48 protein-coding genes, 1 pseudogene and 1 riboswitch (2 of these 50 cut by a window edge) are annotated in these 57671 nt (G+C 46.5%); of the genes and pseudogenes, 10 read left to right on the top strand and 39 right to left on the bottom strand.

Features of this window, described 5'->3' with window-relative positions; genetic code table 11:
* From ACUTVW_RS22495 to ACUTVW_RS22475, 5 genes are all read right to left on the bottom strand, one after another.
* Positions 1-2514: the 5' portion of a response regulator gene (locus tag ACUTVW_RS22495; RefSeq protein ID WP_445647804.1), read on the bottom strand. 1212 nt of this gene lie to the left of the window's left edge; the window shows 2514 of its 3726 coding nt (coding positions 1-2514); it begins with the start codon at positions 2512-2514; the stop codon falls past the left edge of the window.
* Positions 2511-3680 carry a PP2C family protein-serine/threonine phosphatase gene (locus tag ACUTVW_RS22490; RefSeq protein ID WP_445647803.1) on the bottom strand — a complete coding sequence of 390 codons (1170 nt, stop codon included), beginning with the start codon at positions 3678-3680 and terminating at the stop codon, positions 2511-2513. Before ACUTVW_RS22490 ends, ACUTVW_RS22495 begins: the two co-directional genes overlap by 4 nt.
* A 363-nt stretch (positions 3681-4043) precedes the next feature.
* On the bottom strand, positions 4044-4388 hold the full coding sequence (locus ACUTVW_RS22485) for a general stress protein (protein WP_445647802.1): 345 nt from the start codon (positions 4386-4388) through the stop codon (positions 4044-4046).
* Positions 4389-4483: 95 nt separating this feature from the next.
* Positions 4484-5020, bottom strand: a complete 537-nt coding sequence (locus tag ACUTVW_RS22480; RefSeq protein WP_445647801.1) for a hypothetical protein — start codon at positions 5018-5020, stop codon at positions 4484-4486.
* 75 nt (positions 5021-5095) lie between these two features.
* Positions 5096-5605, bottom strand: a complete 510-nt coding sequence (locus ACUTVW_RS22475) for a DUF948 domain-containing protein (RefSeq protein WP_445647800.1) — start codon at positions 5603-5605, stop codon at positions 5096-5098.
* A 221-nt stretch (positions 5606-5826) separates the two neighbouring features.
* Here ACUTVW_RS22475 and ACUTVW_RS22470 point away from each other — a divergent pair, with 221 nt between their 5' ends.
* Both ACUTVW_RS22470 and ACUTVW_RS22465 read left to right on the top strand, forming a co-directional pair.
* Positions 5827-5991 carry a DUF1328 domain-containing protein gene (locus tag ACUTVW_RS22470; RefSeq protein WP_090924476.1) on the top strand — a complete coding sequence of 55 codons (165 nt, stop codon included), beginning with the start codon at positions 5827-5829 and terminating at the stop codon, positions 5989-5991.
* Positions 5992-6367: 376 nt separating this feature from the next.
* Positions 6368-6886, top strand: a complete 519-nt coding sequence (locus tag ACUTVW_RS22465; RefSeq protein WP_445647799.1) for a hypothetical protein — start codon at positions 6368-6370, stop codon at positions 6884-6886.
* A gap of 91 nt (positions 6887-6977) precedes the next feature.
* Here the strand turns inward: ACUTVW_RS22465 and ACUTVW_RS22460 are convergent, their stop codons facing one another.
* On the bottom strand, positions 6978-7874 hold the full coding sequence (locus tag ACUTVW_RS22460; protein ID WP_445647798.1) for a cation diffusion facilitator family transporter: 897 nt from the start codon (positions 7872-7874) through the stop codon (positions 6978-6980).
* 286 nt (positions 7875-8160) lie between these two features.
* Between ACUTVW_RS22460 and ACUTVW_RS22455 the strand changes: the two genes are divergently transcribed.
* A complete protein-coding gene (locus ACUTVW_RS22455) occupies positions 8161-8349 on the top strand; it encodes a hypothetical protein (RefSeq protein WP_090924473.1) in 189 nt (62 codons plus the stop codon).
* Between the two features lie 108 nt (positions 8350-8457).
* Here the strand turns inward: ACUTVW_RS22455 and ACUTVW_RS22450 are convergent, their stop codons facing one another.
* The 6 genes from ACUTVW_RS22450 to ACUTVW_RS22425 all read right to left on the bottom strand — a co-directional run bounded on the left by ACUTVW_RS22450 (position 8458) and on the right by ACUTVW_RS22425 (position 17456).
* A complete protein-coding gene (locus ACUTVW_RS22450; RefSeq protein ID WP_434749406.1) occupies positions 8458-10083 on the bottom strand; it encodes an ABC-F family ATP-binding cassette domain-containing protein in 1626 nt (541 codons plus the stop codon).
* Positions 10084-10367: 284 nt separating this feature from the next.
* Complete coding sequence (locus ACUTVW_RS22445; protein WP_445647797.1) at positions 10368-11429, bottom strand: MBL fold metallo-hydrolase; 1062 nt, start codon at positions 11427-11429, stop codon at positions 10368-10370.
* A 92-nt stretch (positions 11430-11521) separates the two neighbouring features.
* On the bottom strand, positions 11522-11794 hold the full coding sequence (cydS, locus tag ACUTVW_RS22440; RefSeq protein WP_445647796.1) for a cytochrome bd oxidase small subunit CydS: 273 nt from the start codon (positions 11792-11794) through the stop codon (positions 11522-11524).
* Positions 11795-11801: 7 nt separating this feature from the next.
* Entirely contained in the window at positions 11802-12836 is a 1035-nt protein-coding gene (locus ACUTVW_RS22435; protein WP_445647795.1) for a cytochrome d ubiquinol oxidase subunit II, read from the bottom strand.
* Complete coding sequence (locus ACUTVW_RS22430; RefSeq protein WP_445647794.1) at positions 12833-14179, bottom strand: cytochrome ubiquinol oxidase subunit I; 1347 nt, start codon at positions 14177-14179, stop codon at positions 12833-12835. Before ACUTVW_RS22430 ends, ACUTVW_RS22435 begins: the two co-directional genes overlap by 4 nt.
* 424 nt (positions 14180-14603) lie before the next feature.
* Entirely contained in the window at positions 14604-17456 is a 2853-nt protein-coding gene (locus tag ACUTVW_RS22425) for an ATP-binding protein (RefSeq protein ID WP_445647793.1), read from the bottom strand.
* Positions 17457-17793: 337 nt separating this feature from the next.
* On the opposite strand from ACUTVW_RS22425, the gene ACUTVW_RS22420 reads away from it, so the two are divergent.
* The gene (locus tag ACUTVW_RS22420; RefSeq protein ID WP_445647792.1) at positions 17794-18492 is read left to right on the top strand and encodes a response regulator transcription factor; all 699 of its coding nucleotides are present in this window, start codon (positions 17794-17796) and stop codon (positions 18490-18492) included.
* A gap of 80 nt (positions 18493-18572) precedes the next feature.
* Here ACUTVW_RS22420 and ACUTVW_RS22415 read toward each other — a convergent pair whose 3' ends face one another.
* The gene (locus ACUTVW_RS22415; RefSeq protein ID WP_445647791.1) at positions 18573-18989 is read right to left on the bottom strand and encodes a hypothetical protein; all 417 of its coding nucleotides are present in this window, start codon (positions 18987-18989) and stop codon (positions 18573-18575) included.
* 254 nt (positions 18990-19243) lie between these two features.
* Between ACUTVW_RS22415 and ACUTVW_RS22410 the strand changes: the two genes are divergently transcribed.
* Both ACUTVW_RS22410 and ACUTVW_RS22405 read left to right on the top strand, forming a co-directional pair.
* Positions 19244-20386, top strand: coding sequence for a virulence factor (locus ACUTVW_RS22410; RefSeq protein ID WP_445647790.1), 1143 nt, complete (start codon positions 19244-19246; stop codon positions 20384-20386).
* 171 nt (positions 20387-20557) lie between these two features.
* Positions 20558-20777: riboswitch (Lysine riboswitch) on the top strand.
* Positions 20778-20890: 113 nt separating this feature from the next.
* The gene (locus ACUTVW_RS22405) at positions 20891-22381 is read left to right on the top strand and encodes an amino acid permease (RefSeq protein WP_445647789.1); all 1491 of its coding nucleotides are present in this window, start codon (positions 20891-20893) and stop codon (positions 22379-22381) included.
* A gap of 150 nt (positions 22382-22531) precedes the next feature.
* Here ACUTVW_RS22405 and ACUTVW_RS22400 read toward each other — a convergent pair whose 3' ends face one another.
* The 9 genes and pseudogenes from ACUTVW_RS22400 to xylA all read right to left on the bottom strand — a co-directional run bounded on the left by ACUTVW_RS22400 (position 22532) and on the right by xylA (position 35758).
* Positions 22532-23659 (bottom strand): transglutaminase domain-containing protein, encoded by a 1128-nt coding sequence (locus ACUTVW_RS22400; protein ID WP_445647788.1) that lies wholly within the window; start codon positions 23657-23659, stop codon positions 22532-22534.
* Positions 23660-24106: 447 nt separating this feature from the next.
* The gene (locus ACUTVW_RS22395) at positions 24107-26509 is read right to left on the bottom strand and encodes a YcdB/YcdC domain-containing protein (RefSeq protein ID WP_445647787.1); all 2403 of its coding nucleotides are present in this window, start codon (positions 26507-26509) and stop codon (positions 24107-24109) included.
* Positions 26510-26701: 192 nt separating this feature from the next.
* Positions 26702-27664: an alpha/beta hydrolase gene (locus tag ACUTVW_RS22390; protein ID WP_445647786.1), complete on the bottom strand. Its 963-nt coding sequence runs from the start codon at positions 27662-27664 to the stop codon at positions 26702-26704.
* A 374-nt stretch (positions 27665-28038) separates the two neighbouring features.
* On the bottom strand, positions 28039-28677 hold the full coding sequence (locus ACUTVW_RS22385) for a bifunctional 4-hydroxy-2-oxoglutarate aldolase/2-dehydro-3-deoxy-phosphogluconate aldolase (RefSeq protein WP_445647843.1): 639 nt from the start codon (positions 28675-28677) through the stop codon (positions 28039-28041).
* Between the two features lie 892 nt (positions 28678-29569).
* Complete coding sequence (locus tag ACUTVW_RS22380) at positions 29570-30640, bottom strand: glycosyltransferase (protein ID WP_445647842.1); 1071 nt, start codon at positions 30638-30640, stop codon at positions 29570-29572.
* A 423-nt stretch (positions 30641-31063) separates the two neighbouring features.
* A pseudogene (locus ACUTVW_RS22375) lies at positions 31064-31573 on the bottom strand (hypothetical protein); the annotation flags it as partial.
* Positions 31574-31591: 18 nt separating this feature from the next.
* On the bottom strand, positions 31592-32332 hold the full coding sequence (locus ACUTVW_RS22370) for a glycosyltransferase family 2 protein (protein ID WP_445647785.1): 741 nt from the start codon (positions 32330-32332) through the stop codon (positions 31592-31594).
* Between the two features lie 228 nt (positions 32333-32560).
* Positions 32561-34054, bottom strand: coding sequence for a xylulokinase (gene xylB / locus ACUTVW_RS22365; RefSeq protein WP_445647784.1), 1494 nt, complete (start codon positions 34052-34054; stop codon positions 32561-32563).
* 387 nt (positions 34055-34441) lie between these two features.
* Positions 34442-35758, bottom strand: a complete 1317-nt coding sequence (xylA, locus tag ACUTVW_RS22360) for a xylose isomerase (protein ID WP_445647783.1) — start codon at positions 35756-35758, stop codon at positions 34442-34444.
* Positions 35759-35971: 213 nt separating this feature from the next.
* Here xylA and ACUTVW_RS22355 point away from each other — a divergent pair, with 213 nt between their 5' ends.
* Positions 35972-37135: an ROK family protein gene (locus ACUTVW_RS22355; protein WP_445647782.1), complete on the top strand. Its 1164-nt coding sequence runs from the start codon at positions 35972-35974 to the stop codon at positions 37133-37135.
* A gap of 153 nt (positions 37136-37288) precedes the next feature.
* Positions 37289-37486, top strand: coding sequence for a hypothetical protein (locus tag ACUTVW_RS22350; protein WP_111268377.1), 198 nt, complete (start codon positions 37289-37291; stop codon positions 37484-37486).
* Positions 37487-37832: 346 nt separating this feature from the next.
* Here ACUTVW_RS22350 and ACUTVW_RS22345 read toward each other — a convergent pair whose 3' ends face one another.
* Entirely contained in the window at positions 37833-38063 is a 231-nt protein-coding gene (locus ACUTVW_RS22345) for a glutaredoxin family protein (RefSeq protein ID WP_056693307.1), read from the bottom strand.
* Positions 38064-38182: 119 nt separating this feature from the next.
* Complete coding sequence (gene trxB / locus ACUTVW_RS22340) at positions 38183-39124, bottom strand: thioredoxin-disulfide reductase (RefSeq protein ID WP_434749389.1); 942 nt, start codon at positions 39122-39124, stop codon at positions 38183-38185.
* Between the two features lie 255 nt (positions 39125-39379).
* Here trxB and ACUTVW_RS22335 point away from each other — a divergent pair, with 255 nt between their 5' ends.
* Complete coding sequence (locus tag ACUTVW_RS22335; RefSeq protein WP_434749388.1) at positions 39380-40111, top strand: ZIP family metal transporter; 732 nt, start codon at positions 39380-39382, stop codon at positions 40109-40111.
* Positions 40112-40284: 173 nt separating this feature from the next.
* On the opposite strand, the gene ACUTVW_RS22330 is transcribed toward ACUTVW_RS22335, so the two are convergent.
* A complete protein-coding gene (locus ACUTVW_RS22330) occupies positions 40285-41094 on the bottom strand; it encodes an alpha/beta fold hydrolase (RefSeq protein WP_445647781.1) in 810 nt (269 codons plus the stop codon).
* Positions 41095-41262: 168 nt separating this feature from the next.
* Positions 41263-43329: a heavy metal translocating P-type ATPase gene (locus ACUTVW_RS22325; protein WP_445647780.1), complete on the bottom strand. Its 2067-nt coding sequence runs from the start codon at positions 43327-43329 to the stop codon at positions 41263-41265.
* A 38-nt stretch (positions 43330-43367) separates the two neighbouring features.
* Between ACUTVW_RS22325 and ACUTVW_RS22320 the strand changes: the two genes are divergently transcribed.
* A complete protein-coding gene (locus ACUTVW_RS22320; RefSeq protein ID WP_445647779.1) occupies positions 43368-43589 on the top strand; it encodes a hypothetical protein in 222 nt (73 codons plus the stop codon).
* Positions 43590-43874: 285 nt separating this feature from the next.
* Here the strand turns inward: ACUTVW_RS22320 and ACUTVW_RS22315 are convergent, their stop codons facing one another.
* From ACUTVW_RS22315 to ACUTVW_RS22255, 13 genes are all read right to left on the bottom strand, one after another.
* Positions 43875-45182, bottom strand: a complete 1308-nt coding sequence (locus ACUTVW_RS22315; protein ID WP_445647778.1) for a homocysteine synthase — start codon at positions 45180-45182, stop codon at positions 43875-43877.
* A 351-nt stretch (positions 45183-45533) separates the two neighbouring features.
* Complete coding sequence (locus tag ACUTVW_RS22310) at positions 45534-46379, bottom strand: sugar phosphate isomerase/epimerase family protein (RefSeq protein ID WP_445647777.1); 846 nt, start codon at positions 46377-46379, stop codon at positions 45534-45536.
* A 40-nt stretch (positions 46380-46419) separates the two neighbouring features.
* Positions 46420-47172 carry a 2-dehydro-3-deoxy-D-gluconate 5-dehydrogenase KduD gene (kduD, locus tag ACUTVW_RS22305; RefSeq protein ID WP_090924445.1) on the bottom strand — a complete coding sequence of 251 codons (753 nt, stop codon included), beginning with the start codon at positions 47170-47172 and terminating at the stop codon, positions 46420-46422.
* Between the two features lie 82 nt (positions 47173-47254).
* Entirely contained in the window at positions 47255-48013 is a 759-nt protein-coding gene (locus tag ACUTVW_RS22300; protein ID WP_445647776.1) for a DeoR/GlpR family DNA-binding transcription regulator, read from the bottom strand.
* Between the two features lie 23 nt (positions 48014-48036).
* Entirely contained in the window at positions 48037-48876 is an 840-nt protein-coding gene (kduI, locus tag ACUTVW_RS22295; RefSeq protein WP_090924443.1) for a 5-dehydro-4-deoxy-D-glucuronate isomerase, read from the bottom strand.
* Between the two features lie 119 nt (positions 48877-48995).
* Complete coding sequence (locus tag ACUTVW_RS22290; protein WP_445647775.1) at positions 48996-49418, bottom strand: hypothetical protein; 423 nt, start codon at positions 49416-49418, stop codon at positions 48996-48998.
* Between the two features lie 293 nt (positions 49419-49711).
* On the bottom strand, positions 49712-50041 hold the full coding sequence (gene cyoD / locus ACUTVW_RS22285; protein WP_441929464.1) for a cytochrome o ubiquinol oxidase subunit IV: 330 nt from the start codon (positions 50039-50041) through the stop codon (positions 49712-49714).
* Positions 50042-50662 carry a cytochrome o ubiquinol oxidase subunit III gene (gene cyoC / locus ACUTVW_RS22280; protein WP_441929463.1) on the bottom strand — a complete coding sequence of 207 codons (621 nt, stop codon included), beginning with the start codon at positions 50660-50662 and terminating at the stop codon, positions 50042-50044.
* The gene (locus ACUTVW_RS22275; RefSeq protein ID WP_445647774.1) at positions 50663-52633 is read right to left on the bottom strand and encodes a cbb3-type cytochrome c oxidase subunit I; all 1971 of its coding nucleotides are present in this window, start codon (positions 52631-52633) and stop codon (positions 50663-50665) included.
* A gap of 21 nt (positions 52634-52654) precedes the next feature.
* Positions 52655-53626, bottom strand: coding sequence for a ubiquinol oxidase subunit II (cyoA, locus tag ACUTVW_RS22270; protein ID WP_445647773.1), 972 nt, complete (start codon positions 53624-53626; stop codon positions 52655-52657).
* Between the two features lie 321 nt (positions 53627-53947).
* Entirely contained in the window at positions 53948-54211 is a 264-nt protein-coding gene (locus tag ACUTVW_RS22265) for a hypothetical protein (protein ID WP_445647772.1), read from the bottom strand.
* 330 nt (positions 54212-54541) lie between these two features.
* On the bottom strand, positions 54542-55888 hold the full coding sequence (locus ACUTVW_RS22260) for a GH1 family beta-glucosidase (RefSeq protein ID WP_445647771.1): 1347 nt from the start codon (positions 55886-55888) through the stop codon (positions 54542-54544).
* 384 nt (positions 55889-56272) lie between these two features.
* Positions 56273-57671, bottom strand: the 3' portion of a protein-coding gene (locus ACUTVW_RS22255) for an ABC transporter substrate-binding protein (RefSeq protein ID WP_445647841.1). Its footprint extends 287 nt past the window's final position; only the last 1399 of its 1686 coding nucleotides appear in the window; its start codon lies off the right edge, out of view; the stop codon is at positions 56273-56275.

The raw sequence follows: 57671 nt of genomic DNA, 5'->3' as shown, positions 1-57671 counted from the left end.
GACTTCTGAACTGCGGGCAGGGGATAGATCAACTACACGACTTCGTTCCGGCTCAGCTGCAAGAATGGATTGTTGTGATGAATGAGCAGGTTTAATATTTGGTAACCATTCTTGCTGTTGCTCTGAGGATACCGCTGCTTCTCTAGCTGCTTCTTCCTCTGCCAATTCGGCCTGTTCATGATTATCCGGCAGGAACAGCGTAAAGGTGCTTCCCTCGCCTTCCGAAGATTCCACCTGTATTGCCCCGCCAAGCAGACGTGCCAGTTCACGGCTAATCGACAAACCAAGGCCCGTACCACCGTATTTTCGACTGGTCGTGCCGTCTACCTGTTGGAAAGCTTCGAAGATCAGATCCGTCTTGTCGGACGGAATACCAATCCCGGTATCTTTGATGCTAAATCCGAGGTATTCCTGATTCGTATTCAGATATCCCGGCAGTTCCTCAGGTTTCATACGCTTTGCAATCAGACTTACCGAACCCCGATTCGTAAACTTGAACGCATTGGACAATAGATTTCGTAAAATTTGTTTCACCCGGTGACTGTCTGTGTAGATCCACTCCGGGAGGGAGCTGTCAAAATCGAAATTGAGATTCAGCTCTTTCTTGTTGGCCATCGGGCCAAAGTTCTGGGTGACAAAACTGGTCAGTTCATCCAATCGAACAGTCTCATAGTTGATATCCATCTTGCCTGCGTCCACTTTGGATAGATCCAGAATCTCATCAATCATCTTCAGCAAGTCTGCACCGGACATATAAATGGTTTGTGCATATTCCTGCTGTTTGCTGCTGAGATTGCCATCCTTGTTCTCCGACAATAACTGAGACAATATGAGCAGACTATTCAGAGGAGTTCGCAGTTCATGCGACATATTTGCCAAAAATTCAGACTTGTACTTGCTGGTCATCGACAATTGCATGGCCTGCTGTTCCAATTGCGTCTTCGTTTTCTCGATTTCATCATTTTTCTCTTCCACTTCACGGACCTGTTCTTCAAGAGCACGCGTCTTGGCGATCAGCTCCGTATTAAAATGCTCCAATTCCTCCTGCTGACGTTGCAGCAGTTCCTCCGAACGTTTAAGTGCATCCGTCTGTTCTTCCAGATTCTCATTGGTGCGACGCAGTTCTTCCTGCTGTGTCTGCAACTCCTCGGATTGCACCTGCAACTCCTCTGTGAGCGCCTGGGATTCCCGCAGTAATTCTTCCACGCGAAGACGTCGCCGAACATTGTTAAGGATGACCCCTAAGTTCATGATTAGCTGACCAAACAGCTGTTTGTGCATCTCACCAAAACCTTCGAAGGAAGCCAGTTCCACTACACCAATCAGTTCGTCCTCAAACACAACCGGATAGATCATAATTCCGGCAGCTGGTGCCGAACCCGAAGCAGAACCAATGTTTACATATTGATCAGGTGTATAATCAAGCACAATTGGATTCATATCCAGCGCCGCTTGACCAATCAAACCTTCTCCAATCCGGTATACCTCTTTGCCAAGCTCTCCATTCTCTTCAAAAGCGTACGAACCATATCGTCTCAACTCATCTGGATGTTTCTCCTCGTCGATGAGGTATACCACCCCTAGCTGAGCACCAAGTACAGGTGTGAATTCGCTAATAAACATCTGGGAGATTTGACGGATGGAGCCTATTCCCCGGAGAAGTTCAGGAACTCTCGCAATGTTAGAACTCATCCAGTTCTGATCCTGCTGTGCCTGTACGTAAGCTTTTTCGATCTCCAGCTTCTCTTCCAGATCGTTAGAGACTTCTTTGAAAACGGTGGCAATCTGGCCGATCTCATCGGTGGACTTGATTTGAATCCGGCGGATCGTTTTATATCGACCTTTACCAAAGCTCGTAATCATCATCGATACCGTATTCAGACCACGAGTAATGCTTGGAAGTACCCACAGAATAACACCAAGCGCAAGCAGTAATCCGGCGACCATAATGCTTATTGTAATCTGAACCGCTCTGGTATATGCGGCATTGGCGTCTTTGATCTCGGCATCGATCTCCTGATCCTGATAACGAGACAACGCATTCAGACTTTCCACCGCTTCCTTCTGAACGGCAAGTCCAGTAGAGTTTCGATAGTTGTTAGCATCCTCCACCCGACTCTGGGACATCAGATTAATTACTCTTGCAGCATAATTCGTATAGGCATCCCAAGCATTATTCACGCGATCTACGAGTTGATGCTCCGAGGCAGTGTCTGCCCGGTTTTTAACCTGCTCCAGATAACGGGCACCTTTCTCCTTCATTTCCTTCAGATCAGATTCTGCCGCACTGACTGAATTGTTCGGATTTAACAACAAGTTAGCCAGCACTTTGGCAATATCATTGACTTCCCCTCGTGCCGCTGAAGTAAATCGCACTTTAAGATAACGTTCCTGATACATCTGATCAATCTGTTTATTACTGCTGTTCAGCCGCTCGTAGCTCACAAAGGTGAGGGCAATCATAATGACCATCAAGGCGGTAAAACCAATCAGCAGTTTATTCCTGATTTTCATTCCGTTTCCGCCCCTTTATCTAGCGTAATCCAGACCAGACATTTATCATCGTCCCTTTCCGGATTCAATTCGTCGTCGAAGAACAATGCCTGCATCGATTCTTCATTCCACTGATGGGAGCCTTTTAATTGTTCTTTCAAAAACTCAAGCTGTTGCTCTTGATCACCGTGAACCGCTTCAAGCAAACCATCGGTATACATCGCAATATGGCCTGTGCCTTCATAATGAATGGTCTGCGGTTCAATATCCATTTTGTCGAACAACCCCACCGGGCAACATACGCTGTCAAATGAAGTTACACTGCCGTCACTACGGAAAAATAAAGCGGGTGGATGACCGGCATTCACATAATCAATCCGTTTCATCCGGGTATCTACGACGAGATAGATCGCTGTAAAGTAATACTGCACCAGCTGTTTCCCCAGATGCAGCTGGTTAAAGCGTCGATTCAGCTCTTGAATTACCTTCTCCGGGTCAACATATGTTGTTACCGTGTCCTTAAGTACGGATGCGATAAACATTGTGAACAGGGATGAAGATATACCATGTCCCATCATGTCCAGAAGTAATACACCATACCGTCCCTCTCCGAGGGGAAACCAGGAATAGAGATCACCAGCAAGCTCAAAAGATGGTTTATAGATGGCATGTACCTGAAACAACGGATCTTCAATCGCATGACTAAGCACCGCATTTTGTACCATCGCTGCCAGCTTCAACTCGTCCTGAATCCGCTGGTCACGCTCCTTGTGCCAGTCTTTCTCCTGTTTCAGACGTAATGCCAGCCGGATTCGGGCCATCAGTTCCACTTTGTTAATCGGCTTGGTTACATAATCGGAGGCCCCTGCATCCAGTGCTTCGGCCAGCTTCTTGGAATCACCGATCGCGGTCACCATAATAATCGGGATGTCTTTCAGATTTTCGAATTTCTGCACAATGCTGCATGCTTCAATTCCGTCCATTTCAGGCATCATCATATCCAGTAAAATCAGGTCAATATCCGATTGTTTCGGACGCACTTCGCTAATATCCGCACCAATCCCCAATACTTCGAACATATCCATAGCTGAGCTTGCTGTCACAATATCGCGGTAATTCTCTTTTTTTAAAATCTCTCGAATGATAATGACATTTGTCGGATTGTCGTCAACAATAAGTATTCTCATTTATATCTCCTTATCTGTGGCGTCCGGGTTTGTCGAACATTATGCATTCAACGAACAACCTTATTTATACAAATTTTGCGTTCATAGAGGCAGTAGACATAACAATTGCTAGTATAACTATAATGATAAAACCAGAAAATGACTATCAGAAAATAGCACCATCAAAGCCAATTCAACTTTGGATAATCAACGTTTTTGCAGCGACTTATTACCGAGTTATCGCCCATGCCCTGCGCATAACTTGCAAAAACATAGATAAGGAATGGGGTTTACCCCATTCCTTATCTATGTTTTTGATTAAGCGTTCCCGTTTAACCGCAGAACGTTTGCTGAACTAACGATTCTACGTTAAGGGGATGAAAATCAGTCTTTCTTTTTGGCAATAATCAGTACCTTGCCTTTGTCCAATTCACTCTCATAGAAGTCAGCCTCGGCTTCTGTAAATCCCATCGATACAATCTTGGCCCGAAGTTCGTCACCGCGTGAGCGGAACAGGTTCGCCACGGAATCGAATACTCCTTCTTCCTTAATGCCAATCTCTTTAGCATCTGCAGTATCTGCAATGCGATCTGTACGATCCTTCTCATGGGCAAGCACGAAGATATGATCAGCCAAGTATCCAGTAGTCTGCAACTCTTTCACCGCTTCTACTGCTTGAACTCCGTTTTCTACCACTTTGGCATAAGCCTGTGCGTTGGTTGAATCCATCGTTTCCACTCTCCTCTGATATAATCTTCTTTATCGAGCTCTTATAGTATATAACCATACTATTTTACGTTGAAACGAAAGCTTCATCATTCATTTCAGGTAACCGTATCGTCAAAAAAGTCAACACCTTCAATCTCACCGGAGCCTGGTTTCATATACACTTTGATTGCATACGAACCGCGAAGATATACTTCTCCATCCTCAGCAACATAATAAGGTTTGCCCAGTGCTTGATGAATGGCTTCGATTTGCATCGGAATAGACTTCCCGTTCAACTTCAGGTCATCATGTGACCCATCGACATGTACATATTGAATTATGCCTGTATCTTCACATATCCCAACATGCATATCACGGAAATGATATTCCGGGCATCCCAGATAGGGATCTTCTTTGATCTTGAATGGCTGACCCATTTTGGAAAATAACTCTTGTTTGCTGTCCTCCAGTGAAATGCCATTCAGAGTCCGAAACTGCTCGAACGTCTCGGACTGATCAGCAGCCAAACTTACCTCAGGCGTCTGCTCCTCCATTACCGTCCATTGCAAGTCGTGAGCAGCAGGTGTTGCTGCCGGTTGAACGGAAAAGGGAGAAATTACGCCAAGCATCGTCACTAGCAGTAGTTTCATCATGATTCTCACCCTTTCATCAGGTTCATCACCGCTCTGAAGGCTTCACCGTATTTCAAAAATCAGAAAGCGGTCATGTTATTTACGCATCCGTTGCCATACATTAGCTGCAAGATCAATATATTTCACCCAGTTCTTCCCGCCCTTGGCTTCATCGTGATATGTAGCTTCATAGGATTGCAGGGTACGTTCAGCGGGCGTTGCAGGTGGAGCAGCTACCTGACTGGATTCGGACGTTTTGCCTGCTGCCGCTTTGGATTGCTTCGTCTGAAAGCGAGTCATCAGTGTAGTGGACACCTGCTTGGCTGCTGCCGTTACCTCACTCAGTACTTCTCCCAGATTCTCAACCGACTCCATCACCGGGTCAATCTTCTTCATCTTGTGTTGCACGTCAGCCGTAATATCATTGGCATGTCTTACGGTCTGTTTTACTTCATAGCTGAGCTCATCAATGGTCTTCTGCACTTCCTGCAACGTCTGGGAGACATTGTCCAGTGAACCCTGAGCCGATTTTAATGTGCGAATCAAAAAGAAAACCAGTACAGCAAATGCCACTGCAATCAGGGCCACGCTTAGTTGATAGATCATAAAAGAACCTCTCTTTCCATGGTTACGTCGGTTTTGTTATTGCTATAGTTACCCGTGCCTTCCCTGGACGAAACAAAAGAGAAGTGCTCCTCTAGCGGCGTATAGAAGAAGAAAAAAACACCATGTTTCAAGTCATTTCACCTCGGTTAAGGTTAGACTACACAGGGCAGTGAGACAGCACAGTTCACGCCACAAACTTTAACACGAAAGGATGAATTATCATGCTAAAATGGTCTGTTATTTTTCTGATTATCGCACTGGTTGCCGGAATCTTCGGGTTTTTCGGGATTGTTGAAGCGGCTGCTTCGATCGCAAAAGTATTGTTCTTCATCTTTGTAGTACTCTTCGTCATCTCCCTCATTACGGGACGAAGCCGAATGCGATAAAAGCGGATCTCTGAATCTGAATCATTGCATTACAACCAAAAGCCGATGATGCCTCCGGGCACGTCGGCTTTTGTGCGCTCTAAAGACAGGTACACTTTTCTATTTTTCTATTTATGTATTACACTCCCTCCTGCTTTATTCCAATATGAACCGCCGAAGAGTCCTGGAAAAACAGGACTTTAAAGATATAGCCAGCCCGATTTCATACCACGAAAGTCTGATTTTTACAGGCTTGCTATATACCCACATATGCGCCAGTTGACTCTGGAGAAACCAAGAAAAAATTGTTATAATTTGTGATTCATAGACAAGCTTGCTTGGTTACTTTTATCACAGGACAACAAAAACTACATATCTAACCGAGGAGGAAAAACAAATGAAAAAAATCGTAAGTTTTGCCGCTGCTTTAACATTGATGGGTTCCATGGCTGCCGCTGCAGGTGCTGAGGAAGCGGTTACCGGCACGGTAACACCGACAACTTCGGGTACTGAAGCAACTTCTACGACACCAGCACCAACAACGCCGGCTGTAGAAGTGAACAAACCTGCTGTAGAGACCATTGAAGGCAAAGCAGAGACTGTAACAGGCACAACCGTTGATTCCACGGGTACTCAAGGCACTTCAACAACAACAGAGACACCGTCCACAACAGACGATAAAATGTTTGAAGAGCCAATTGTAAAACCGGGTGATGAAGTTCTGATGCCAACGATGCTGCTTAACTTGCTTGAGCGCACGTGGTTCTATGATGCACCAAACGGCAAACCGATCGGTGCGTTGAGTGCTCAAGTCGTTGATACAACGGGTGAAGTTGTTGACGGATTCGACGGCGGCGAATGGGTTCAAGTGTACACTTGGAAAGGCAAAGCTTGGATTCACGTTGCTATTCAATAATATCGTATAATCGTTTCTAACATAAGTAAAGAGGACAGTACGCAGCATTGCGTCTGTCCTCTTTTGATATTTAGTTACAGTCATCCCTGACTTAACCAAAAAAATGATGTCCGTTCTGTTGCTCAGATCGGGGCTCAACATGCACATGAACATGCATAATATTATGTGATCGTTTCAGACGTTCCTCTACCTGATCGCAGATTTCATGGCCCTGTACCAGCGTTAATGCTCCATCCACTTCAATAACTACATCAACCAGAACATGACTGCCATGTACTCGTGCCTTGACGTCCTTGATCATTTCGACACCAGGGACCCGAGCAACGGCAGATCTCAAATCCATTAATTGCTTTTGATCAAACCCGTCCGTGAGCAGATGAGTCGAATCCCGGAAAATTTCCCAAGCTGTTTTGCAGATCAACAGACCTACGAGGATGGCAGCCACTTTATCCAGCCAGGGCAGTCCGAATTGCGAACCGATGATGCCAATGGCAGCACCGATACTTACCCAGGCATCAGAACGGTTATCTTTGGCCGCTGCCAGTAAAGCTTGGCTGTTAATCTGTTTGGCCAGACGGGAATTGTAACGGTATACACCCAGCATAACGACTGCACAGATCACTGCTACGCCTGCTGCCCAGAGGTTCGGCACTCCATAATCACCCGCATACCATGAACGAACTGCTTCGACCAACACCTGAAGTCCTACAACCGCCATAATAAATGAGGCAATTAATGCTGCGATCGTCTCTGCCCGAAAATGTCCATATGCGTGATCCGAATCTGGCGGTTTTTGCGAGATACGCAGCCCCACCAATACCGCAACAGATGCCACAATATCTGTGGCATTATTGATGCCGTCTGCGACCAAGGCACTGGAAGCAAACAAATATCCGCAGAGCAGCTTAAAAGCAGACAAAACGAGGTATGCCGCAATGCTGATCCAGGCTCCTCGCTCTCCTTTACGTATTTCTTCATAAGCGTTCAACCGGAACACTCCTTTTCATATTACCAATACGGTTTTCTCATGTTACCAAATGCAGGTCGTGTGGGTCTACAGAAACAGTTTTGCCGAGCAGCACCGCTGTAGGTAAGCCGAAACAAAGTTTCCGGAAGGCAGGGCTATAGCATGCCAGAAACAAAGTTGGCTCAGGAAAAACGGGTGAAAACTGGCATTTTATCAGGTTGCCCTTGTGAGGCTATTATAAAACGTATAAAATGAGTACATCCCGTCCAATTTGGACGGCTTACTGCAAGACCGGGAGGGATATACAATGAGCGAAAATAATGAACCGAAAAAGGTCAGCCTGCAAGATGCGATCCGTCAAAAGCTGGCACAAAAGAAAGAGCAGCAAAATTCCGGTAACCAGTCCGGTGCTTACTTTGAAGGTGGCCCTAAAGCCATGAAAAGCCAGAACAACAAAAAGCCGAACAACCAGCGTCGCCGTACAGGCGGGTCTTAGGTTCGCGCCAGCATAAGAGCTGCATATCAGCATGAGCATGACAAAAAAACCGCAGGCCCTCCACTTGGAGGACTTGCGGTTTTTCGCTTGCAGTTATTTAAAGTGAATTTAAGCTTCCACCGGGTACATTTTGTTGCGCAGTTCTTTGATTTCGTCGCTTTCCAGATACTCGTCATAGCTCATTTGTCGATCGATCAGGCCTGTTGGCGTAATTTCGATAATCCGGTTTGCAATCGTCTGAATGAACTGATGGTCATGGGATGTGAACAACATCGTTCCATCAAAGTCAATCATACCATTGTTTAATGCTGTAATGGATTCGAGATCCAAGTGGTTCGTTGGCTCATCCAGAATCAGTGCATTTGCACCTGTCTGCATCATTTTCGCGAGCATACAGCGAACTTTCTCTCCCCCGGAGAGTACGCTAGCCTTCTTCTGGGACTCCTCACCAGAGAACAACATACGGCCCAGGAAGCCACGTAGATACGTTTCATCCTGATCTTTGGAATACTGACGCAGCCAATCTACGAGTGTCATATCCACACCGTCAAAAAATTGGGAGTTATCTTTCGGGAAATAAGCCTGAGTCGTCGTCACACCCCAAGTATATTCACCGCTGTCCGCTTCTGTTTCACCCATGAGAATGTCAAACAACAGTGATTTGGCATTTCCGTTCGGGCCAACAAATGCAATTTTGTCACCTTTGTTCACCACAAAGCTCACATCATTCAACATTTCCACACCATCGACAGATTTGTGAATACGATCTACCGTCAGCAATTGTTTACCTGCTTCACGCTCAGGCTTGAAGTTAATAAACGGATATTTACGGTTGGACGGACGAAGGTCATCCAATGTGATTTTGTCGAGTTGCTTCTTCCGGGAAGTCGCCTGTTTGGACTTCGAAGCGTTCGCGGAGAAACGTTGAATAAAGGCTTGCAGCTCTTTAATCTTCTCTTCTTTTTTCTTATTGGCATCCCGCTGCAGAGCAAGTGCCAATTGGCTGGACTCATACCAGAAGTCATAGTTACCTACGTACATCTGAATTTTACCGAAGTCAATATCTGCGATATGCGTACATACCTTGTTCAGGAAGTGACGGTCATGGGATACAACAATAACGGTACCTTCATAATCCATCAAGAAGTTCTCAAGCCATTGAATGGATTCGAGATCCAAGTGGTTGGTAGGCTCATCGAGCAACAGGTTGTTTGGACGGCCAAACAACGCTTGTGCCAGCAATACGCGGACTTTTTCGTTCCCGCTCAGCTCTATCATTTTTTTGTCATGCATGTCACGGTCAATGCCCAGACCGATCAGAAGTGCCGCTGCATCCGGCTCAGCATCCCAGCCGTTCTGCTCAGCGAACTCCCCTTCAAGTTCACCTGCACGCAAACCGTCTTCTTCTGTGAAGTCTGCCTTCGCATACAAAGCATCCTTCTCTTTCATGATGGAATACAGACGAGCGTGACCCATAATAACCGTTTCGAGAACCGGATACTCATCATATTCAAAGTGGTTTTGCTTCAAAACGGCCATACGTTCGCCCGGGGTGATGTGCACCTCTCCCGAGTTGGCTTCAATCTCACCGGACAAAATTTTCAAAAACGTTGATTTGCCGGCTCCGTTCGCACCGATCAGGCCGTAACAGTTGCCTGGCGTGAATTTGATATTCACATCTTCAAAAAGTGCACGTTTTCCGTAGCGGAGCGTGATACCGCTTGTACTGATCATTAAGCATACCATCCTTTATTGGTTAATCTGCATACTGCATGAATAGCAACCTGCGTAAAATCATGGATTCAATATCCGATGCCTATTCTGGCACCATATTATAACACAAAAAAGCGGCAAATTCGAAAATCAGCCGCTTTTTACGGATTAAAGTTTTGGTAAATATGCTGTTCATGCACGTATGTTTATAGATTACCATATCTGGCTGGCTTTTGTTAGCCCCATTAACATACTCTTCATGAGATTTAGTTAAGGAATGTCTATGGAATTGCGCTAATGACTACTTATTCCTCTTCAGCAGCTTCATGCCGGATGCGAAGTGTCTCGCCGTGCCCGAGCACTCGAATCCGTTCCTTGGCAATCCCCAGTCGCTCACGCTCCATCTCCAGCCGATCCAATGCTTCCTTGGGTGTATCATCCGCCAGCTTAAATGTCCCGTAATGCATAGGCACCATTAACTGTGATCCTGTTTCCACGAACCCCTGCAAAGCTTCCTCCGGCGTCACGTGCTGGGACGTCATGAACCATTCGGGGTCGTATGCCCCAATGGGCATCAGCGTTACGCCAATGTCAAAGCGTTCTCCAATCGTTTTGAACTCCTTGAAATATCCTGTATCTCCGACAAAATATAGAACAGGCGGATCGGCTGCTGCTTGTTTGTCACCACTGGTTTTGTGCGAATCCGAAGAAGATGAAACAGACCCTTTTTCCGTCTCACTCTCCGCTACCGCGGCGCTCTCTTCTGACACGGGTACAGCATGATTCGGCTCCAGCACATAACCGCCCCAATGAGACGTATTGGTATCAAATAACGTCCGGCGTGTCCAGTGCTGGGCAGGCACAAACGTAATCTTCACTCCACCGAGCACCGTATGATCCCACCATTTCATCTCCTGACAGCGATGGAATCCCTTACGGATCATTTTGCGTTTCAAGCCGTCCGGCACAATCAGCAATGTCTTCGATGTAATCAGCTTGCGCAGGGAAGCGAGATGCAGGTGATCATAGTGTGAGTGAGAGATAAGTATGACATCGAGAGGCGGAATATCTTGAATCGGAATGCCAGGGGCACCGAGCCTTCGTTGAAACCCCATTTTCTCCGCCCACACCGGATCGGTCACTATATTCAATCCATAATACTGGATGAAAAAGGTGGAGTGTCCGATCCACGTTATGGTTGTTTCTTCCCGGTTGGCATGCAAGTAATCCAGCTCAGGGTCATGCTTCGGGACTTTGTAGGAATAGTCTTTTACTTTGCGGCGGCGCTGTTCTCTCCACTGCTTGAACTCCTTCAGCGTTTTGTCTGTACTGACATTATCGATATTGTTATAACGAATTTTGGGCATGAAGGGGCCTCCTCCCTTCCTCAGTTCTTAACATCAGATTACCCGTATCGGAAGTGGACGTACCACCTGGAGTATTCACAGCGTTACCCTCATCAATCCTTTGGGTTTTTGTAAAGTGCCATATATACAAACAGAAAAACAATCGCAGCCACCATAATCAGCGGAGGAGCATACATAATCGTAAAGGTCTCAAAGAAGCTGAGCCCCGTGATGCCCGGTATGCCTTTTACCCCTTCATCCAGGAGCGGCTTCACATGCATCTCCAGATCGGCGCCGGTCGGCCAGCCAGACTTCAACAATGTAAACTGCTGTGGTAACAAGGCAGCTAGCATATACGTGATATTCGAAATGGTCGTCGCTAACATGGCGAAGTCATCCTTTCTTTTTCCCGGCATTACCGCGCACATAATTGGCATCAAACAAGAACAACTTCATAATCAGCACCAGAGACGGAATAAGCACCAGTAGCCCCAGACTGAACGCCGTAATTAGTGCAATGCCCATCGTTCGGTTCGTAAAGCTGTCATAGATGTTAATGTAAGGATACAGAATATACGGCAGATGGGAGCGACCATATCCATACCAGGCAAAGGCAAACTGCAACATGACTGCGATAAAACACCAACCCAGATGTTTCTCTTTCCACACGAGCGATACCGCAATGACAAAACAGATAAACGATGCGATGAACATCCAGGACATATCGATCATACGCTCGAAGTGAGCAGGATTTTGTTTGTTAATTTGCAGAAAAGCGAGAAAACTCGCAAAAATCGTGGGCAAGCTCCACAGCAGCGCATACTCCCGAAGGACACTAAAGGCCGGCTCGTCTCCCGCCCGCTTTGCGTAGTAGGAAAGGAACATTGCCGAGATATACAGCACGCTCACCAAAGCCAGCAATACAACAGACCACGTATAGGGATTCGTCAGAAATTCACGCCAGCGAAAAAACACCTTTTCGCCTACCTGCTCAATGATTCCACCTTCGGATATCGCCAAAATGGTGGAGAACACCGCCGGAATTAGCAAGCCCGTTGCTCCGTACAGTGCCAGATAGATTTTGCTGTTTTTGCCATGGTTTCCATAGGTGTTGTAGGCATAATACACTCCACGGATGGCCAGTAACACAATCGCAAGTGAACCCGGAACAAGCAGGGCTGTACCGTAATAAAATGCGCTGTCTGGATAGAAGCCGACTAACCCCACCACAAAGAAAATAAGAAACACATTCGTCACTTCCCACACCGGAGACAGGTAGCGCTGAATGATATTATGAATTTTGTTTTCATGTCCAGTCAATATGCTGTAAAAGCTGAAGAAACCCGCGCCGAAATCAATCGAAGCTACGATCAGATACCCGAACAGAAATGTCCACAATATCGCGATGCCCGCTATTTCAAAGTTCAATGCACGATACCTCCTTCCAGTCCAAGTGATTCAAGTTCCTTCTCCGCTTCCTTGTTCCGGAACAGCTTGCCGATGACACGGATGCATGAGAAGCACAGCACCAGATACAGCAGGATAAACAATACCAGCATCCACCCCACCGAAGTGGAGGTCGTTGCCGCTTCGGACACCTTCATATATCCGCGCAAAATCCAGGGCTGCCTGCCCACCTCGGCAAACATCCATCCAAGCTCAATAGCAATCATCGCCATTGGGCCAAGAAACACGATGCCAAGCAGCAGCCACTTCGGATAAGGTTTGCGTCCCGGCAACCAACGACGCAGCACGTAGAGCACCGGAATCAGCAGAATGACGACTCCTGTTGTGACTTTCAGGTCGAACATGTAATGGATGGACAGCGGCGGTCTAAGGTCGGCTGGGTACTCTTCCAGTCCCTTCACTTCCGTATCTGGTCGGTTGCCTGCCAAAATACTGAGTGCATACGGTATCTCAATCGCATATTTGACCTCATTGTTTTCGTCCAGAATCCCCCCATAGACAAGAGGGGCTTCCTTCATCGTTTTGAAATGCCACTCGGCGGCAGCCAGCTTCTCCGGCTGATATTTCGCCAGAAATTTACCGGACGAGTCACCAATCATGACGGTGCTGATCGCAAATACCAGCGCGGATATCGTCGTGAGCTTAAGCGCTTTTTTGTAATACACATGATCCCGTCCGCGCAGCAAGCTGAACGCCGCTATTCCCGCCAGCACACCCGCACTTAAGGTGTAGGACGAAGCTAACACATGGGATACTTTGGTTGGTGTAGCCGGGTTCAGCATGGCGGCAATCGGATCAATATCTTTCATGATGCCGTTAATCAAGGTGAACCCTTGCGGCTGGTTCATGAAAGAATTCACGGTTGTAATGAAAATCGCGGAAGCGGATGAACCTAGAGCTACTGGAATGAGCAACAACATATGCGTATACTTCTTTTTGAAACGATCCCAGGTGTAGAGATAAATTCCGAGGAAGATCGCTTCCACGAAAAAGGCAAATGTCTCCATAAAAAGAGGCAACGCAATCGCTTGACCGGCGACACGCATAAACATGGGCCACAGCAGACTCAGCTGTAACCCGATGGATGTACCTGTGACTACACCTACAGCCACGGTAATGACAAAACCTCTTGCCCACCTGCGAGCCAGTAGCGTGTAATGAATATCGTTAGTGCGTAGTCCCCGCCATTCAGCCAAAGCAATCATGAGCGGAACACCTACACCAATGGAAGCAAAGATAATATGCACAAACAGAGTCAGACCGGTTAGTATTCGGCTGAGCAGTACAGGGTCCAGAGATGACATGGGTACACTCCTCTTTCGACGTAATCGTTATCAATGGTTTGTATATTTCCTTATGGGTTATGTACGACAGTGGATCCGTTCAGCCAGAACGGGTCCTTAATAACTCATAATGCGGATGATGCTTTTGACCACGGCATACAACACGACCACAGCTGCCACCAGACAGACGATGATGAGTGTTTTTTCTTGTTTGCGAAACATATACGTGTTGCCCTCCTTTTGCACCGGATGCAAATTATGGCTCTATATACAGTGTGCAAAATTTCCTGTTTTTTTATCCCGGATGACAAAAAAACAAATAGAATGATGCAAAAAACAAATAGATCAATCAAAGAAAACAAAAAAGCTTTTACCTTTCTGCACGGTCGCGTGCCAAAAGATAAAAGCTCACCTTTCTATACTGTATTAACTTTCAGTTAGGAGACTAAAGGACAACCTCCTGTTTGGGCAACCGGACTTTGAACGTACTGCCTTTCCCCGGGGCCGACATGAAGGTCAGGCTCCCGTGATGATCCTCCACAATTTTGCGAGAGATATATAAACCGAGGCCCGTTCCACCAATTTGACGATGATCCGAATTATCTACACGATAAAACTTGTTAAACAGCAAATCCTTCTCACTCTCGGCAATGCCTATACCGTAATCGCGTACATCGATGCATAGTGCCCCTTCTTCTTCCCATAATGTTACGTCGATCCGATCTGCTCCGGGAGAATATTTCACTGCATTTCCAATCAGATTATGCAGCACTTGCACGATCCTGTTCTGGTCCGCATAAGCAAAGAGGTCACCATTGAAAGCATGCACATAGATCCGCTGAGAAGACTTCATGTTCCATTGCTCTGCCACACCCTCAACCAGCTCCACGAGTGGAACATAGATCATATGATAGGTCATACCTTCATTATCAAGACGTTGGATATCAAGCACATCATCCAGCAGGCTGCTCAAACGTTTGCCTTCAGACGAGATCGTCTCCATGAACTCTTTGCGCTGGGATGCTGGCAGGTCGTACATCAACATCAGCTCCACATATCCCATGATGGTGGCCACAGGTGTACGAAGCTCATGAGAAACAACACTGATAAGCTCATTTTTCATCCGGTTCAGTCGCTCTTCTCCGGTCAAGTCACGAAATACAAGCAGGAAACCATGATTTTTCCCCGGTACATCCATCTGTTTCATGTACAGTGAAAATACACTTTGCTCTACATTGTCAAAACAGAAATTGGTCTCGATGAAAGCTTCTTCTCCATTAATAAATGCTCTTGTCTGTTCCGTCAGATTGAAGTCGTCGGTTAACACCATCGAATCAATGGCTTGAGCCAAGTCGGTAATGGATTCTCCCAGAAAATTACCCAGCCCAAACATCTCCTCAATTCTGCGGTTCACAATGGTGATTGTACCCGAACGGTCAGACATGACAAGTCCTTCACGAACCGATTCAATGAATTGTTCACTGATATCGCGCTGTTCCTGAATCGCTGCCTTCTCTTGGAACAGTTCCAGGTTGAGGTGCTCCAATACAAGGGCATGACGAACCCGATCTTCTTCCGCCCGAGTACGTTCTGTTATATCCTTGATGAACAGATTGTACAATATCTCATTTTTCCCCAACTGAATCTCTACAATTTTGTACTCAATCGGGAATACGGAGCCGTCATTGCGAATACCTGATATTTCGTCAACCGTCGTATACCTCTTGCCATCGATATACTCATATCGCTCCAGCATCAACTTAATTTCCTGACAACTGATCCCTTGGAAAAGAGACGGTGCTTCCTTCTTCAGCACAACCTCTTTGCGGCCAAATCCAAACATTTTCTCAGCCTCAGGGTTAAATTCGATGATCACCCCATGAGAATCGACAGAGATAATGGCATCAATCGATGATTCGATAATGGCCCGTTTAATGCCTTCGCTGTTTTTAAGTTCCTTCGTGCGGGCAATGACCCTGTCCTCCAGCGTTAACTTGTCGAGTCGAATTTGTTCAAATTGTTCAAGTAACACATCCGCCATTTTGCGTAAGTTTCCAATGAGGATCTGCACCTCGGTCACATGACTGCTTGGCCACTCCATCCCTCCGTTTCGAAACAGCAGACGAGGCAGAGAACCTGTCAGCCGGGTCAAGCGCAATAAGGGACTTACTACCTTACTACTCAAAGGAGCTGCTACAATCATGGATGCCACGATAATAATAAATAAGGATTGCAACGTCGTCAGGTAAATTTTTTCAATCTGCGTGTAATACTGGAACGAATTGGTTTCAACGAAAACCTGATAAGGGGTATTTGCTGTTTCTTCAGCTTGATAGATGAAAGAAGCCTGTTTCCAATAGTCGAGAATATCACTATAATGAGGCATTTTCGAACTTAATAGAATGGGACCACTCCCCGATTTTAATACTTCAAAGCTGTTCAGATTCATTGAGTCTCCTGGCTGATACTCGGTTAGCCCAGAAACAACGACAGCATCACGCTGATCCAGCAAAATCACATTCATACTGAGCAAATGGTGATAGCGCTCCACATTTTCTGCCAGATTATCCGGTGTTACATATTGTTCGTCCAAATCCTGAACAACAGCATTCGCTGCATGTCTCATATCACGTAAAATAGATTCATTCATCTGGCTCAATTGTCTGCGGCTATCCACAGATAACAGAACAAGGGAGACAAACACAACAAAAGCAACCACATATTTAAATGCAATTCTGGTTAGGGGAATCGTTCCTGCACGTTTCGCCTGATGATCTCCCAAAGTGATCCAAAAATCTACCACAATGCCTGCGATCAGGGCGTTTACCATACTGACCACAGCAATATACATATACTCATATTTGATTTCTTCAACACTCATACCTAATATAAAGTATCCATAGCAGATCACAGGAATTAACATCACAACCCAGAATACTGCGTTCGCCTTGATTAGACTGCTGCTTTTCTTCCAGCGCAGCTGCCAGCCAAGCATCCAGATTAGCTCTATAAAGTGACCCGCAATTGCATATATGTTAATTGTCTCTAATCCCATGATTAGATTTTTGAACAGATAAATTAACGTCAGTGTCACAAAACCATAAACTCCCCCGTACAAACGAAGTGCTACAAGTGCAGCAGCACTGCACACTATGAATTGCACACCATAGAACAACGTAAATGGAAAAATGGCACTTACTGTGCCAAGGATGACGAGAAGGCTTGTCCCAATCCAGGGTTTCCCCAATTGCAGTACGATTTGATTCAACAGATTTCTTGCTCCGGTTATCCCGTTCATAGGCTTTTGTCCTCACCCTTGGCTCGTTGTATCCCTGCCCGTTTTGGTCTCTCAAACAACATGTGTTCCTCCTAATGCTGGCAATAACTCTAAACCTTTTTCCCCTTTAATGACTCTGATCCATTATACTGTAATTAACATTCATTGTACGTATGGGAAAAATTATGATTCGGCAAAAAAAATAAACTCATGATACACTACATTATCAAGCAAACTCACTTTGCAAGTGGGTGCCACTTCCTATATTCTGGAATAGAAACATTAAATTTTTTGCAGTATTTAAAATCATTTCCTCGTATTTTTTTAACAAATTCTTGTCTATCAGGAGTGTGAAGCTATGTCAATCAAAGTACTTCTTATAGAAGATGAAAAAAATTTAGCGGATATGATCGCTTTTTTTCTTGAGGAGGAAGGATACATAACCGAGCGGGTTCACCACGCCCGTGAAGCACTTCATCTATTTCCGCAGTTTCAACCTGACATTGTCGTAACTGACTTGATGTTACCCGAGATTGACGGTAACGAACTTGTTGATGCTTTTCGACAAAATTCTACGGTTCCTGTACTGATGATATCTGCAAGCACCATGCTGAATGATCGACTTCGTGCCTTGCATAACGGTGCTGACGATTTCCTCTGCAAGCCGTTTAGCCTGAAGGAGCTTGACGCCAGAATTAAAGCGTTGCTGCGTCGGTCGATTATTACGTATCAGGATAAACCCGCCAAAGAGAATTCAACAGCTGAAGAGATAGGGCACATTAATGTGAATGAATACAGGAGAACTTTATTTGTGAATGGTATTGAAATCGATGTAACCCATATTGAATTCGAGATTATGAAGGAATTGTATCGGAATCCGGGCAAAGTTTTCACCCGTAACGAACTGATGGATCGAATTAAAGGCTCGGAACGTGCCTATCTTGATCGAACCATTGACGTACATATCTCTAGTCTTCGCAAAAAAATAGAGCCCGACCCCAAAAATCCCCGTTATATTAAAACGGTATGGGGTACAGGCTATAAATATATGGTCTAGTTGGTCATCAATAAGGAGACCGGACAACTGTATAAACAACTCTTGTAAGCAGCTGATGTAAACACCATGCTTCTTTCGGTCTACCTTATGTACAAAACGGAAGGCATGGTTATTGGTGCTTCGTATCCAAATGTGTGCAGCCACTGCTCGATGCCCCTATCCAATTGATCGGGGTCTTGTTCATTCCAGAGTAACATCTTTACAACACCAGTACCTGTAATCTGCTGCAGGTGGCGTTTACGGATCAATGATTGAAAATCGGTAATGACCAGTACGGGAACGTCCGGCACAAAAGCACGAATCGCCTTCGCTGCAGATACAGCCTGTTCGGCGTTCCTGTAATCCACAATGCAAAAACGGGAATCTTCCCAATCCCCTCTTCCTGTTTCCTTTACTGAATCTGATGGCGCAGAAGCAATCCAATCTTCAAATAATTGATTGATTTTCTCATAATCAATACAGCGCTCTCCATCTGTTAGCACAGTAACAGGCTCCATAAGTATAACCTCCATTAGCTTCTTCCTTATATTGTGCCAGCTTTCATTTAAAAATGTTTGTGTACGAACATGAAAGAAGTGTTAACAATCTTCGTACTTCTTCACATACCTACGCTGATGCTTCTTCTTGGCATGTAATTTCGCAGTTTTCCTGATTTCATGTAAAATAGAGGTGTCCGTTAAAATAAAGGTGTCCGTGTGATTTATTTTACGGGAGATTAGGTATCAAACTGGTATTATAGGAGGTTACACCCATGAATATAGTTTCCATTGAACCAACACCGAGTCCAAATACGATGATGCTGCATCTCGACGAACGTCTGGAAGACGGGATTCGTAGAACCTATACACTGGACAACGAACGTTCTGCCCCGGCGTTTATTCGCCAGATGTTACACATTCCAGGCGTGAAAAGTGTATTCCACACGACCAACTTCGTTGCTTTGGATCGTAAAGGCAATGCAGACTGGTCTGTTATTCTTGGTGAAGTACAGAGCCGTCTGGGTCAGGAAAGCGTGAATCTGGACTGGATTGAATCCGAAGATGCTACAGGCGAACACTTTGGAGAGGCGCAAGTTTTTGTTCAGTTTTTCCGTGGAGTGCCGATGCAGATTCGGGTTAAAGCCGGAACGAAAGAGGAACGAATCTCACTGTCAGACCGTTTTGTCAAAGCCGTTACGGAGGTTGCCAGCGCTACGCTGATTAAAGAACGTAAACTGAGCGATTACGGAGTAAGGTACGGTGAACTGCCAGATATTGCGCGTGAAGTTGAACAGGAACTGGAAGCGGCCTACCCGCCCGAGCGATTGGACCAGGTCATTCAACAGGCCATTGCGCATGGTACGAATACGGAAGAATTCGTTGAGCATCGGCGTGCGCTGGAGGGAGCAGAACTGGAAGCAGCTCTTCAGAGCGAAGACTGGAATGTACGCTATGCCGCGTTGGATGGTATGGAGCCAACAGAGGAAAGACTACCTCTGGTCGCTCAGGCGCTACGTGACAGCAAAATGCAAATTCGTCGCTTGGCCGTTGTCTATCTGGGGGATATTCGCACACCTGAGGCGATGGAACTCCTGTACGAAGCGCTTCGGGATAGTTCTCCTGCGGTAAGGCGTACTGCGGGGGATACGTTGTCAGACATTGGTGATCCTGCTGCCACACCGGCGATGGTCGAAACGTTAACGGACAAAAGCAAACTCGTACGCTGGCGTGCTGCCCGTTTCCTGTATGAAGTTGGAACCGAGGATGCCGAGCAAGCCTTACGTATCGCTGCCGAAGATCCTGAATTTGAAGTGAGCCTGCAGGCCAAGATGGCACTGGAGCGCATCGAGTCTGGTGAACAGGCCGCCGGAACGGTATGGCAGCAGATGGCAGGACGGAATAAAAAGCAGGATTAATCTGTTCTTCCACATGTTCTTTACGGAGCCATTTAGGGAACAACCCAACATTTGTTATTGCACTGTAAAACGATGAGCGGTATACTTGTTCTCTGTTTGATTAACACGTTACATGCTGCTTGAAGCGTGATTACTAATTTCATAAACAATAGATACACCTCATCCATTGCATGGTGAGGTAGAGGTCGCGGGTGCGATCAGTACGCTGAAGGAGGCGCTTGGAGCCGCTTTTGATATCAGCCGAAAGGTGTACCCGCCGAAGCTCACTGGACGTTCCTTTATCGGTCTGGTGAGCTGGGGCTGTAGCCGAAAGGTGCAGAACTGTCACAGCAAGCATTCATATCTTTTTTCTAAAAAGGTATGACTTCTTCTGTGTTGAGCTATCTTAATCATCTGGGACATGGTGCGGATATGGATATCAAGACCGCTGGCTCGTGCCTGTGGTCTTTTTTCTGTTTATGGAGCTATGATCTGCATCAGCATTACAAATGAAGGAGTGTTTCCATGCAAGACCGCAGTAAACAATCACAAACAACAACCAATGAACCTACCCTGAAAAAAGGATTGCGCGCACGTCATATGACCATGATTGCCCTGGGCGGTTCTATCGGTACAGGGCTGTTTCTGGCAAGTGGTACAGCGATCTCCACTGCTGGCCCTGGCGGAGCATTAATTGCCTACGCGGCTGTCGGAATTATGGTTTATTTCCTGATGACCAGCTTGGGTGAACTCGCAACCTTTATGCCGGACTCCGGTTCTTTTAATACGTATGCAGCTCGTTTCGTCGATCCCGCGCTTGGCTTCGCTATGGGCTGGAACTTCTGGTACAACTGGGCGGTAACGATTGCCGCCGAACTGGCTGCTGCTACCGTTCTGATCAAATACTGGTTCCCGGACAGCTCATCCATGTTATGGAGCTTACTGTTTCTGGTATTGATCTTTGCCTTAAATATCCTGTCCGTCAAAGGGTATGGGGAATCGGAATATTGGTTTGCCATTATCAAAGTAGCTACCGTCATCATCTTCCTGAGCGTCGGTGTCTTGATGATCTTTGGCATTCTAGGCGGTGAAGCTGTCGGCTTCAGCAACTTTACCATCGGGGATGCGCCATTTCACGGCGGATTCTTCACTGTACTTGGCGTGTTTATGGCCGCCGGTTTCTCCTTCCAGGGAACGGAGCTCATCGGTGTTGCCGCTGGTGAAAGTGAAAACCCACGCGAAAACGTGCCTCGTGCCATTCGCCAGGTCTTTTGGCGTATTCTAATTTTTTACATTTTGGCGATTACTGTAATCAGTTTGATTATTCCGTACACACACCCGAACCTGCTCAAAGGTGATCTGGAAAACATCGGTGTCAGTCCGTTTACACTGGTCTTCGAAAAAGCAGGACTTGCCATCGCGGCCTCTGTGATGAATGCCGTCATTCTGACTTCGGTGCTCTCAGCCGGTAACTCCGGTATGTACGCATCAAGCCGGGTCCTCTATGCCCTTGCCCGGGATGGTAAGGCACCACGCTTCCTTGGCAAGCTAAACAAACGTGGTATTCCGATGAATGCCTTGCTCGTCACAACCGCCGTTGGCATGCTCGCATTTCTGGCCTCTCTCTTCGGTGACGGCATCGTGTATACATGGCTACTGAATGCATCCGGTATGTGCGGCTTCATTACGTGGCTGGGTATTGCGATCAGCCATTACCGCTTCCGCCGGGCATATGTTGCGCAAGGCCGAGATCTGAGAGATCTGCCTTACCGTGCGCGTTGGTTCCCGTTTGGACCCATCTTTGCTTTTGTCCTGTGTATCATCGTTATTTTGGGACAGAACTATCAGGCATTCACAGGCGATCATATCGACTGGAGTGGAGTCCTTGTCGCTTATCTGAGTGTGCCGCTATTCCTCGTTCTATGGCTTGGTTACAAATGGATCAAAAAGACCAAAGTTGTTCCGCTACAGGAATGCGACTTCACACCTGCTGAACCATCAGGTATCAAGGAATAGATCCCGAAAAAACCTGATTATTCGTGTAACACATTGAACATCAAAAAGAGCGCTTCGGTTACCGGAGCGCTCTAATTATTTTATGGAGAACATATCGCTTCTTTCTATATTTCATCCATAGATGTATGACTGAAAACCTGATTCAGTCCCTTACAGGGTCCAATTAATTTTGACACGCAGGTCTGTAGTATCTTCCATTTTGGAGACAAAATAAGAGATCGACTTCATCCCTAGCTGGTACAGATCCTGTAAATCTTCGATCAGACTGCTCTCCGTCCCTTTATATCTGAACGTCAGCGAAGTACCGCCCTCTTTCAGTACACTCTGAACTTTGGTTTTGAGCACTTCCCGTTCTTGGACTGCACCCTGTTCATCGTATAGGGAGTACTCCAGCATATGGTACAACTTCTGATATACCTCCTGCTTGTTTCCATCCGTCTCCGCCAGTTTAAGCAAAGCATCACGGTAAGGTGCATATGCTGCAGGGTACTTGTTCTTGCCTGTCCAGACATGGTCACGCGCCATCTCTTTATCGCTTAGCAAATAATAATTATGGCTCACTACGCCTTTGCGATCAGGTGTTGGATCATCCCATGTGGTATCCAGGTGATACCATTTGCCATCCAGTTTAACCAGATTCCAGGCATGAAGCTGCCCGCCTGCTTTGCCTTCGACGATACGATTTTCAATCCCTACTCGCTCCAGCATGCGGTAAGTAAGCAAGGAGTATCCTTGACATACGGTACTGCCTGTCGCCAGTCCATCGTAGGCCGTATATTTTTGTAATGAAGTATCATAAGCAAGATTTAGCACAATCCAGTCATGAATAACTTTGACTTTCTCATGGCTAGTCATGCCGGGTTTAATCATTTCTTTGAGCACATTAGCTACTTTTCGATTCACATAATCGGTCTGTGCCTTCGTCTCCCGGTAAGTAAGGGTCACATCCACCTCGGCTGACGTGTTCGAACCTTTATAATTAAACGCATAACTTTTCACTGTATATTGAATGTAGGGATCGCTCTTCATCGCTTCATCGATGGAGGTCTGCAGCTGTTTCTTAAGGCCCTTCACATTTCCCTTGTAGGTGAACACCACTTTTTCTGTACGTTGTGACATCGCATTCAACAGTGTCTGACGCAAATCCGTCGCTGTAGATAGTTCGGACGTTCCTGACGCCGCATACAATTGATCCAGATCAACCGTCCGCGGCAGCCAAGCAGCAACAAGACAGCCTGCCAGCAACATTGTGATCACTCGTCTACCGTTCTTACCCATGAAAGGACCCCACCCCTCTTCGTCGCATTCTCATGCCCTATTGTAACATAAAAGGTCTTGCATTCCTTGTTCTATATAAGTTGAATTAAAAATTTTACACAGTCCGCTCCGAGGACAGAATAACCTTCCCATCGCTGTTATCCCCAGCTTTTTTGAATTCCCTTTTCCAAAGGGTAAAATCCGGTGATAAAGGCGAGCGCTTCGCTTTTCCAGGTTTTTTTCTGTCCACTTCGTTAACGTGTAAAAGAATAATTCAACTTATATCTTTCCAATGTTAGTGGAATCAAGTGGAAAAGGGACCTTCTCGGAAGGCCCCTTGAACTTTAGTTGCAGTCATCACGTTTCCCGCTTCACTTCATCCTATGTCTTCCTAGAACAGATTATGAGTGGCTTTGCATGCATAAAGTTTCGTATGAATTAAAGTTGGTAAGCCCAGCCAGCCTGGAATTAATAAAGTCGGCTGCCACTCATAAACGTGTCCGTCTTGCCCTGCAACTTCGCAAGTCGTTCCAATACTTGAGAGGCTTCAGCCACCGTTACTTTGCGTGCAGGCATGAACCTACCCTCAATAGAAGGTAACAAGCCAAGCTTCAGGCTTAGGGAAACGGCTCCCTTATTGTTGATCGCACTCGCATCTGCAATGTTAGGCAAATCGGAAGGCTGCATATAGAATCCGGCGAGCTTCTCATAACGCAGAATTCGCATCAGCACTACAGCCAATTCCTCACGTGTCATTTCTTCTTCTGGTTTTAACTGCTTTTCAGGGTCAGCACCACCAATCCAGCGTTGATCCATAAGGACCTTCACTGCCTTGTAATACGGACTCTCTATCGTCACATCAGCAAAAAGTTTGTCATTGCTATCACTGCTATAATACATATCCATGTTCGGATTAATCGCTCTTGCCAGATAGTTAAACCAATCTCCACGGGTAATGACCCGATCAGGTAACACACGCTCCTGCTCATCGACCAGTAATACCTTATGCTTTGTCATGTTACGCAAGGCTGATTCAGCAACGTGACCCGCAATATCTGTTGGTTCTACCTGAGATTCTGCATGGTTCACACCGTACATGAAGAACCATTGACCTGTACTCGCATCCAGCAGTTCGTTCAAATTATAGAGAGATTTCTTGCCGCTCACAGGTACGTAAGCCAAATTCACTCCGACAGGTGCAGGTTCACTTGAACCCAAGCCATATCCACCGTAACGGGCATAATTCAACGTTAACGTATATTTCTTCAAATAAAGCTCCTTGGCTTCTTCGTAGCGGATTGCAGGTTTGGTATCTATCGGAAGTTGTTCAGGTGATGCCGCCAAGCGTGTATAAAATTCGGGAATGTTCCCGTTGTTCTTCACCTGTACTTGTGCCGTGTCGTCCTGAACCCGAATTCCATTCACATAACGCTGAAACACAAATGTACGAGCGTCGTCTATTTCAATGATGCTGGCCAGTTGATACTGCTCTTTTGCTTGCGGCACAGTGGCAATGATCGTATTCATCGCCAGCTTCTCAGCCTGTTGTAGAGTAACTGTCTTACTCTCCTTCTCTTGAGAAGGCTGTTTCTGTATCATCTCTGGTCCAACCCGTTGCATCATGTTGTAGCTGTAGACCTGTCCTGTAACCGCATCGACCTGAGCCGAAATATCACGCATGAACATATAGGATATGTTTGCATTCCGGTTGCTCCAGCTCAGACTCCATACTTGATTGTTCCCATTGCCATAGTAACCTTTGGTTAATTGACTGTGCTCGAGTTTGTAATCCTTGGGAATGTCAAAGCTCGCTGCAACTCGCTCCACGGCCTGTTGTACATTTAAGCGCTGCCCGCTGGCTGCGGTAAACGCTGGCACATTGCCTGTCACTTTTTTATGATGCGGTGAGTTGCTCTTGTCCACGGCTTTTCCGGTCAGCACGTCAATTCGGTCTAACGTATTAGCGTTAATCGCCCCCATACTATCACCTTTGGGTAAATAACCGAGAACGTATTGCTGCACCTGTCTGGAAGACAAATTCTCTTTGGATATATATGCCAGTTCCACATCAAACCCATCCTCAAACACTTTTCTGGCTTGTTCTTCCGAAGCCTTCGGCTTGGAGGAAGGATATTTCGCTGAAATGGTGGATCGTGAATACGACGTCGCCTGTCCTCTCTCATCCACACTTATGTAGACTGTCTCTGCATCCGAAATGACCCCGTCCTGTTTCAGGTTATAGACAAATTGATATTGAGTGCGGCCAAACAGCGCTTGCTGCTCCATGGGTGAATATTGCTCTCCTAGCGGCACGTACTGTCCTTCCTTAAGTCCAGGAATCGCCTGATGCAATAGTTCCAAAGCGGTTTTCTCTGCTTCTTCCTTGGTCAGTTGGACATCGGCTGCCGATGGTAGCTGGCTCTCCACAAATTCGGATGGTAGATGTACGCTAAGCACTTCCCCAGTACCTGCATGTACACTTGCGCTGAAACCCATGGAGTGATTGCCTTGTACCATTTGGAATCCAATATCCCATGCCTTATAATCCGGCGGCGGATAGGAATTGGTTACATCAAAATTGGCAGACGAAATGGTCGCTTTTTTTAATACCGGAAAAAGCTTTAATATATTGTCAGCGGCTTGCCTGGATGAGATTTTTGCCCCTTCCGGCACGTCCTTGCTTGTTACGTCTAGTTGATCATTTTCCCCCGACACTGTTTCGTTCACTGAGCCAGCTTCCGCCTGAGCAGCGGATGCACCCCCCGTCAAACCCGGTACTTGTGTTGTAAACAGTAATGTTGCCATTGCTGTTGCTGCGGCTTTGGCTGTGAACGTTTTAAGTCGTGTGTTCATGTTCCAATCCCAACTCAAAATGGTTACCTCTCCCTTCAATTTCATGCAGAATGCATGATGAATACTTTTGCATGAATATTGCCATTCTAATCTATGATACCATAAGCTTCCTTTTTAATCGCTGTTTTCCGGGTGATTTTACAATTGTGAATTTTTGTATAATGTAAAGAAACAACAAAAAAACGCCAATCCAGTTGGCGTCTATCTCTATCAACCTGTTCTATGATGCAGATCTGTTTCTTCCTGCTCTGATGCAGCTCCGTCATGTGCACTAGAATCTGAAGTAGAACAAACATGTGTTTTCAAGAACGGAATAACGGTTTCCCAGAAAGCGGGGTCTTCCTCGGAGCAGCTATGACCTTCGCTGTTGACCCAAAGATGTTCTACGGGCGGGTCAGCCTTGGACATAAAATGTTCCAGTTCACTAGGCGGAATGAAATTATCTCCTTTGGAGTGTACCATCAATAGTGGCAATTGCATGCCTCTTCGCCGCTCATTCAGCATCATTACCGCATCATTCTGCTGATACGTCTTCAAGGACTCACCCAGCCGCCAAAACCAAATTCGAGGGATCAACTGAGCCAGCGGGAATAGAGGTAAACGCCGACGTCTTAGTTCCGAACTGACGATCACCTGAAACTGGGATGGCATGGAATCAGTGACCACCGCCGAAACTGGAATGCTTTCTGTTAATGCAAGAATCGTCCCCAGTCCACCGAGAGAATGCCCCAAAACACCGATGGCTTTCGGGTCAACCTCAGATCTGCCCGATACATACGCCAGCGCAGCCAGCAGATCATCCCTGAACAGATAGGCTGATGCAGCGCGTACTTCATCACTGGCGCCATGACTGCGCACATCATACATGAACAGCGCATATCCAGCTTCCCAGATCGGGCGTGCATATCGCAGTACACGAGAGCGGTTAGAACCCCAGCCATGTGCGATTATGACGAGCGGCCAAGGTTTTGGAACATCGGGACTCGCTGGAATAAACCAGCCTTGCACCTGTCCCCCTCCACTCTCAAAGGTGATATCCTCGAAGGGCATCGGCGGCGTCAAGGTAATGGGTATTTTTTTGGGCGTCTGACTTTTTACTGCAGCCTGCCATAATCCTCCTGCAGTTACTGCTGCCACTGCCAACATACCACCTATCATCGTTCTCGCTTTCACAAGGCCTCTCTCCTCTCTGGCTACTGACATATGCTCATCATACGATAACATGATCAACTGCACATTAAATGATCTCTTTTTTTGTAATAAAGATTAACCACATATAGCTCTTTTATATACACCCATTGTTATTAATTTGCCTTCACTTTACTAGGACGTGTCTTGAAACCTGCTGAAGTGCATCTTTTACCCCCTTTTCGCCCCCTGCTACGTCACTTTCCCTTGACGTGCCACGGCACGCCTGCGGAAAACTTCCTTGCTTGGAACGAAAATTCGGCAAAATCTGCTTTCTTTAGCGTTTTCAGACACGCCCTAGAAATCAAACCTTTGGATCGGTTCGCTTTCTTCACTTTCCCCTATCCGGTCCTGTTCGCTTATTCGTCTGTTCTCGTATTAGCGGCTTTTACGAATGCCTGTGCGCGAGCTGCAATTTGCGTGCTATCTCCCGTTGCTAAGGCTTCTTTTGGCAAAAGAGCACTACCCAAGCCTACCGCGGCTGCACCTGCCTCATAATAGGCAGCAATGTTTTCTAGCGTCGCTCCACCCGTTGCAAGCAGGGGGATATGATCGAGAGGTGCCTTGATCTCACGCAAGTAAGGAATACCGAGACTGGCCATCGGAAACAGCTTAACAGCCCCTGCCCCTGCTTCATACGCAGCTACAATCTCCGTTGGTGTCATGGCCCCGGGCCAAATCTCTACACCGTGTTCTACAGCATATTCAATGACAGACAGATCGACATTGGGGGATACCAAAAATTGTGCCCCTGCGGCCACGGCTTCCTTCGCCATGCTCACATTGAGTACCGTCCCTGCCCCAACATAGGCTTGTCTATCATGACGTTCGCGCCAGTCTGCAATGATCTGATGAGCATTCGGTGTATTCAGCGTCACTTCCATCAGACGAATACCTCCGTCAGTCATGCCCTGTCCGGCCGTCACCGCTGCTTCCCGGCTTATGCCTCGCACGATCGCGACCAGTCTCGATTCCAATAATACTTCGGTCAGGTTCATATTCATTCACTTCCCCTTGCATCGTTCAGATTCGGCAGCCGGGAACACCCTTGTCATGAAGCAGGGCACTGCGTCCTGGGAGCTGCACGCACTGCGAACCCCCTCATGGTGTTCACCGCTTTTCCGTTAAATTCTATTGTAATGCATTAGGCTCCCCCGGACGAAATATATTTACTCCATAATAGCGATTGTAAACATAGTGATTGTGAATATATTGATTGTGAACAAAATAACAATGAGTCTCCGCGTGGTGACAGAATGACCAAGAGATCAGGGCATCAGGGCATTTTCATTTTGTCATTGCAATTACTAGCTCCGATTGGTTTAGGCATAACATCACATTTTCTAACGATCACCAGAGAGCTTATTTAGCCTGATTTGCCACTTTTTATTTTCTAACGATCACCAGAGAGCTTATATACTCAAATTAGTGATGGTTTTGCCCCATGATGTGCATTTTTGCCGAAATAGCGTCTGTGGAGATCGTTAGATTCTCAAACCCTCAAAAAACCTTGAAATAAGCTCTCCTGTGATCGTTAGAATAAAGTCCGGGCCAATTACCCAGGTACCTCAAAGTACTGCAAAGTACTGCAAACAATGATCAAATAGGGTTCCCTAGGATCGTTAGAGCTTTGGGCATTATGGACACTGCCTGGCTCGCCACTCGTTTCAACGGTGCATGATGAACATTTGCCTTCATTTTGGTTTTTTAAAATAGATACAAAAAGCCTCTTCATCGCGAAGAGATAGATTCTTTTACCTTAGGATTTATTCTAGTTTTATGAAAAAGAGCAGCTTCAAACGCAACATTTTACGTGCATTATATGCTTTGCGTGCTTTACGTGAACTAACGTGCTGATCATATATCGCTATTAAAGCATTAAGCTATACTTTATGCATTTTCCCGCACAGCCTGTATCTCCAAATCTTTAAAGTAACGATCGTTATATAACATGCTTGGATGTGTTGGATGATAGGCCAGTGCAATATCGTTGTGCTCTTTCGCTTTTGCGCGGTTGCCCATTCGATCATAACATACACATAACTGCAGATGGGGCATCCAGGTCCATGCAGCTTCATTCAGTACAACCATCGGATCAGCCGGACGAATAGCCTTAGTAGCCTGTTCGTACCAGAACACCCCTTGGCGGTAATCTTCTCTTTCGGCAAAATAACCCCCGAGACGGCAACATACCTCGGCTCTCGGCAGATCATAGGCAAAGGCCCGAAACAACGCTGCCGCTTCGCGTTCCGGGCGTTTCAGTACAGACTCGCAATCCGCTATTTTTTGGCAGGCTGCAATCCGATCTTCCACCCACCCCAGTCCGGTATCCAGAAATTTCTCGTAATACGTTATGGCTTCTTCATGACGAGCATGGTCTTTCAGTTCATTGCCGAAATAATAAAGATCACGGGGCGAAAACTCTTCACCTGCCTGCTCCCGTTTACGATAAATTCGCAGATTGCGATCCGTGTGTACCTTATCTTTCTTGTGAGTTACAGCTACATCACTATGCAGCAAATTGCCTGCTACAGCCAGGTATTCATGTACTGCCCCAATCCAGCGAAACTGACGATCACGTCTCACCAGACGATTCCGCCGCAAACTGTACGCGACCTTGCCCTCAGGTGTGAATGAGAGATGATAGTCCATCGTGACACTGTCCACTTCGGGATTAAGAGACCGTTTCAGTGTAATAAGCTTGGCACGATCCTCCGGTTCAAACACATCATCCGCATCGAGCCACAATATATATTCGCTGGATGCCTGATCAAAGGCAAAATTCCGTGCCGCAGCAAAATCGTCCACCCACTCAAAATCGAAAATACAATCCGTATACTGAGCCGCGATCTCTCGTGTACGATCCGTGGAACCTGTATCCACGATGACGATCTCATCGGCAATACCTTTTACCGAGTCTAGGCATCTGGCGAGGGAGGTTTCTTCATTTTTCACAATCATACATAAGGTAATGCTAATTGCTTCTTCGCCTCGTCGAATTCTGCGGTTATAGGCCGCTGCTCCCGGCAATTCAGACAAACGATAGATGTGATAGGCAGGATGGTGGGTATCTACAAACAGTTGAAACCCATACGCCTGAGCACGAATACAGAAATGACGATCCTCTCCCCAAAAGGACACATTGGGAATGCGGTCAAAATTCACTCCCGCAGCAAGCACAGACTGCCGAATCAGTGTACAGGCACCTAACCCGCCTACTTCATAACACCCCGGAATACGCAGCTGATTGAGGAAAGCACTCGTTTGTGCATCCTCGTCTTCCACCTCTCCTCCCTCAAGAGCGGAACCACCACGACGATAGAGAGAATATTCATCCTGAAGCCATACCTGCGGCATCTCCTTGGTTCCCGGCTGCCAGCGAGTCCAGAAAATATTGGAGATGATCTCTTTCCCGCTATGGGCAAGCTGTTCAAGAGTTCGCGGGTGTAGTACCAGATCGGAATCGACCAAGAACACGGCATTATAATTATGCTTACGGGCGTACTCTAAAATGTTATTTTTCAACCTGGCGACTCGCCATACCTGCTCGTTCTGCCAATAGTGTCCTCCTTCATCCTTGTTATAGTTCCCTTGATTCCGCTCGTCTGTACTCTCTATATCATTGAGATCACGAGCATGAATCACTGTACCGTGATGTTGAAGTACAAAATCATGCAGCATTTGGGAAGAGGCTTCTTCCTCATTGTCATCTACAAACAAATAGTCCGTATGGACCGTCGTTCGTTCCAGCCTTTGCAGGGAATCCAAAAATTCATTCAGAATAGCTGCTGTCTGCCGTACGGGGCTAGCAACCAGAATATGCTCTCGGATACCTGGTACAGTGTCCTCCTGCTTTTGCTGCAGCTGTGGTTCTCCCTTCTGCTCTTTCTTCATAAGCTCACTCCCTTCCCGTTAATCCAACCATACAATAAGCCGCGGCTCCGCATCCAATATCGATTCATACTGCTCTTTCCAGCCATACCGGGCATCGGGATCAAGTGATTGGTATCTCCGATATTTGCGAACACGATCTTCCTCTCTCGCCCAGCCATAATGCTTCACACGTGGTTCATGACAGGCATAAGGCAGATGCTGAATACTTATTGGGAATCGGCCGCAGTGCTGAGGTGTTTCCTTCCATTCGCAGACCATCCCGGGACGATATCTGACGAGGAATGCACGATAATACACATGTGCCTGCCAAAAGGTATCTTCCCGGTACGCTGTCTCACTCCACATATCAAACAAACGGAAATAAATCGCTTCTTCTGATCCGCTTAACATTTTATCACGCAAGACCCCAAAATCCGGCGTTAAAATCTCGTCTGCATCCAGATTGAGAATCCACTCCGGGTTGGTTGCAATCGTTTCTTCCCATTGCTGCTTTCTCAGACTCACCTCATCGGAAAAAAGAGAGACCGGATTCTCCACTAACACAAGGGGGATACCTTGTAAAAGTTCTCTGCACATGGCAGCCGTTCCATCCGTGCTTCCGTCATCAATGATGACAGCCCGATCAATCCATGGACGATGTGTCTCAAGTGCCTGTCTGAGATATCGCTGCTCTTCATTGCGTACAATCATCGACAAGGTGATATGCGGTCTCTTTCTTGCTAGCTGCTCTTGCTCTTGTTCTTGCTTATGTTTCTCCAACTCCTCACCCCCACGTTTCCTGTTTCTTTGATAGACCCGAACGCTCTATTTCCAATCTATGCTAGGCTGGAATCGGGTTATGCAGGGTACATCCTTGGAGTTAGATTTTACACATCACAAAAAGAAGCACTCGCTTGGCGAACGCTTCTCCAATGTTTATTTTACCTAACTGAATATTTCTATAGAATTGCTCCTGAATATCGATTAATGCCGGCACCCCATTCTGCTTTAACGGTACGCCGCCAGACGATCATTCAAACCGCGTGTCTGTCCATACACCTCTTGATAGAGGGCAAACAAACCATCATATACCGCAACTGTCTCCGGGTTCGGTACGTAGGACTTCGCTGGACGAATAAATGCAGTGGCACACTCTTGCATCGTCGGAAACCAGCCACTGCCATAAGCCGCAAGCATCGCCGCGCCCATCGCCGGGCCTTGTTCGCTCTCCAGCTTCACAATTGTTGCATTGAAAATGTCGGCTTGCATCTGTAGCCAAGCTTCGTTTTTGGCTCCGCCACCAATTGAGATAACCTCGTTAACCGTCTTGCCCGCGCCACGCAAAATATCAATCGACTCACGCAGTGAGAATGTGATGCCTTCCATGACCGCACGCCCGAAGTGCTCCAGCTTATGCCCGGCATCCATACCGATAAAACTGCCGCGGATGTTCGCATCAGGGTGAGGCGTACGCTCCCCGACGATGTATGGCGTGAACAGCAGACCGTTGCTACCTGCCGGAATCTGGTCAATACCCTGCAAAAGCACATCGAATGATTTGTCCGCTGCGAAGGTGTCTTTAAACCAGGAGAGGCTATATCCTGCCGCCAGTGTTACCCCCATAATATAGAAGGCATCTTTCTCCCCATGATTAAAAAAGTGCACTTTCCCTTCGAAATCCAGGTCTTTCCGTTCTTCGTACGAGAGTACAACCCCGGACGTACCGATGCTGCACATCGTCTGTCCTTCACTCAGAATGCCCGCACCAATCGCACCGCAGGCATTGTCCGCGCCACCAGCAAATACTTTGGTTGCTGGCGCCAAGCCTGTTTGCTCTGCAATCTCAGGTAGTAGTGTGCCCACTTCGTCGAAGGATTCAACCAGGCGCGGACAAAGGGACATTTTAAGATTAAATGCCGACGCAATCTCCGTGCTCCACTGTTTGCCTGCCACATCCAGCAGTAATGTTCCCGCTGCATCGGAATAATCCATGGCGTAGTCACCTGTCAGGCGAAAACGGACGTAGTCTTTGGGCAACAGGAACAAGGCCGCTTGTTCCAGCAATTCGGGTTCATTTTCCTGTACCCATAATATTTTAGGTAGTGTAAACCCCTCTAACGCTCGGTTCCGGGCAATGGTAAGTAACTTGCTATCCAATACTTTCTCGATCCGGCGGCACTGTGCTGTCGTTCGGGTATCATTCCACAGGATGGCATTACGCAGTGGTTTGCCCTCTGCATCCACCAGTACCAGCCCGTGCATCTGCCCGGAGAAGCTCAATCCTTCGATTTCGGAAGGCTGCACGCCTGATACCTCCAGAAGCTTGCGAAGCGACACGATGGTCTGCTCCACCCAATCCTCTGGATTTTGTTCACTATATCCAGCCTTAGGCTGGTACAGCGGATAGGCCTCCGATGCTTCAAATGCCACTTTGCCTTCGCGATTGACCAAAACGGTTTTGACCGCGCTCGTTCCGAGATCGACGCCAATTACGTAACTCATAAGTATACTCCTTTCGTTTATACAGGATTGAAACCTTAGATGGGCATGGAAGGTCACTCCGTGAGCAGAAAACCCTGCGATCGCCCTTACCCCCGGATTTCCTCACTCCTCCCTTTTCAAGGGTGAAATCCGGTTGTAAATGCGAGCGCTTTGTTCTCCGGGTCCTTTCTGCTTACTCCGTTTCTGCATGCCCTTTGTAACGTTGCCTTCGATCGGTACAACCGTACTCGTTTGGGGCAACTTGGGCTATCAATGACAACAAACCGTCCCCGCCTTCCCAGAGGAAAGCGGGGACGGTTTGAATGTCACGCTTATTCAACGTCCAAGGTACAAGACAAGATATGCTTGTACCGAGTAGGTAGAGGGTTGATTCCTCTAAGACTGATGTTAGTCAGCCAGGATGTATTGGTTGAGTTTTGCTCTCAGCAATTCCTGACGTCCGGATTGGTTTTTGCGTGGGTTTTCGTTGTTCAATGCATACTCAGCGAGGGAAGCAAGTGTTGCCTTACCTGCCAGGACATCTGCACCGATGCCTTCGTTGAAGCTGCTGTAACGTTGCTCGATAAACTCATCGAATACGCGATCTTCGATCAGCTTGGAAGCGACTTTCAGACCTTTCGCATACGTATCCATACCCGCGATATGAGCAAGGAACAGATCCTCAGGTTCGAAGGAGCCACGACGAACTTTAGCATCGAAGTTCACGCCGCCTTTACCCAAACCACCGTTTTTCAACACTTCATACATCGTCAACGTGGCGTCATACATATCAACCGGAAACTCGTCCGTATCCCAGCCAATCAACAAGTCGCCTTGGTTTGCATCCAGGGAACCGAGCATGCCATTGATACGTGCTACCCGGATTTCATGATCAAATGTATGACCTGCCAGCGTTGCATGGTTTGCTTCTAAATTCAGCTTGAACTGTTTGTCGAGATCATATTTTTGCAAGAATGCAATGCAAGTTGCCGCATCAAAGTCATATTGGTGTTTCGTTGGCTCTTTTGGTTTAGGCTCAATCAGGAATTGAGCCTCAAAGCCGATTTCCTTCGCATAATCAACAGCCATATGGAACATACGCGCAATGTTGTCTTGCTCCAGTTGCATATCCGTGTTCAGCAATGTGTCATATCCTTCACGGCCGCCCCAGAATACATAGTTTTCTGCACCGAGACGTTTACCTACTTCCAGACCTTTTTTGATCTGAGCTGCAGCGTGAGCATATACATCAGCATTACATGTGGAAGCCGCACCAAACATGAAACGTGGGTTAGAGAACATGTTAGCCGTATTCCAAAGCAGTTTTTTGCCGCTTGCTTTCATGTGCTCTTCCAGCAAATCAACAATCGTATCGATGTTGCTGTAGAATTCACGCAGTGTTGTGCCTTCTGGAGCCACGTCTACATCGTGGAAACAGTAGTAAGGCAGGTTCATTTTTTCCATGAATTCAAAAGCTGCTTCCACACGAACTTTCGCTTTATCCAAACCGGAGTAGCTATCCCATGAACGTACTGCTGTTTCAGCACCGAACGGATCACTACCACCTGCTGTCAATGTGTGCCAATATGCCATACCAAAACGTAAGTGCTCTTCCATCGTTTTGCCAGCGACTACTTCTTGCGGATTATAATGTTTAAAAGCAAATGGATTCTTGGAATCTTTACCTTCGAATGCGACTTTATTAACGGATTCAAAATAGGCCATGTTGTAAATTGCCTCCTCAATAGTTTTGAATATAGTTTTAAAAGAAATCGTTTACACCGTTATCCTAACACATCAATTTTACTTTGTCTATCGGTTAAACAAAGTAAAAATAAAATTGTTTTTTCCTTGTTCGTTTACGCTATAATAGTCGAATAGCTTCTTAGCGGATATACTGAAATCCTTTGTTACAAAGAATAGGAGTGCCTTAGCCATATGAAAATTACCGGAGACCAGATGCTGGTCAAAAAAATAAATAAGTCGATCGTACTGGATACGATCCGCCGTCACGCCCCCCTTTCCCGCGCCAAATTGTCCGAAGTGACCGGTCTCAACAAAGCAACGGTTTCCAATCTGGTGGCGGATCTAATCAGCGATGAGTTGGTGCAAGAGATTGGGCCAGGAGAATCCAGCGGTGGACGCAAACCTCTGATGCTGCTTTTTCGAGGTACGGCTGGATATGCAGTTGGTCTGGAGCTGAGCGTGGCCCGTTTGAAGGGTGTGCTTACCGACCTTGAAGGCCACATTGTTGCCGACTATGCGGTTGACCTGAAGCAGCAGGATGCAGCATCTGTATTTGAACAATTAAAACGGGCTGCAGATTATCTGATTGAGCAAGCTCCCTCTTCTCCACATGGCGTAATCGGTATTGGTATTGGCGTTCCAGGCATGGTGGATGAGGGTGGAACCGTGCTGTTTGCACCCAACTTGGAATGGGAAATGGTACCCTTGCGAGCCATGATGGAAGAACGTTTCAAACTTCCTGTCACGATTGATAACGAGGCCAATGCAGGAGCGCGAGGCGAACTGAATTTTGGCGCAGGGGTTGGCGTACGTCATCTGATCTATATCAGTGCAGGCATCGGGATTGGTTCAGGCATTATGGTTGATGGTGAATTATATAAGGGTGCCTGGGGTTACGCTGGCGAGACCGGACATATGTCCATTGAAGCAGAGGGTCTGTCTTGTTCTTGCGGTAATCGGGGATGCTGGGAGTTATATGCTTCGGAAAAAGTATACGAGCATCCGGATCAGCAGCACCTTCCTGCGCATACAACCAAGGAACTGATTGAACATGCTCAGGATGGACACGAAGCTGTGTTAACCTTATACAATACCATCGGACGCAAGCTCGGCGTTGGTATTACCAACATCGTCAACAGCTTTAATCCCGAACGCATTATTATTGGTGGGCCGCTTTCGGAGGCGAAACCATGGATCGAATCGGCACTCAAACAGGTGGTAGAGGAACGCACGTTGCCTTATCACCGTCGAAGTTTGCAAGTGGAATGGGCCGGGCTCGGCAGTCGTTCAACCCGGATTGGTGCTGCTTATTCGGCAATATCCCAGTTTTTAGGCAATGTACGCGTCTCTGTTTAATATTAAGCTAAAAATATATAAAATTGACAAGATTTCGCCCCATTTCCTCCCTTTTTGTTAAAGAAATCCAGAGGTATAATGTTACTATGTGATTTTTGTCATGGCAGCGCTCTCGTTGCTGTGTTATCCGATAATGAAACGGAGTGAAAACTCGTGACCTATGTGGATACATCAGATATCTCGGCGCCAGTGTTTGTCACCGTACTCCTGTTCCTGATTGTGCTTGCGCCGCTGTTCAGCCTGGGCATACTCCGATTTTTTCAGAGCAAAAAGAAGGCTGGTATCATGTACATGCTGTCAGGTTTACTGGTGTATGTCGTATTTCAGACGTTTATGAGTATTTTTTTCTAGCAGAAACTTCTCTACGCCTGAATGCACTTCTGTACTCACAAGCAAATGATGTTTCTCCGACAAAAAAGGAGACGCTTATGCGCAATGTCCTTAAGTCTAGACGTTGCCTTACGCGTCTTCTTTTTGTTTTTCTCCAATTGTTCCAACATCGGAAAAATTAAAAAGACCGTACCTTAAACGGTACGGCCTCTTCCCAATCATACTTCTATATTCAAACGGCTCGCGCGAACCGGAATAGCTTAGTTCTTATATGCGCATACAGATTTTTGTACAGCTTTTGAATACAATCTCTATACAAATCTCATCGCGCTCCACTTAGCCAGTTTACATACTAGCAAAGCGTTAATTAAGCGTCCAATGCTTTGGCAAATTGCGTTTTGTTCATGCCCAGAATACGGTGTTCACCGATAACAGTCAGAGGCACGGCACGTACACCCATGTCCCATACTTGTTGTGCGAACTCATCGCTTGTTTCGATGTTGCGCTCTTCATAAGCAATACCTTTGTCAGCCAAGAACGACTTGACGGATTTGCAGTTCGGGCAGTTCGTGGATGTGTATACAATTACGTTTTCCATGTTCGATTCACCTCATAATAATTATTTGATTTATACGGTTAATTATTTATACGCTTAATAAAGCACTATTCAAACACCGGACTTCACATTGTGATCCAGTTTATTTAGAAGGTTACAAATTACAACGCTACTGCACTGTGCTCCAGACTTTCAATGAATTTCTCCGTGTCCATCGCAGCCATACATCCGCTACCTGCAGCTGTAATTGCTTGTTTGTAACGTGTATCCTGAACGTCACCACATGCGAATACGCCTGGAATGTTTGTTTCAGAAGTACCTGGTGTAGTCAAAATATACCCATGCTCGTCTGTAGTAATCTGACCACCAAGGAAACCTGTGTTTGGTGTATGACCAATCGCTACGAATACGCCGCTTGCCGGGATGATTTCTTCTTCACCTGTTGCGTTGTTGAGCACTTTCAAGCCAGTTACGCCGTTGTCGCCAGCAATCACTTCAAGTGGTGTGCGGTTTAGTGCCATTTCCACTTTTTCGTTGCTACGTGCACGATCTTGCATGATTTTGGAGCCACGCAGCTCTTCACGACGGTGCACCAAGGTTACTTTGGAACCGAAACGGGACAGGAAGCTTGCTTCTTCCAGCGCGGAATCGCCGCCACCAATAACGATAATCTCTTTGTTGCGGAAGAAGAATCCGTCACATGTCGCACATGTGCTGACACCGCGACCTACGTTTGTTTCTTCTCCTGGAATACCCAGATATTTAGCAGATGCGCCTGTAGACAGGATCAAAGTTTCAGATACGAGTTCGCCCATACCTTCGACTTGGATTTTAAATGGACGCTCGCTCATGTCGATGTTGTTTACCCAGCCCGTACGGAATTCTGCGCCAAAACGCTCTGCTTGCTTACGCATGTTATCCATCAACTCAGGACCCATGATGCCATCAGGGAAACCCGGAAAGTTCTCCACTTCCGTCGTTGTTGTCAGCTGTCCGCCAGGTTGCGGTCCTTCAATAACAAGTGGGCTCAGGTTGGCACGTGCCAAGTAGATTGCTGCTGTCAGCCCTGCAGGGCCTGTTCCGATAATAATTGATTTATACATGTATAGTTCCTCCCCCAGGTTCTGCAAAAAGATCAGGTTCTCCGGCATCAAAAGCGCGAGCCTTTGCATACACTAAAACGAATAGCCCATGTCATGTCCATCAAACGGAGTAGATCATGACATTTTACCTATGCAGAAGCGGAATTCTAATTTATAATCATTCTAATCTGTTGTTCATTATGATCTCTTTTAAGTACGGTGTCAATGCTCGGCAACGATTATGAAGAAGTCTTCATCAGGAGGGAAATTGGAAGCATGAATGACGCTCTACTAGGCAGTTTTATTTCGGCCATGTCTACCGGACTTGGAGCCGTACCGATTTTATTTATGCGTAAAATATCACATCGTCTGCGCGACATTCTGCTCGCTTACGCAGCGGGCATTATGACCTCGGCATCGGTGTATAATCTCATTCCCGAAGCGCTCGGGCAGTCCAATATGTTTGTGCTCGCTTTTGGCATTATGCTCGGAAGCCTGGTTCTACTTATACTGGAGATGCGAATACCGCACGTAGACCTGGAAAATCCAGAGAAGATGCCTTTCAAAATTGAAGGCAAAGCCTTCATGATTATCGCAGCCATCACCATGCATAACTTGCCGGAGGGATTGTCTGTCGGTGTAAGTTATGCAAGTACGGATGAGAATCTAGGAAATCTGATCGCCTTTTCCATAGGACTACAAAATGCACCCGAAGGTTTCTTGGTTGCTCTCTTTCTCGTCAATCAGAACATCGGCCGCTTCAAGGCGCTTGGCATTGCAACACTGACCGGGGCTGTAGAGATTATAACGGCCATGATCGGGTATACATTGAGCAGTCTGGTGGCTGGCCTTGTGCCTTACGGTCTTGCATTTGCGGCAGGCGCGATGATGTTTATCGTCTACAAAGAGCTGATTCCCGAGAGTCACGGTGACGGCAATGCGCGAGCTGCTACGATCTCGTTCCTGTTCGGTCTGATTACGATGATTGGGCTGACTGAGTTGTTCTAAATGAAACTTAAGCTACGAAGTTGCTCAATGTTAACGGAAAACCAAAAGAACCCGAACAACAGCCGCAAGCTGAAGTCGGGTCTTTATTTAGCCATAAATGAAGATTCCATGAAATTACTGAAATTGTTGAAATCATCTGTAAGCCATTCAATTCATTCTTTTCATCCACACGATCAAGATTGAATAAATCGAATCAGCTCGGCATTGTATTTTTCCAACTCGTCGTAAAAAGCACCGTGTCCACTCTCTTCAAACACAACCATTTCAGCCGAAGGGATCGCTTTTTGCATCTCCTCAGCGAATTCGAACGGACAGATTTCATCTTTTTTACCGTGGAAAATGGCTGTAGGCACCTGGATCGTTTCCAACTCTCCGCGCAAATCCTCATCCCTCAGCGCCATCGCACTGCTGATCGTACCATAAGACGAAGCTTCCATGCCGAGTGCATGAAACCACTGCATGAATGGCTGGCTATGCTCCTTCGCAAAAAACATCCCGCCGAATGTGTCCAGCAACTTCGGACGATCCGCGAAGATCGGCTCAATAATCTGCTCGTTTAGCTCATCCGGCGTCAGACCGTACGGGTAACCTTCACGCTGCGTAAATACAGGTGCCGCTGCTGACAACAAGGCTAGCTTGGATACTCCGTGCCCCTGATGACGCGCCATATAATGTGCCGCGATGGCACCACCCATGGAGAAGCCAGCGAGTACAGCATCCGTCAGCTTCAGATCATCGATAATAGCACGCACATCGTCTGCCATGCGGTCATAGTCATATCCGGTGGATGGCTTATCAGATAAGCCATAACCTCTGAAATCCATCGCAATTGCCCGAATGCCGTGCTTCGGCAGCACATTCAACTGGTATTCAAACATTTTATAATTGACAGGCCAGCCGTGCAAAAAGAGTACCGGAGTCCCTTCACCAATATCTTCAACATATACTTTTACATTTGGTTCTACTTGTACGTAACGGCCCATTGTTCACAGCTCCCTTATCCTTATAGTAATTCGTAATTATCGTTAGCAAGATACGTTATCTCGTCTCTTCGACTATTACCCTCTGACCACAGGTTCAAACGGAAGCCGCCAGACCAGCTAAGGTGCACCTGGATGGCCACATTACGTACTTTTCGATGATAGGTAACCTTATCTCAGCAGCCGAAGTCCATTCAGAATCACCAGAATGGTACTGCCTTCATGACCAATCACACCAAGTGGCAAAGCTACATCTTGCAAGAAGTTTCCTGCGATTAACGCCAAAATAACTGTAATGGCGAAGCACATATTATACTTCACCGTGCGTTCCGCCCGCCGAGCCTGCTCAATCACCCAAGCAATCTCTTCGATGTTATCGTTCATAAGTACCGCATCCGCTACCTCAATTGCCGTTCCGCTTCCAGACAAGCCCATACCCATACCAACGGTTGCAGCAGCAAGTGCCGGCGCATCATTGACCCCGTCACCAACCATCAGCACATGACCATATTGCTCGCGGAGCGCTTGCACCTGTTTGACCTTATCTTCAGGCAACAAATCTGCATAGACCAGACTAACCCCGGTTTCACCGGCAATGACCGAAGCCGAACGGGCACGATCACCCGTTAACATCGCTACTTTTACACCCATACTCTCCAGTTTCTGCACAGCTGTAGCCGCCTGTGGACGGATCATATCTCGCATCGCAATCAAACCCGCAAACTCACCATTGACGGTTACCACAGATATCGTTTTGCCTTCCTGCTCCAGTCGGGTAGATACCTCTTCCCAGTCCGCCGCGCTGTTTCCAGGTACTTCATCGGCTGTGGACTTCACAGCTATTCCATTCTCCAATTCGCCAATTGGCGTTACAGCCACTGTTTCCGTGGCTCCTCTCTCATCCGCCGTTTGCATCATTTGTGACCATAGCGTGCCATCCAGTCGTCCAATCTTCCATACGGCACCGTTCACCGTTCCTTCAATGCCGTGCCCTGTAATGGACTGCACATGCTCTGCTTCTTGCAGAGATAAGTTCTCTTTGCCAGCCTGCTCCACAATCGCCCGGGCAAGAGGATGCATCGAGAGATTTTCAACGGAGGCCACCGCAGATAATAGCTGTTCCCTGCTTACGCTTGGTGCAGTCAGGATATCCGTTACTTGAGGTGTTCCCATCGTGAGTGTACCTGTTTTATCAAAAGCAACCACCTTGGTGTGGGCGATATTCTCCATATGTGCCCCACCCTTGAACAAAATGCCCCGGCGTGCGCTACTGGACATCGCCGACAGCATTACGGGCATAATGGACGATACAAGAGCACAAGGTGATGCCACCACCAGAAAGACCATCGCTTTGTAAAAAGCTTCATTCCACGTCCACCCCAACAGTAACGGTGTTCCAATAATAACCAGGACTGTAACCCCTACAACAATTCGTGCATAGATACCTTCAAAACGTTCCATAAAACGCTGGGAATCCGGCACTTCGGCCTGTGCTTCCTCCACCAGTTTAATGATTTTTCCGAATAGAGAGCCCTCAGCCGACTTCGTAACCTCGACATATAAAGCACCTTCGCCGTTTACTGTACCTGCGTAAACTTCGTCGCCTGCACTCTTATCGACTGGCATGGATTCCCCAGTGATTGACGATTGATTAATAAAAGAACTCCCACGATAGACCACACCATCTGCAGGAATCAGTTCGCCTGGTTTCACGAGCAGCAGATCTCCAAGCTTCAAATCCTCAATAGCCACCACATTCATTTGTCCATCCTCGATCCGCAGTGCGGTCTCCGGTTTAAGTGCCAACAAAGAGGAAATATCTTTGTGACTTCGCTCCGTTGCGTAACTTTCCAACGCCCCACTAAGTGCGAAAATAAAGATCAGCATCGCGCCTTCATTCCAGTAACCAATCGTTGCTGCCCCGAGTGATGCGGCAATCATCAGCAGATTAACGTCCAGATCACGATCCTTAACCAACGTTTCGATGCCTTCCTTCGCCTTCGTCCAGCCACCAATCGCATAAGCGGCGATGTAGAGCATCACAGACAATGTTGCAAAATAAGGTGCAATGCCCCATGCAATCAGCATCATAACGCCGCTGCCCAGCGCCGCCTGCATCTCTTTGTTCTGCAGCATTGCGCGCAAGTTCGGTTTCTTCCCCCGGTTGGGGCCAGGAGTTTGGGCGGACTTCTGCTTGGCTTGCTGCTTTCCTTGTAAAGGCTGATGTATCGCTTGCATATAAATCACGTTCCCTTCGTATGGTTTTGAGCGTAATAATGCTGCTTGTTGATTTTGTATTGAGAATGAGAGCCATTGTTATTGCCCTAAAAATGGCACATGCTGCTGCGGGAATCCCGCAGCAGCATGGTTTAGAGGTGATTTTACATTCTAAGCGGATCAAAAATCCAGTGAGAATGATAATCATTTTTGTACTTATGCAATTATTTTTACTCAATACAACTTTTGCTCAATTATATGCCTGTGCTGTTCATTTGTAAATGGGTATTTCTTGTAGGTTTTAACACATATAATTCTTCTTCATCTTCTCCTCCCCCTATCCCTTTCCACTAGGCAAATTGAACAAAGACATGCTAGTTTGCATGGTAATAACCACAAAACTTCTCAAACCAAGAAACTGCCCACACAAAAAGGCCAAAGCACGCTAACGCGACTTCGGCCTTCAATGTACATAATTATTTCTTTTCTTTTACAACACTTAATTCTGTTACCTCACTCAAATCAATTTCACATGTTTTGATGCACTTACAATTACCCCTTACTTTTTACGCGCCAACACTTGCACCTTGGCTCGCTTTAATCGCTTGCTCCAGATCATAGATGATGTCCTGAACATTCTCTGTACCGATGGACAGACGGATCAATTCCGGATTAACGCCAGCAGCTGTTTGCTCTGCCTCCGTCAACTGGGCATGTGTTGTGCTTGCCGGATGAATGATCAATGACTTGGAGTCACCTACGTTGGCAAGGTGAGAGAACAATTTTACACTTTCGATCAATTTACGTCCTGCATCTACGCCGCCTTTAATACCAAACGTCAGGATTGCACCTTGTCCTCTTGGCAGATATTTCTGCGCAAGCTCATAGGATGGATGACTTGGCAGACCCGCATAACTCACCCACAGGACATCCTCATGTTTCTCCAGATACTCTGCAACTGCCAGCGCGTTGCTGCTATGACGTTCCACGCGAAGATGCAATGTCTCCAAACCTTGTACCAAGAGCCAGGAGTTAAATGGTGAAATGGACGCTCCCAAGTCACGCAGCAACTGCACACGTGCTTTAATAATATAAGCAATCGGGCCAACGGCTTCCGTATACACAACCCCATTATAACTTGGGTCCGGTTCAGTCAATCCCGGGAATTTCCCGCTTGCTTTCCAGTCAAATTTACCGCTGTCTACGATCACACCACCGATGGATGTACCATGTCCGCCAATGAACTTGGTCGCCGAGTGAACGACAATGTCCGCTCCATGTTCAATTGGACGAAGCAAATAGGGGCTTGGGAACGTGTTATCCACGATCAGTGGAATCCCATGTTCATGGGCAATTGCTGCTACGGCTTCAATATCAAGTACGTTACCTTTCGGGTTACCAATCGTTTCAGCGTACAACGCTTTTGTTTTCTCCGTAATTGCCTCACGGAAGTTCTCCGGATCGCTGGAATCTACAAATTTCACATCAAGTCCTAATTTCGGCAGCGTGGTTGAGAACAGGTTATACGTACCCCCATACAAACTTGCCGAGGACACAATCTCATCGCCAGCACCGGCGATATTCAGCAAAGAGAACGTAATGGCTGCCTGGCCCGAAGCCGTAGCCAATGCGCCTGCTCCACCTTCCAGTGCCGCAATCCGCTGTTCAAATACATCCGTTGTCGGATTCATCAGACGTGTATAAATGTTGCCAAACTCTTTCAAACCAAACAGATTAGCAGCATGCTCCGTATCACGGAATCCATAAGATGTTGTCTGGTACAAAGGCACAGCTCTTGATTGAGTTGTTGGGTCAATCTCTTGACCTGCATGAATAGCTAATGTTTCAAATGAAAGCTCACGTTCGTATGACATAATACTGAATCCTCCCTTGATATGTGCACTCTTGTGCATCCTGTTCTCAATTCCTGGCTTCCTGATGTCTGATCATGGCGGCTTATGTTTTCCATATTCTCTCACAAGATGTCGGTTTTGAAAAGAGTTATTTCCGATTTTTCCGATAAGAAATGTAAATATGTAAAATACAATCTTGCTGTACTAAAAAAACCTTTGCCGTAGCAAAGGTTTTTCAGTTCATTCGTCGTTAGAACTTCTACTAAGCTCTCATTGCATTTTTGTAGCTTCATCATTCAGCATAACATTTTTCATCCGCTAGAGGAACGGACCGCTGACCGATTCTCTACTAGTCGTTCAACTCTCTCGTTATTACACCTTCACAGAGTGCCATACCTCTCGCAGATGCTTGGCAGCAGGTACAGCCTCTTCTGCATTCACACCTTCAAGCGAGATATCAATGTGTGGTTTATACGTTTTGAGCAATTCAAAGAACAATGGATAGTCCAGAATCCCCGCTCCAGGAACAGGGTTATACTTCTCTCCCTGTGCATTGAACGCCACATCCTTCGCATGAATGACGATGATCTTCTCGTATAACTTCTCCATCACTTCACGCAGAAATGCGCCTTGATCTGCCGTATGATGATGCTTGATCAGATTACACGGATCAAACAACATCCCCAGATTCGATGATGGAATCTCTTCAAACAAACGAGTCATATGTTCATGCGTATGAAGCGTATGAGTCGCTACCGGTTCAATGGCGGCATGTACGCCCCATTTTTCGGCTTCCTCCGTGATTTCCTCCAGCGTATCTTTCAGAACACTCCAGGATTTCTCATCATATGTGTCCGGATGGGAATCCCGATATGTGGTTCGTTCCCCTGTTTCCGTTGCAACCATGCTGCAGCCAAAATCCCGGGCATAACGCAGATGTTCCTTGAACCGGTTAATATCTGCACGCCGGCTAATAGGATCGGGATCAATTGGGTTGATATAACATCCCAGAACGGCAATTTTTACTCCGCGACTTGCAAATTGTTCTCCGACCTCGTTAGCAAATCCAGGGCTTAATTTGCCATTCGCAGAATCCATATCTGACAACGCTTTGGCAAGTGCCAGCTGCACGGAGTTAAATCCGTTATCCGCAATGATTTGTGCCAGCTCAGCTGTAGGCCGTTTACCAAACGTATGGGCTAGAATGCCAAGTTTCATCTCATTGCCTCCTTCTGCAAAACGGACTTCAGTAGACGAATTAACGCGCCATCCAACCGCCGTCTACATTCAGTACGTGACCATTCAAATAATCCGATGCGGCAGAAGCCAGGAACACAACCGGGCCTTTTAGATCCTCTGGTGTTCCCCAGCGACCTGCTGGAATACGTGCTGTAATGTCGCGGTAACGATTCTCATCGGCACGAATTTGGGTTGTATTATCGGTTTCCATATAACCTGGAGCAATGCCGTTAATCTGAATGCCTTTGCCAGCCCACTCGTTGGCGAGTGCCTTCGTCAACCCGGCAACGCCATGTTTACTCGCCGTATATCCCGGCACATTAATGCCGCCTTGATAAGAAAGCATCGATGCGATGTTAATGATTTTGCCGCTTCCACGTTCAATCATATGTCTGCCTGCCAATTGGCTCAGGAAGAACACGCTGTTCAAGTTCAGAGCAATCACGTCATGCCAGTCCTGATGTGCGTGATCCGCTGCCGGAGTACGGCGAATAATGCCGGCATTGTTGACGAGAATATCAATTCTGCCTTGAAAAGCGAGCGCTTTTTCAAACACAGCTGACAGTTCCTCTTCCTTGCTCAGATCAGCTTCGATGATATACGCTTTGCGTCCCAATGCTTCAATAGCACTAGCCGTCTCTGCCGGTTTGGAGTAAGACACGAGCACCACATCTGCTCCCGCTTCTGCGAGACCAACAGCCATCCCTTGTCCAAGTCCTCCTGAAGTACCAGTCACCATTGCAACTTGTCCGCTTAAATCAAATGGGTTCATGAACAATTCCTCCGCATGTCTTTGATATGCAAATAACAACATTATTTATTTTGATATTTCATTCCGTTAAAAGTGCATGAAGTTAACTTTGGTAATCCACGTTGACACCACTCTGCCTGTATAAAGCTGCTGTCTCTTCGTCCAGCTTCCGGTCACTGATGATATAATCCAGTTCAGAGCACTGTGCGAAGGTACGGAGTGCAAATTGCCCGAATTTGTAATGATCCACCACGCCGAATACTTGCTGCGCGGCAGCGATCATCGCTTTTTTCAGCGGAACCAAATCCCCTGTATAGATCGACAATCCAAATTCCGGATGCAGTGCCGTTGTAGAAATGAAGGCTTTGTGAATGTTCAGACCGGAGATAAACGCCGCTGTATCTTCACCTACCAACATATTACGCACACGCGCTCCTCCGGGAACGACCAGTCGCACCTGCTCCTTTTTGGTTAGCTCTGCAATGATGTACAAGTCACTTGTGATCACCGTAAGCGGCTGGTTGTCGAGCCGCTTGGCCATCTCTAACGTCGTGCTTCCACCATCCAGTGCTACAATGTCACCAGGTTTAACGTACGCAAGAGCACGTTCTGCAATCTCGGTTTTCTCGGACTGGTGTTTCTCCAGTGCCCCGCGGCTGTTCAAAATACCATATTGGTCATTCTGAGCAAGCATGGCTCCGCCGTGTACACGCACAAGCAATCCCATACTCTCCAGCTTGTCGAGATCCTCTCGCACCGTTTTGCCTGTCACCTGCAACAGCTCGCTCAGGTCACTTACCGTGACCTCTTGGCGTTCCAGCAGAGCCTCCATGATCTTTTCATGTCGTTTCAATGGATTCATCTAATCAACTTCCTATTTCGTTCTTATTTCAGATCCTTCATCGCTACGCCGTCCATGTCCTCGAACGTTTGGTTTTCTCCAGCCATTGCCCAGCAGAACGTGTAGTTGCTTGTGCCCACACCACTGTGAATGGACCAGCTTGGAGAGATGATTGCCTGACGATCACGCACAACGAGATGACGTGTTTCCGTTGGCTCACCCATCATATGGAATACAACGCCATCTTCAGGCAGGTTCCAGTACAGGTACACTTCGGAACGACGGTTATGTGTATGTGCTGGCATCGTGTTCCACATGTTACCTTTGTTCAGTTCTGTGATACCCATAACGAGCTGACAGCTCTTGATTCCGCCTTCACCTTGGTGAATGTAACGATAGATGGTACGTTCGTTGGAAGTTTCAATGCTGCCGAGGTGGTTCGGCTGTGCTTGCTCTTGAGTTGCTTTTACCGTTGGATAGGTATGGTGAGCTGGTGTAGAAACAAAGTAGAACTGAGCCGCCTGCTCTGTGCCGTTGCTCTTGAATACCACTTCCTTAACGCCTTTACCGATGTAGAGGCATTCTTTGGCTCCAATCTCATACACTTCTCCGTCCGCTGTTACTGTACCTTGTCCGCCCACATTGATGATACCGATTTCACGGCGCTCCAGGAAAAAGTCGGTTCCGATATCTTTTAGGTTTACTTCAAGGGTGATGTCTTTGCTTTGTGTAACCGCAGTTCCGACAATGTAACGATCCACATGAGAGTACACCGTCACCAGTTCGTCCTTCGCAAACAATTGCTCCATGAGGAATTCCTCACGCAAACGAGCTGTATCATACGTTTTCACTTCATTCGGGTGTGCTGCATAACGGTTTTCCATCTGTAATCCATCCCTTTCGTCTTGTGAGTATTGTTTATTAATATCTTTCAAAGTTCATATATGTTCATTTTAGTTCATTTCGTATCTTTTGTGTACCCTTATTTTATGGATAGTACAAATTATCGAATCGTGTTGGCTATTTTTAGCAATGTCGGGTAATCATATAGCGGTTCGAGATTATTGTTTTTTCCGGATACCACAGCATAGGTTAACCCCTCATGTCTCCAATATATGGAACTCACTTCTGTATTTCCTTGATCCCATGTCTGCGCACCGTTGGTTAACTTCTGACCTTTTTTCCCTTTTGGAGGGGTATCTACCTTCGAGCTGGTTATCAGCAAAATTAAATTTAAATCCTCTTCCCTATTTGCATAAGTCATTTCCACTGCTTCATATGTTCCATTTGTTTCTAGAATTCGAGTGGATTGTTCAGTTACTTCGAACGGGACGACCGGTTGCTTGATTTTAAAAGGAACCCTGGCTTCCGCCTCCTGCAAAGAAACTTCAACCGCCGGAGGGCTAGGCTCAACATCACCCGCCATCGGGTTGCTCTCGGTTTGTTGCGAGCACGCAGATAATATAACCAAGACCATACATAGCATAGATAGACATCGTACTCTCTTCGAAATCTTCATCTCATCACCTCATAATATCTACTTCGATCCCTTAACTGGAACAACAACCCAAATATACACTATCGTAACATTAAAAATATTCTATGTAACCACATATGCAGGCCAATACCATTGTTCAACCTAACGTTCACCTCCGCTAAAATAAAAAAAAAGAACCTTCTCGTCTGAAATCCAGACAAGAAGGTTCTCGTTAAATCCTATTAATGCGCAACTGCGTTATTCAACATGATCCAGATCGATCCAATGACGATCGTCAACATCATCAGCAATCCGAAAATAAGGGCCATCACATTCCAGCGAGGCTTCTCTGTTTCACGGATATGCATGAAGAAGAAGAGTTGAACCACAAACTGAAGTGCTGCAGTTCCGAGAATAACAACCATTGTTCCTGTTTTGCCCATCATGTCGTTCAGCACCACTACCAGAGGAATGATGGTCAGAACGATGGACAGAATGAAACCGACGACATAGGACTTCAATGAACCATGTTGTTCGTGTCCATGGGAATCATGTGCGTTGTGTCCTGCCATCTACATCACCCCCATCAGATAGACGATCGTAAGGAGGAAAATCCATACGACGTCCAAGAAGTGCCAGTACAAGCTGATTACGTTGATTTTACCGCGAGTTACATCGGTAATACCGCGTTTTTTCAATTGGAACATGAGTCCGATCATCCAGATCAGACCGAGCGATACGTGAAGTCCGTGAGTACCCACGAGGGTAAAGAACGCGCCGGATGCTGCACTTGTTGTGTAGCTGAATCCTTCGTGAACCATCTCAACAAACTCATAAATTTCCAGTGCGAGGAAACCCGCGCCTAGAACGGCTGTAACGATCAACCAGTTAATCAATTGTTTCACTTTGCCTTGGTTCATGGCCAGAACAGCAAGTCCGCTCGTAAATGAACTTGTGAGCAAGAGGAATGTTTCAGCAATGACACCAGGCATTTTGATCAAATCGGACAATATCGGTCCGCCCGCCGTATTGTCACGCAACACAATAAAGGTTGCGAACAATACGGAGAACAGGATTACGTCGGATATCAGGAAGAACCAGAATCCGAGAATTTTCATTTCCTGTGGATCATGGTGGCCATGGTCATGACCGTGTGCATGATTCTCACCGTGCTTAGCGGCTGCTTGAGCCATCTATACCGACCCCCTTAACGACGCTTCGGTACGCTTGATCTCATCGACCGGAATGTAATAATCCGTATCGTAAGAGAAGGAACGCGCAATCATGCAGATACCCACGCCAGCGAGTCCGAGAATTGCCATCCACAGCCATCCAAAGACGAAGCCGAAACCGGCTACGAACCAGAAGACAGACATGATGAACGGAATGGAAGAATTCTTCGGCATATGAATTGGCTCATATACAGGCTCAGGCGGATGAATGCCTTTCGCACGACGTTCTTTCTCTTCCCACCACTCATCGATATCATCTCCGCGCGGTGTAACAGCGAAGTTGTACTCTGGAGCTGGTGAAGGAATCGACCACTCGAGCGTACGACCATCCCATGGATCGCCAGAAGCTTTGAGTGTTTTGTATTTGCGAATACCGTCTGCAATTTGTGCAACCTGGAACAGGAATCCGACACCCATCAGGAATGCCCCGATAGTGGATACGAAGTTCAGTTCCCACCAGCCAGTATCCCAGCCGTATGTGCTCAGACGACGTGTCATACCCATCAGACCGACAGCATACTGCGGCATGAAGCAGACATAGAAACCGATATTCCAAGTCCAGAATGCCCATTTGCCCAGTTTCTCTTCCAGTTGGAAACCGAACATTTTTGGCCACCAGTAGTACAGACCTGCGAAGTATCCGAAGACAACGCCACCGATCAATACTTGGTGGAAGTGGGCAATCAGGAAGTAACTGTTGTGGAACTGGAAGTCAGCTGGAGCAACGGATAACAGAACGCCTGTCATACCCCCGACGATAAAGCACGGGATAAAGGCAAGTGTCCACATCATCGGAGTGGCCATGCGAATCCTTCCTCGATACATCGTAAACAGCCAGTTAAATATCTTAACCCCTGTTGGGATAGCAATCAACATCGTTGTAACCGCGAAGAATGCATTCACGTCCGCTCCGGAACCCATCGTGAAGAAGTGATGCGCCCATGTGAAGAAGGACAGGAAGCTGATGATCAACATCGCGAATACCATCGATTTGTAACCAAACAGTTTTTTCTTCGAGAAGGTACTTACAATCTCGGAGAACACACCAAATGCCGGCAAGACGACAATGTATACCTCAGGGTGACCCCACATCCAGATCAAGTTGATATACATCATTGGGTTGCCGCCCAGATCAAGTGTGAAGAAATGCGCCCCGGCAAACCTGTCGAGGAAGAGCAACGCAAGTGTCACGGTCAAGATCGGGAATGCAAACAAGATAATGATACAAGTGGAGAATACCGACCATGTGAACATCGGCAGTTTCATCCATTTCATGCCTGGCGCACGCATTTTAATGATGGTAACCATAAAGTTGATACCGGTTGCCAGGGAACCGATACCCGATATCTGGATACCCCATATATAGAAGTTCTGTCCTACCCCCGGACTGTGTGACAGCTCCGATAGAGGCGGATAACTCAGCCATCCTGCATCCGGTGAACCACCGATGACGAAGGACAGGTTGAACAGCATTGCGCCCAGGAAGAATAACCAGAAGCTCAGTGCGTTCAGGAACGGGAATGCCACGTCCCTCGCTCCGATCTGTAACGGCACAATGACGTTAAACAAACCGAACATAAATGGCATCGCCATGAACAGGATCATGATCGTACCATGTGTTGTGAAGACCTGATTATAGTGTTCTGGATGTAAGAAATCCATATTAGGCATAGCCAGCTGCAGACGCATCATCAATGCATCCACACCACCACGGAACAACATGATAATGGAAGCAATGATATACATAATACCGATCTTTTTGTGATCGACAGTAGTTAACCAGTTACGCCAGAGCCAGCCCCATTTTTTAAAATAAGTCAGCACCGCTACAATCGTAATCATCGTAATTCCGATCGCTACCATCGCACCGTAGATCAACGGATCACCAGTTACGAAGAATTCAGATGCAAACTCCTTTAATCTCTCTAACATTGGGGGCCTCCTTTCGAATCTTTAGTTCGTACTTGTATTTAATTTCGGTACAGACAAGGATTTGTCTCCAGCAGCAGACTCGTTCGAGCTTGAACCTTCATGCTTGCTGTGAGCACTTTTACCGTCAACAACATACTTGGTCACGATTTTCTGGAACAGACCTTCAGGGAAGGCAGAGTAATAAGCAACGTTACTTGTTCCAGGCTTAGCCAGTGCATCATACGTATCTTGTGTCATTGGCTGGGATTGTTGTTTCACTTCATTCACCCATTTATCAAACTCTTCGTCCGAAGTTGCATTAACATCAAAACGCATCTCCCCAAAGTGTTCACCGGTGAAGTTCGCTCCCGAACCCCAGTATTTACCCTCATGGTCTGCTTGCAGGTACAGGGTCATCGCCATTCCTGACATCGTGTAAATTTGTCCACCCAATTGCGGAATCCAGAACGAGTTCATTGGTGAATCCGCAGTAAGCTCAAATTTCACAGGCCGGTCTGCAGGAATATTCAGCGTGTTAACCGTTGCAATGCCCTGCTCTGGATAGAGGAACAACCATTTCCAATCCAGTGAAGATACCTGAATCGTAATTGGATCTTTCTCGTGAGCCAGCGGCTTGGAAGGCTCCAGATCATACGTGTAGCGTACAGTTACAATAGCCAAAAGTCCGATGATAACAATCGGAATCGTCCACCAGATGACTTCCGCTTTTGTACTGTGAGCCCAGTTTGGTTGGTACTCATTTTTGTTGTCTGGCTTGTCGCGGTAACGCCAAACGATTACAGCAGACAAAATCAACACAGGAACGATGACAATTGCACACAAGAGAGTTGAAATAATAATCAAATCTTTCTGTGCAGCGCCAATAGGCCCCTTCGGATCCAGAACAACATACTGCCCGCCTGCCAGCATTGGCCAGACAATCAATGCAATTGTAACCAACGTCAGGACAACCGGAATGATAATCCGGATAAGCGACCTAGGTTTCTTGTTCATTTTGATCCCCTCTCCTTAAATATTCGCTAATACTAAAAAATCAGTATACTACTCTCTTCCTACTAAAGATATCAGAAACGAGCGACTTTTTTATTCTTGTTAACAAATTTGTCGATTTTACACCCCAAATGTGTGAATTTTTTCTCACAAATCGCTTGATCGGTTGATATTTGCACATCGTAATCTTTACACTCCAGGTCACAAAACAAAACCCTTTGCAGTCCCGTTGAACTAATGTCAACGAATCCGCAAAGGGCTTTATTGACTGGATTCCGAGGAATATTCCAGTCTTATTATGGACAATTTTGCGCTGGATTATAATTAATCTGCGCCTTCATCTTCCTGGCGTGTATGAACCAGACCAATCGCTTTGGCAATAACGTAGATAAATACGCTACCTACAAGGAAACCAATACCAACCATTAAACCTAAATTGCGATCATTAAAGTCATTCAAGTTGATCAGGCACAGTACAACTCCAGTGATGAGTGCTACCCATGCCAGAACCGTCATCGTCAAGACTGCACGATGCATATTTTTATCTTTACGCTCCAATTGGCTGACCATTGCTGTTTTAGATGCCATAGTAAACACTTCCTTTTCCCTTTTTGTAAGTGCTTTCCTAATACCAATATACCACATCAGTATGAATTTTAGTCAAGAAATGTTCAAATTTATTTCTCATTTTGGACACTTTATTTCTTTTAATTATATTGACAAACATGAATGTCATTTGTTCTTACTTCTTATAACCCAAAAATTCGGTTTTCATAACAGAAATAAATGCCAAAACATATACAAGCTTTAGGAACTTCAATTTTCACTCGTGACAAAAGAAAAAGACGACCTGTCGGAAAAGTCCGACAGAGCCGCCTATATATAATAGAAAGAACTTGTTTTTGTCCAAACAACCAATTAGTTCCGAGTTTCCAACCAATTGTTCTTGATCACGCTCTGATACCAGTAGAAACTTTCCTTAGGCGTTCTTACAAGTGAACGAAAATCAACGTGCACCAAACCAAAGCGCATCCGGTAACCTTCAGCCCATTCATAATTATCCATTAGCGACCAAGCCATGTACCCTTTGAGGTTGATGCCGTCATTGATAATGCGATGGATTTGAGCCAAATGCTGCTCATAATAAGAAATGCGGCGATCATCGTTAATTTTGCCATTTTCCAGATCATCGTTAATGCAGGCACCATTCTCTGTAATATATACATCCACGTTTCCGTACTTTTGCAGGTAATGCATGAATTCATACAAACCGCGTGATTCCACCGGCCAGCCGATGTCCGTTTTAACCAAGCCCATATTCATTTCTTCAGATTGAAGCACACCAGCTTCCGGATTATAACGGTTAATTCCCATGGTGTAATAGTTAATGCCCAGCAGATCGATCGGCTCTCCGATAATTTCCATATCTCCTTCTTGAATCGGCACCGTTGCTCCTGCCTCCGCAAACCAGTCCACCAGAAATTGTGGGTACGCCCCCTTATAAATAGGATCAAGGAACCAATCCGTATTCAGCGCAATCGCCCGGTCACATGCTGCCTGATCTTCAGGAGACTTACTGTAAGGTTCAGCCCAGCATACGTTGGGAGCGATACCAATCTGACCGGTGATCCCCATACGCCGGAAGGACTGAACCGCTTTACCATGTGCAACGAGCAGGCCGTGAGCCACGTTAATTGCCGTTTGCACGTCTTTATTACCTGGCGCATGAATGCCCAGCATATTGGACAGAAATGCAATACACCAGGGTTCATTGAAGGTCAGCCAGAAGTTGATTTTGCCCGAGAACTCTTTGAAGATCACTTCTGCATATTTGACAAACGCATCCACCGTTCTGCGATTTCCCCAGCCTCCGTCATCCTCCAACGTCTGCGGCAGATCCCAGTGATACAGTGTGAGAAACGGTTCAATACCAGCATCCAGCAGGGCATCCACAAAACGATGGTAAAAGTCCAGACCTTCACGGTTGATCTCCCCATCTCCATCTGGAATAATGCGCGGCCACGCAATAGAGAAACGATATGTGTTGATGCCGAGCTTTTTCATCAGTTCAATATCTTCTTCGTAGCGGTGGTAGCTGTCACAAGCAACGTCACCATTGTCACCGTTAAATACTTTACCAGGTGTACGCGCAAATGTATCCCAGATGGATACTCCGCGACCTCCCTCTTGCGCTGCACCTTCAATCTGATAGGACGCAGTTGCTGTTCCCCAGCGGAAATCATGCGGGAATTGGAAAATGGTCATGGCTAAAATCCTCCGTCTCTGATGACACGCGGATCGTATATCCGGCGGTCATTCTAATTCATAGTTTTGAATGTAAGGCTCATTCCGCCTCGGTTTTGATTTGTCTCCAAAATTCAACAGAAATGAAGCAATTAGCGAAACTGGTTTCCTAAAACGTTTTCGAAAATAAAAAAAATAAAAACCAATTCATTTCTTTACTGGCTAACGCACGTTAAAAACGTAATCTTCATCTCTTGTTGTACTGGAAGTGCTTACAATAAGAGGATTATATTCGATTTCAAAAATGTCGTCAATGCTTCTACTCACAGTTTTATACAAAAAGACCCTCAAAGCGAGGGCCTTCTTTGAACTAATTTAATTTGAATGAAGGAAAATAACTCCGTATTATTTCACATTTTTCCCTGTCCATAGAGATACACGGTCTTTGATCCATTCCGTGTATTGTTTCTCCATCTCCACTGCACCGGCTTTATCCAGTTCAGCGAGGAATGCATCGTAAGTTGTATCAAAGTTCGCTGGTGAAGTCAGAACGGCTTCCGGAATACGTTTGCGTACGATATCCTGTGTTTTTTGGAATTTCACCCTGTAATCTGTGCCGGAAGGAACGGGCATATTATAAGCTGCTCCCCACTCTTTCAGCTTCAGATCGTCTTCAGCAGGATAGAAATCTTTCCATGTCTTAATGCCGTAAGCTTTCAACGTTTCCTTCTCAGCCGCTGTGTATCCAGCCTGGATCTGCTCTGGGAAGTTCGTGGTGTAATAATTATCCGTTGCATCCTTCACACCATCGCCGTATCTGGCACTGAAAATGTTGTACATGCCAATTCCCGTTTCTTTGGTAAAAGCGGAGTTATCATTTACTTTGCGATCCTGAATATCCTGCGGAATGACACGTTTGCCATCCTCTACTTTGTAATGCTCGTTTTCAATTCCCCAGTTTCTCAGGACTTGACCTTGTTCGGATGCAAGCCAATCCATGAACTTGATGATGCGAACCGGATCCTTAGCTGACGTTGTAATCCCGATGCCATATCCATCAAAGCCGGTTGGCTGGAACGTATGGTCTACGATATCCTTGTTCAGTGAGACGGAGAAGTGAGCATACGTGCTGTCATCCTTACCTGCGGATTTCAGAGCATTCTCGGCTTCACTATAGTTCCACTCCTGATCAATCAGACCCAGAACACGGCCGCTGGCAATTTTGGACTTGTATTGGTCATCTTTTTGCACAAATGTATCTTTGTCCAGAAAACCTTCGTTGTACATTTTGTTCAACCAGCGGAAGTACTCTTTCTCCTCTGGACGTTTGTAATGAAGCATCGCTTCATACGTCTCAGGATTGATATAATACTCCCCATCGTCCGGTGCACCTGTTGCCTGGAAGGCCGGATTCGTAACGGTGATCATGATTTTCCAATCATCCGCATTCAGCGTCAGTGGAATCGTTGGCTGACCGTCGATAGTAGGGTGCTTTTCATAATACGCACGGAGTACATTTTCGTAGTCCTCCAGTGTTTTTACTTCCGGGTAACCCAGTTCTTTCAGTACCTTTTGCTGGATTTCGAATCCGCCCGTAGCATCAAAGACAACGTTATCTACTCCCATGTTGGTCGGGATCGTATAAATCGCTTGATCTTCGGTGCTGTATTTCAGACGGTTCATCTGATCACCATAGATTTTTTTCAGGTTGGGAGCATGCTTCTCAATCAGATCCGTGAGGTCAACCATGGCTCCGGCATCCACTAGCTTCGACAAGTTCCCTTTTGGAAAAATCATATCCGGA

This window comes from Paenibacillus sp. TSA_86.1 (assembly GCF_052691815.1).
The sequence above is the reverse complement of the archived record's forward strand: the minus strand, read 5'-3'. Positions and strand labels throughout refer to the sequence as shown.

What these genes read in the sequence shown, in the direction of transcription:
- ACUTVW_RS22315 (WP_445647778.1), bottom strand. Translation starts at nt 45,182, where the DNA reads ATGTCATACGAACGTGAGCTTTCATTTGAAACATTAGCTATTCATGCA.
- trxB (WP_434749389.1), bottom strand. Translation starts at nt 39,124, where the DNA reads ATGTATAAATCAATTATTATCGGAACAGGCCCTGCAGGGCTGACAGCA.
- ACUTVW_RS22400 (WP_445647788.1), bottom strand. Translation starts at nt 23,659, where the DNA reads ATGGGTAAGAACGGTAGACGAGTGATCACAATGTTGCTGGCAGGCTGT.
- ACUTVW_RS22380 (WP_445647842.1), bottom strand. Translation starts at nt 30,640, where the DNA reads ATGATTGTGAAAAATGAAGAAACCTCCCTCGCCAGATGCCTAGACTCG.
- ACUTVW_RS22275 (WP_445647774.1), bottom strand. Translation starts at nt 52,633, where the DNA reads ATGTTAGAGAGATTAAAGGAGTTTGCATCTGAATTCTTCGTAACTGGT.
- ACUTVW_RS22265 (WP_445647772.1), bottom strand. Translation starts at nt 54,211, where the DNA reads ATGGCATCTAAAACAGCAATGGTCAGCCAATTGGAGCGTAAAGATAAA.
- ACUTVW_RS22415 (WP_445647791.1), bottom strand. Translation starts at nt 18,989, where the DNA reads ATGGAGCCTGTTACTGTGCTAACAGATGGAGAGCGCTGTATTGATTAT.
- cyoA (WP_445647773.1), bottom strand. Translation starts at nt 53,626, where the DNA reads ATGAACAAGAAACCTAGGTCGCTTATCCGGATTATCATTCCGGTTGTC.
- kduD (WP_090924445.1), bottom strand. Translation starts at nt 47,172, where the DNA reads ATGAACCCATTTGATTTAAGCGGACAAGTTGCAATGGTGACTGGTACT.
- cyoC (WP_441929463.1), bottom strand. Translation starts at nt 50,662, where the DNA reads ATGGCTCAAGCAGCCGCTAAGCACGGTGAGAATCATGCACACGGTCAT.
- ACUTVW_RS22335 (WP_434749388.1), top strand. Translation starts at nt 39,380, where the DNA reads ATGAATGACGCTCTACTAGGCAGTTTTATTTCGGCCATGTCTACCGGA.
- ACUTVW_RS22385 (WP_445647843.1), bottom strand. Translation starts at nt 28,677, where the DNA reads ATGAACCTGACCGAAGTATTATTGGAATCGAGACTGGTCGCGATCGTG.
- kduI (WP_090924443.1), bottom strand. Translation starts at nt 48,876, where the DNA reads ATGGAAAACCGTTATGCAGCACACCCGAATGAAGTGAAAACGTATGAT.
- ACUTVW_RS22465 (WP_445647799.1), top strand. Translation starts at nt 6,368, where the DNA reads ATGAAAAAAATCGTAAGTTTTGCCGCTGCTTTAACATTGATGGGTTCC.
- ACUTVW_RS22420 (WP_445647792.1), top strand. Translation starts at nt 17,794, where the DNA reads ATGTCAATCAAAGTACTTCTTATAGAAGATGAAAAAAATTTAGCGGAT.
- xylA (WP_445647783.1), bottom strand. Translation starts at nt 35,758, where the DNA reads ATGGCCTATTTTGAATCCGTTAATAAAGTCGCATTCGAAGGTAAAGAT.
- ACUTVW_RS22490 (WP_445647803.1), bottom strand. Translation starts at nt 3,680, where the DNA reads ATGAGAATACTTATTGTTGACGACAATCCGACAAATGTCATTATCATT.
- ACUTVW_RS22300 (WP_445647776.1), bottom strand. Translation starts at nt 48,013, where the DNA reads ATGAATCCATTGAAACGACATGAAAAGATCATGGAGGCTCTGCTGGAA.
- ACUTVW_RS22290 (WP_445647775.1), bottom strand. Translation starts at nt 49,418, where the DNA reads ATGGCGGGTGATGTTGAGCCTAGCCCTCCGGCGGTTGAAGTTTCTTTG.
- ACUTVW_RS22345 (WP_056693307.1), bottom strand. Translation starts at nt 38,063, where the DNA reads ATGGAAAACGTAATTGTATACACATCCACGAACTGCCCGAACTGCAAA.
- ACUTVW_RS22320 (WP_445647779.1), top strand. Translation starts at nt 43,368, where the DNA reads ATGCTGCTTGTTGATTTTGTATTGAGAATGAGAGCCATTGTTATTGCC.
- ACUTVW_RS22425 (WP_445647793.1), bottom strand. Translation starts at nt 17,456, where the DNA reads ATGAACGGGATAACCGGAGCAAGAAATCTGTTGAATCAAATCGTACTG.
- ACUTVW_RS22450 (WP_434749406.1), bottom strand. Translation starts at nt 10,083, where the DNA reads ATGATCAGTACAAGCGGTATCACGCTCCGCTACGGAAAACGTGCACTT.
- ACUTVW_RS22485 (WP_445647802.1), bottom strand. Translation starts at nt 4,388, where the DNA reads ATGGATTCAACCAACGCACAGGCTTATGCCAAAGTGGTAGAAAACGGA.
- ACUTVW_RS22325 (WP_445647780.1), bottom strand. Translation starts at nt 43,329, where the DNA reads ATGCAAGCGATACATCAGCCTTTACAAGGAAAGCAGCAAGCCAAGCAG.
- ACUTVW_RS22405 (WP_445647789.1), top strand. Translation starts at nt 20,891, where the DNA reads ATGCAAGACCGCAGTAAACAATCACAAACAACAACCAATGAACCTACC.
- ACUTVW_RS22455 (WP_090924473.1), top strand. Translation starts at nt 8,161, where the DNA reads ATGAGCGAAAATAATGAACCGAAAAAGGTCAGCCTGCAAGATGCGATC.
- ACUTVW_RS22445 (WP_445647797.1), bottom strand. Translation starts at nt 11,429, where the DNA reads ATGCCCAAAATTCGTTATAACAATATCGATAATGTCAGTACAGACAAA.
- ACUTVW_RS22260 (WP_445647771.1), bottom strand. Translation starts at nt 55,888, where the DNA reads ATGACCATTTTCCAATTCCCGCATGATTTCCGCTGGGGAACAGCAACT.
- ACUTVW_RS22310 (WP_445647777.1), bottom strand. Translation starts at nt 46,379, where the DNA reads ATGAAACTTGGCATTCTAGCCCATACGTTTGGTAAACGGCCTACAGCT.
- ACUTVW_RS22470 (WP_090924476.1), top strand. Translation starts at nt 5,827, where the DNA reads ATGCTAAAATGGTCTGTTATTTTTCTGATTATCGCACTGGTTGCCGGA.
- ACUTVW_RS22410 (WP_445647790.1), top strand. Translation starts at nt 19,244, where the DNA reads ATGAATATAGTTTCCATTGAACCAACACCGAGTCCAAATACGATGATG.
- ACUTVW_RS22330 (WP_445647781.1), bottom strand. Translation starts at nt 41,094, where the DNA reads ATGGGCCGTTACGTACAAGTAGAACCAAATGTAAAAGTATATGTTGAA.
- ACUTVW_RS22430 (WP_445647794.1), bottom strand. Translation starts at nt 14,179, where the DNA reads ATGTCATCTCTGGACCCTGTACTGCTCAGCCGAATACTAACCGGTCTG.
- ACUTVW_RS22475 (WP_445647800.1), bottom strand. Translation starts at nt 5,605, where the DNA reads ATGATCTATCAACTAAGCGTGGCCCTGATTGCAGTGGCATTTGCTGTA.
- cydS (WP_445647796.1), bottom strand. Translation starts at nt 11,794, where the DNA reads ATGTTAGCGACGACCATTTCGAATATCACGTATATGCTAGCTGCCTTG.
- ACUTVW_RS22355 (WP_445647782.1), top strand. Translation starts at nt 35,972, where the DNA reads ATGAAAATTACCGGAGACCAGATGCTGGTCAAAAAAATAAATAAGTCG.
- cyoD (WP_441929464.1), bottom strand. Translation starts at nt 50,041, where the DNA reads ATGGCAGGACACAACGCACATGATTCCCATGGACACGAACAACATGGT.
- ACUTVW_RS22480 (WP_445647801.1), bottom strand. Translation starts at nt 5,020, where the DNA reads ATGATGAAACTACTGCTAGTGACGATGCTTGGCGTAATTTCTCCCTTT.
- xylB (WP_445647784.1), bottom strand. Translation starts at nt 34,054, where the DNA reads ATGAGTTACGTAATTGGCGTCGATCTCGGAACGAGCGCGGTCAAAACC.